We start from the raw sequence: 44,161 nt of genomic DNA on the forward strand, positions 1-44,161 counted from the left end.
GCAAGCAGGACATCCTCGCCACCGTGAAGATCCTCTGCGAGCTCAAGGACGGTCGCGGCACGATCGACGACATCGACAATCTCGGCAACCGCCGCGTGCGCTCGGTCGGCGAGCTGATGGAGAACCAGTATCGAGTCGGCCTGCTGCGCATGGAGCGCGCGATCCGCGAGCGCATGGGCTCGGTCGACATCGATACCGTGATGCCGCACGACCTGATCAACGCGAAGCCCGCGGCGGCCGCGGTGCGCGAGTTCTTCGGCTCCTCGCAGCTCAGCCAGTTCATGGACCAGACCAACCCGCTGTCGGAAGTGACGCACAAGCGCCGTCTCTCCGCCCTCGGCCCGGGCGGTCTGACCCGCGAGCGCGCCGGCTTCGAGGTGCGCGACGTGCATCCGACGCATTACGGCCGCATCTGCCCGATCGAGACGCCGGAAGGCCCGAACATCGGTCTGATCAACAGCCTTGCGACCTATGCGCGGGTCAACAAGTACGGCTTCATCGAGACGCCGTATCGCCTGGTGCGCGACGGCGTGCTGCAGGACGGCTGGAAATACCTCTCCGCGATGGAAGAGGAGAAGCTGATCGTCGCCCAGGCCGATGCGGCGCAGGATGCGGACGGCAAGCTGACCGACGAGCTGGTGTCGGTGCGTCGTTCGGGCGACTTCCGGCTGGTCAAGCCGGAGGACGTGACCGCCTGCGACGTGTCGCCCAAGCAGCTGGTTTCGGTGGCGGCCGCGCTGATCCCGTTCCTCGAGAACGACGACGCCAACCGCGCGCTGATGGGCTCGAACATGCAGCGCCAGGCGGTGCCGCTGATCCGCTCCGATGCGCCGCTGGTCGGCACCGGCATGGAAGCCGCGGTGGCGCGCGATTCGGGCGCGACGATCGTCGCGCGCCGGGCCGGCGTGATCGACCAGATCGACGGCGCGCGCATCGTGGTGCGGGCGACGCACGAGGATGGTTCGACGCTGGGCGTCGATATCTACCGGCTGCGCAAATACATGCGCTCCAACCAGTCGACCTGCATCAACCAGCGTCCGCTGGTGCGCGTGGGCGACCAGGTGGCGGCGAACGACATCATCGCCGACGGGCCGTCGACCGAACTGGGCGAGCTGGCACTGGGCCGCAACGTGCTGTGCGCGTTCATGCCCTGGAACGGCTACAACTTCGAGGACTCGATCCTCATCTCCGAGCGCATCGCGCGTGATGACGTCTTCACCTCGATCCATATCGAGGAGTTCGAGGTCATGGCCCGCGACACCAAGCTGGGCCAGGAGGAGATCACCCGCGACATTCCCAATGTGGGTGAGGAGGCGCTGCGCAACCTCGACGAGGCGGGCATCGTCTATGTCGGCGCGGATGTGAATCCCGGCGACATCCTGGTCGGCAAGGTGACGCCGAAGGGCGAGAGCCCGATGACTCCGGAGGAGAAGCTGCTCCGCGCCATCTTCGGCGAGAAGGCGTCCGACGTGCGCGACACCTCGCTGCGTCTGCCGCCCGGCACCTCGGGCACGATCGTCGACGTGCGCGTGTTCAACCGTCGTGGCGTCGACAAGGACGAGCGCGCGATGGCGATCGAGCGCGCCGAGATCGAGCGTCTGGCCAAGGACCGCGACGACGAGCGCGCGATCCAGGAGCGCTCGTTCCTCAACCGGATGCGCGAGAAGCTGCTCGGCCAGAAGGCCGCTGCTGGCTTCAAGGGCATCAAGTCGGGCACCGACATCACCGACGAGGTGCTGGCCGAGCATCCGCGCGGCGCATGGCGCAACATCGCCGTGCAGTCCGATGCGGTGATGGCCGAGATCGAGGTGCTGAAGCGGGAGTTCGACGCTGCCGTCGGACGTCTGCAGGCGCGCTTCGAGAGCAAGGTCGACAAGCTGCAGCGCGGCGACGAGATGCCGCCCGGCGTGATGAAGATGGTCAAGGTGTTCGTCGCGGTGAAGCGCAAGCTGCAGCCGGGCGACAAGATGGCCGGACGTCACGGCAACAAGGGCGTGGTCTCGCGCGTGGTGCCGGTGGAGGACATGCCGTTCCTCGAGGACGGCACCTCGGTCGACCTGGTGCTGAACCCGCTGGGCGTGCCGTCGCGCATGAACGTGGGGCAGATCCTGGAGACGCATCTGGGCTGGGCGTGCGCCAATATCGGCCGTCAGGTCGGCGAGCTGGTGGACACCTACCAGCGTGACGGTGCGCGCAAGCAGGAACTGCTCGACACGCTCAAGGAAGTGTATGGCGAGCGCGTCTACGAGGACGACATCGCCACCCTGCCGCATGAGCAGCTCGTCGAGCTGGCCAACAACCTGCGCAAGGGTATCCCCATCGCCACCCCGGTGTTCGACGGGGCACGGATGTCGGATATCGAGGGCATGCTGACCCGTGCGGGTCTGGATACCTCGGGCCAGATGCAGCTGACCGACGGGCGCACGGGCGAGCCGTTCGAGCGCAAGGTGACGGTGGGCTACATCTACATGCTCAAGCTGCACCACCTGGTCGACGACAAGATCCATGCGCGTTCGATCGGGCCGTACTCGCTCGTTACCCAGCAGCCGCTGGGCGGCAAGGCGCAGTTCGGTGGCCAGCGTTTCGGCGAGATGGAGGTCTGGGCTCTGGAGGCGTATGGCGCGGCCTATACGCTGCAGGAAATGCTGACGGTGAAGTCCGACGACGTGTCGGGCCGCACCAAGGTCTACGAGGCGATCGTGCGCGAGCAGGACGATTTCGAGGCCGGCATTCCCGAGAGCTTCAACGTTTTGGTCAAGGAGCTGAAGTCGCTCGGCCTGAATGTGGATCTGGAGACGGGTCAGGGCTGACGGCAATCACCCCCGCGCCGATTGGGGCGCGGGGGTTGAAGCCTTGGTTCGCAATGACGAATTTTATGTGTTCCGCCGCTTTGGGCGAAGTGGTGGGGACCGCGGGGGTATCGACGCATGAATGAACTGATGAAGATCCTCGGCCAGACTGGCCAGGCCGTCACCTTCGACCAGATCAAGATCCAGATGGCGTCGTCGGAGCAGATCCGCTCCTGGTCGTATGGCGAGATCAAGAAGCCGGAGACGATCAACTACCGCACCTTCAAGCCGGAGCGGGACGGGCTGTTCTGTGCCCGCATCTTCGGGCCGATCAAGGACTACGAGTGCCTGTGCGGCAAGTACAAGCGCATGAAGTTCCGCGGCATCATCTGCGAGAAGTGCGGCGTCGAGGTGACGCTGGCGAAGGTGCGCCGTGAGCGCATGGGCCATATCGAGCTCGCCAGCCCCGTCGCCCATATCTGGTTCCTCAAGTCGCTGCCGTCGCGCATCGGGCTGATGGTCGATCTCACGCTCAAGGAGCTGGAGAAGATCCTGTATTTCGAGAGCTACGTGGTTCTCGATCCGGGCGCGACCGACCTCAAGCGCCACCAGCTCCTCAACGAGGACCAGCTGCTCGCCAAGCAGGACGAGTTCGGTGACGATTTCCAGTTCGGCATTGGCGCGGAGGCCATCAAGACCATTCTCCGCGACATCGACTGCGATGCCGAGAAGGTGCAGCTGCGCGCCGACCTCAAGGAGACCACCTCCGAGGCCAAGCGCAAGAAGCTGGTCAAGCGTCTGAAGCTGATCGAGGCGTTCGCCGAGTCCGGTTCGCGCCCCGAGTGGATGATCCTCGACGTGGTGCCGGTGATCCCGCCCGAGCTGCGCCCGCTGGTGCCGCTCGATGGTGGCCGCTTCGCGACCTCGGATCTCAACGATCTCTATCGCCGCGTCATCAACCGCAACAACCGCCTCAAGCGGCTGATCGACCTGCGCGCGCCCGACATCATCGTGCGCAACGAGAAGCGCATGCTGCAGGAGAGCGTGGATGCGCTGTTTGACAACGGCCGTCGCGGGCGCGCGATCACGGGGGCCAACAAGCGTCCGCTGAAGTCGCTGTCCGACATGCTCAAGGGCAAGCAGGGCCGCTTCCGGCAGAACCTGCTCGGCAAGCGCGTCGACTATTCGGGCCGTTCGGTGATCGTGGTCGGTCCCGAGCTCAAGCTGCACCAGTGCGGCCTGCCGAAGAAGATGGCGCTCGAGCTGTTCAAGCCGTTCATCTACTCGAAGCTCGAGAAATACGGTCACGCCACCACCATCAAGGCCGCCAAGCGGATGGTGGAAAAGGAGCGTCCCGAGGTGTGGGACATCCTCGAGGAGGTGATCCGCGAGCATCCGGTGATGCTGAACCGTGCGCCGACCCTGCACCGTCTCGGCATCCAGGCCTTCGAGCCGGTGCTGATCGAGGGCAAGGCGATCCAGCTGCATCCGCTGGTCTGCACCGCGTTCAACGCCGATTTCGACGGCGACCAGATGGCCGTGCATGTCCCGCTGAGCCTCGAGGCGCAGCTGGAAGCGCGCGTGCTGATGATGAGCACCAACAACATCCTCAGCCCGGCGAACGGCAAGCCGATCATCGTGCCGAGCCAGGACATCGTGCTGGGCCTGTACTATCTCTCGCTCGAGACGGCGGCGTTCCGCGTCACCCCCGACCAGAACGAGTATGACGCGCAGGGCAAGCTGGTGAAGACCGGCGCGACGGCGTTCTCCTCGATCGGCGAGATCGAGTATGCGCTGACCGCCAAGGCGATCCATCTGCACGACAAGATCCGTGCACGCTTCGACACCGTCGATGCGGACGGCAAGCCGATCCGGCAGACCGTGGTCACCACGCCGGGCCGGATGCTGATCGCGCAGATCCTGCCCAAGCACCCGGCGGTGCCGTTCGCGCTGATCAACAAGCAGCTCACCAAGAAGAACGTCTCCGACGTGATCGACGCCGTCTACCGTCATTGCGGTCAGAAGGAATGCGTGATCTTCGCCGACCGGCTGATGGGTCTGGGCTTCGGCCAGGCGGCGAAGGCCGGCCTGTCCTTCGGCAAGGACGACATGATCATCCCGGCTTCCAAGCAGGCGATGATCGACGAGACGACCGCCGAGGTGAAGGAGTTCGAGCAGCAGTATCAGGACGGCCTGATCACCGCCGGCGAGCGCTACAACAAGGTGGTCGACGCCTGGTCGCGCTGCACCGATGCGGTGGCGGGCGCGATGATGAAGGAGATCTCCAAGCAGGAGATCGGCAAGCCGACCAACTCGGTGTGGATGATGAGCCATTCCGGTGCGCGCGGGTCGCCGGCGCAGATGCGTCAGCTCGCCGGCATGCGCGGCCTGATGGCCAAGCCTTCGGGCGAGATCATCGAGCAGCCGATCATCGCCAACTTCAAGGAAGGCCTGTCGGTTCTCGAATACTTCAACTCGACCCATGGCGCCCGCAAGGGCCTCGCGGACACCGCGCTGAAGACCGCGAACTCCGGCTATCTGACCCGTCGTCTGGTCGACGTCGCCCAGGACTGCATCATCGTCGAGGACGATTGCGGCACCGAGCGCGGCCTAACCGTGCGTGCGGTGATGGATGGCGGCGAAGTGGTCTCCTCGCTGTCGGAGCGCATCCTCGGCCGCACCACGGCCGCCGACGTGGTCGATCCGGCGGATGGCGCGATCGTGCTGCCGCGCAACACGCTGATCGGTGAGGCGGAAGCCGAGCGGGTCGAGCGGGCGGGCGTCGAGTCGGTGCTGATCCGCTCGGTGCTGACCTGCGACAGCCGCGTCGGCGTCTGCGGGCATTGCTACGGGCGCGATCTGGCCCGCGGCACGCCGGTCAATATCGGCGAGGCGGTGGGTGTCATTGCCGCGCAGTCGATCGGCGAGCCGGGCACGCAGCTCACCATGCGCACCTTCCATATCGGCGGTGCCGCGCAGCGTGGCGCGGAGCAGTCGAGCGTGGAGGCGTCGCATGACGGCCGCGTGACCATCCGCAACCGCAACGTGGTGCAGAATTCCCAGGGGATTCCGGTCATCATGTCGCGGAACTGCGAGATGGTGCTGACCGACGACAAGGGCTCCGAGCGCGCCCGCTACCGCGTGCCCTACGGTGCGCGTCTGCTGGTCGAGGAGGGCGCGGAGGTCACCCGCCAGCAGAAGCTGGCCGAGTGGGACCCGTACACCCTGCCGATCATCACCGAGCGCGCCGGCAAGGTCGAATATCTCGACCTGATCGACTCGATCACCTTGGTCGAGCGGATGGACGAGGTCACCGGGCTCACGTCGAAGGTGGTCGTCGACTACAAGCAGGCGGCCAAGGGCGTGGACCTGCGTCCGCGCCTGCAGCTCAAGGACGACCGCGGCGATGTGGTGAAGCTGCCGAACGGCAACGATGCGCGCTACTTCCTCTCGCCCGACTCGATCCTCTCGGTCGAGAACGGCGCGGTGGTGCATGCGGGTGACGTGCTCGCCCGTATTCCCCGCGAGGGCAGCAAGACACGCGACATCACCGGCGGTCTGCCGCGGGTGGCCGAGCTGTTCGAGGCGCGTCGTCCGAAGGATCACGCGATCATCGCCGAGATCGACGGTCGGGTGGAGTTCGGCAAGGACTACAAGGCCAAGCGTCGCATCATCGTCAAGAACGACGAGACCGGCGAGGAGAGCGACTATCTGATCCCGAAGGGCAAGCACGTCTCGGTGCAGGAAGGCGACTTCGTGCGTCGTGGCGACCCGTTGGTCGACGGGCCGCGCGTGCCGCACGACATCCTCAAGGTGCTGGGGGTGGAAGCGTTGTCGGACTACCTCGTCAACGAGATCCAGGACGTCTATCGACTGCAGGGCGTGAAGATCAACGACAAGCACATCGAGGTGATCGTTCGCCAGATGCTGCAGAAGGTCGAGATCCTCGAGCCCGGCGACACCACCTATCTGGTGGGCGAGCTGGTCGACCGGATCGAGTTCGAGGGCGAGAACGAGAAGCGGCTGCGGGAGAACGAGCGTCCGGCGCAGGCGATGCCGGTGCTTCAGGGCATCACCAAGGCCTCGCTGCAGACGCAGAGCTTCATCTCTGCGGCGTCGTTCCAGGAGACCACGCGCGTGCTCACCGAGGCGGCGACCGCCGGCAAGGTGGATACGCTCAACGGGCTCAAGGAAAACGTGATCGTCGGGCGCCTGATCCCGGCGGGCACGGGTTCGGTGATGAACCGCCTGCGTGCGGTCGCGGCCGGGCAGGACGGGCAGCGTGTGGCAGGCAAGGTGCCGGCACTGCCGGATCGTGCCGCGGAGTGAGTGAGGGCGGGGGCACTGCCCCCGCACCCCCGACAAAGGGCTTGCCCTTTGCAAACAAGTCAGGAAAGGCGCCGGCGAGGTCTCCCTCGCCGGCGCCTTTTCTGTGAAAATCGGGTTCGCAGAAGGCAAGCCCTTTGCCGGCGTGCGGGGGCGGCGCCTCTGCCATGTTTGCGCTGTCAATATGCTTGACTCTGCGTTGGTCCGCTCGTAGGTTCCGCGCCCTTAGCTGACCTCGGCGATTTTCGTCGCGGGGGCCGCTGGATGCAGCACCGGAGCGTGCGGCGCCGCGGAGAATCGGGGCTTGTTTCCGAATCGCCGCCTAGGCCGTGCGCAGTTGGAATGTCCGCAAGGGCCGGTCGTCCCGGTTCGGGCGGGTTTTTGCTGCATCGAGTGGGTCTTTGCCGCGGCGGTCGGGCGAGGCGGAACGTTTTAGGATTGGGACAGGGGCGTATGCCGACCATCAACCAGCTGATCGCGAACGGGCGCGAGCCTGCCGCCAAGCGCAACAAGGTTCCGGCCCTCCAGGGGTGCCCCCAGAAGCGCGGCGTGTGCACGCGCGTCTACACCGTCACCCCGAAGAAGCCGAACTCCGCCCTGCGTAAGGTCGCCAAGGTGCGCCTGACCAACGGTCACGAGGTGGTCAGCTACATCCCCGGCGAGGGTCACAACCTCCAGGAGCACTCCGTGGTGCTGATCCGTGGCGGTCGCGTGAAGGACCTTCCGGGCGTTCGCTACCACATCCTGCGCGGCGTGCTCGACACGCAGGGCATCGCCAAGCGTCGTAAGCGCCGTTCGCTCTACGGCGCGAAGCGTCCGAAGTAAGAAGAGGACCAGGGCATGAGTCGCCGCCGCCGCGCCGTCAAGCGCGAGATCCTGCCGGACGCCAAGTTCGGTGACATCGTCATCACGCGCTTCATGAATGCGCTGATGTATGACGGTAAGAAGTCCACGGCCGAAGGCATCGTCTACGGTGCGCTCGACACGCTGCGCAAGCGCGGCGGGGCGACGGCCGATCCGGTGCGCATGTTCCATGAGGCACTGGAGAACGTGAAGCCGGCCGTCGAGGTGCGTTCGCGCCGCGTCGGTGGCGCGACCTACCAGGTGCCGGTCGAGGTTCGCACCGAGCGCCGTCAGGCGCTGGCGATCCGCTGGCTGATCGACGCCTCGCGCAAGCGTGGCGAGAACACGATGCAGGACCGCCTGTCGAACGAGCTTCTGGACGCGGTGAACAACCGTGGCACCGCCGTCAAGAAGCGCGAGGACACGCACCGCATGGCTGAGGCCAACAAGGCCTTCAGCCACTACCGCTGGTAACAGCGGGCGCTTGCCACCGCTGGCAACAGCGGGCGCTTGGTAGACTAGAGAAACTTCAACCGCGATCCCCGGCGACAGACCGGGTAACGGAGCACAACGATGGCTAAGGCGAAATTCGAGCGGAACAAGCCGCACTGCAACATCGGCACCATCGGTCACGTCGACCATGGCAAGACGTCGCTGACGGCTGCGATCACCAAGACGCTCGCCAAGACGGGTGGCGCGACCTTCACGGCCTACGACCAGATCGACAAGGCCCCCGAGGAGCGCGCGCGCGGCATCACGATCTCGACCGCCCACGTCGAGTACGAGACCACCAACCGTCACTACGCGCACGTGGACTGCCCCGGCCACGCCGACTACGTGAAGAACATGATCACCGGTGCCGCCCAGATGGACGGCGCGATCCTGGTCGTGTCGGCCGCTGACGGCCCGATGCCGCAGACCCGCGAGCACATCCTGCTCGCCCGTCAGGTCGGCGTGCCGGCGCTGGTGGTGTTCCTCAACAAGGTCGACCAGGTCGATGACCCCGAACTGCTCGAGCTCGTCGAGATGGAAGTCCGCGAGCTGCTGTCGTCGTACCAGTTCCCCGGCGACGACATCCCCATCGTCAAGGGCTCGGCGCTCGCCACCCTCGAGGACAGCAACGCGGAGATCGGCGAGAAGGCCGTGCTCGAGCTGATGGCCGCCGTGGATGCCTACATCCCGCAGCCGGAGCGTCCGATCGACCGTCCGTTCCTGATGCCGATCGAGGACGTGTTCTCGATTTCCGGCCGTGGCACGGTGGTGACCGGTCGCGTCGAGCGTGGCGCCGTCAACGTCGGTGACGAAGTCGAGATCGTGGGCCTCAAGGCCACCGTGAAGACCACCGTCACCGGTGTCGAGATGTTCCGCAAGCTGCTCGACCGCGGCGAGGCCGGCGACAACATCGGCGCGCTGCTGCGTGGCACCAAGCGCGAGGACGTCGAGCGCGGCCAGGTCCTGGCCAAGCCGGGCTCGATCACCCCGCACACGAAGTTCAAGGCCGAGGCCTACATCCTCACCAAGGAAGAGGGTGGCCGTCATACGCCGTTCTTCACCAACTACCGCCCGCAGTTCTACTTCCGCACGACCGACGTCACCGGCGTCGTGACCCTGCCGGAAGGCACCGAGATGGTGATGCCGGGCGACAACATCTCCATGGACGTGACGCTGATCGCGCCGATCGCCATGGATGAGGGTCTGCGTTTCGCGATCCGCGAGGGTGGCCGCACCGTCGGCGCCGGCGTGGTGGCGAAGATCGAGGCCTGACGCTTCGAAGGTCCGGGCCGGGACGAACAGTCCCGATCCGGACCGGGCATCGTATGTCGGCGCGTCATGAGGGCGCGCCGACCTCTGGATCGCCAATCTGTTCCTGGGTTTTTTCGAGATAATGGACAACCAGAACATCCGCATTCGCCTGAGGGCGTACGATCACCGCGTGCTCGACAACAGCACGAAGGAGATCGTCAACACCGCGAAGCGTACGGGTGCGCGGGTGCGCGGGCCGATCCCGCTGCCGACGCATATCGAGCGTTTCACCGTCAACCGCTCTCCGCATGTGGACAAGAAGAGCCGCGAGCAGTTCGAGATCCGGACGCATCGCCGCCTGCTCGACATCGTTGAGCCGACCCCGCAGACCGTGGACGCTCTCATGAAGCTCGACCTCGCCTCTGGCGTGGACGTCGAGATCAAGATCTGAGGCCCGGGAATCATGCGCACAGGATTGATTGCCAAGAAGCTGGGCATGACCCGGCTGTTCAAGGACGACGGCACCCACGTGCCGGTCACCGTCCTGCATCTCGACGAGCTGCAGGTGGTCGACACCCGCACCGTCGAGCGTGATGGCTACACCGCCGTCCAGCTCGGCTCGGGCAAGGCCAAGGTGAAGAACGTCAGCAAGCCGAACCGTGGCCATTTCGCCCGCGTGAAGGTGGAGCCGAAGAAGAACCTGCGCGAGTTCCGCGTGTCGGAAGACGCGCTGCTCGAGCCGGGTGCGACGCTGTCGGCGGCGCATTTCGTGGTCGGCCAGAAGATCGACGTCACCGGCACCTCCAAGGGCAAGGGTTTTGCCGGCGGCATGAAGCGCTGGAACTTCGCCGGTCTCGAGGCGAGCCACGGCGTGTCGATCTCGCACCGTTCGCTCGGTTCGACCGGTAACCGCCAGGACCCGGGCAAGACCTTCAAGAACAAGAAGATGGCCGGTCATCTCGGTGGCGAGCGGATCACCACGCTGAACCTCGAGGTCGCGGCGGTGGACGTGGAGAAGGGTCTCATCATGGTGCGCGGCGCGGTGCCGGGCTCCAAGGGTGAGCTGGTCGAGGTGCGCGACGCGATCAAGCGCGCCCGTCATGCCGATGCGCCGTTCCCGGCAGCTTTGGTCGGGGCGTGAGGACAATGGCAATGGAAGTCGAAATCAAGACCCTCGACAATGGCAGCGCCGGCACCGCCGAGCTGCCCGAGGCGATCTTCGGGGCCGCTCCGCGCAGCGACATCATGGCGCGCGTGGTGCACTGGCAGCTTGCGCGTCGCCGCGCCGGCACGCACCGCACCAAGGGTATGGGCGAGGTGTCCGGCACGACCAAGAAGCCGTATCGCCAGAAGGGCACCGGCAATGCCCGCCAGGGCTCGCTGCGCGCGCCGCAGTTCCGCACCGGCGGTGTGGTGCATGGTCCGGTCGTCCGCGATCATGGCTATGACCTGCCCAAGAAGATCCGCCGCCTCGGCCTGATCAGCGCGCTCAGCCAGAAGGCGGCCGAGGGCAAGCTGGTGGTGCTCGAGACCGCGTCGGGTGCGACGAAGTCTGCAGCACTCGCCAAGCAACTCAAGGTGCTGGGCTGGAACTCGGCGCTGATCGTCGACCGTGCGGTCGATGAGGGTTTCCTGCGTGCGGCGCGCAACCTGCCGCGCATCGACGTGCTGCCGACCGTGGGCGCGAATGTCTATGACATCCTCAACCACGACGTGCTGGCGATCACCCGCGAGGGGCTCGAAGGCCTGAAGGAGCGCCTGGCATGACCAACATTCTCGCCATCCGCCGCAAGGCGGAAAAGCTGCCGCGCGAGGCGATGTATGACATCGTGCGCGCGCCGGTGATCACCGAGAAGGCGACGATGCTGTCCGAGAAGAACCAGGTGGTCTTCAAGGTGGCGATCGATGCTTCCAAGCCCGAGATCAAGGCCGCCGTCGAGGGGCTGTTCGGGGTGAAGGTCGTCGGCGTCAACACGCTGGTGCAGAAGGGCAAGACGAAGCGGTTCCGCGGCCGTCCGGGTCAGCGTTCCGACGTCAAGAAGGCGTTCGTGCAGCTTGCGGAAGGTCAGTCCATCGACCTGACCGCGAAGCTGTCCTGAGAGGTCGCGACAGATGGCATTGAAGCACTTTAAGCCCGTCACGGCGAGCCTTCGCGGCACCGTCCTGATCGACCGCAGCGAGCTGTGGAAGGGCAAGCCCGTCAAGACGCTGACCGAGGGCAAGAGCCACTCGGGCGGCCGCAACAACCACGGCCGCACCACGGTGCGGTTCCGGGGCGGCGGGCACAAGCAGACCTATCGCTATGTCGACTTCAAGCGTCGCAAGTTCGACGTCGTCGGCACCGTGCAGCGTCTGGAGTACGATCCGAACCGCACCGCGTTCATCGCGCTGGTGAAGTATGCCGATGGCGAGCTCGCCTACATCCTGGCCCCGCAGCGCCTTCGCGCCGGCGATCAGGTGGTGGCCGGTGCGCGCGTCGACATCAAGCCGGGCAACGCGATGCCGCTCTCGGCGATCCCGGTCGGCACCATCGTGCACAACATCGAGCTCAAGGCCGGTGCCGGTGGCAAGGTCGCACGTTCGGCGGGCACGTATTGCCAGCTGGTCGGCAAGGATGCCGGTTATGCGCAGGTCAAGCTGCAGTCCGGTGAGCTCCGCGTGGTGCGCGGCGAGTGCATGGCGACGGTTGGCGCGGTCTCGAACCCCGACAACATGAACCAGCACATCGGCAAGGCCGGGCGTTCGCGCTGGCTGGGTCGGCGTCCGCACAACCGCGGTGTGGTGATGAACCCGGTCGATCACCCGCATGGTGGTGGCGAGGGCCGCACCTCGGGTGGCCGTCATCCGGTCACGCCCTGGGGCAAGCCGACCAAGGGCTACAAGACGCGCGTCAACAAGCGCACCGACAAGCTGATCATCCGTCGCCGCAAGAGCGGCAAGTAAGAAGGGGCAGTCAAGATGGCACGTTCCGTCTGGAAGGGCCCGTTCGTGGACGGGTATCTGCTGAACAAGGCCGAGGCGTCACGGGCGTCGGGCCGCAACGAGATCATCAAGATCTGGTCGCGTCGCTCGACGATCCTGCCGCAGTTCGTCGGCCTGACGTTCGGTGTCTATAACGGGCACAAGTTCCTGCCCGTTCAGGTCAACGAGAACATGGTCGGCCACAAGTTCGGCGAGTTCTCCCCGACGCGGACCTTCACCGGTCATTCGTCGGACAAGAAGGCGAAGCGGGGCTGACATGAGCAAGCCGAAACATCCGCGCGCGCTCGCTGAGACGGAGGCGCAGGCGATCGCGTCGAACATCCGCATCAGCCCGCGCAAGCTGAACCTGGTGGCGGGTCTGATCCGCAACAAGCCGGCCTCCGACGCCGTCGCCACGCTGACGTTCTCGAAGCGCCGCATCGCCCAGCAGGTCCGCAAGACCCTCGAAAGCGCGATCGCGAACGCCGAGAACAACCATCAGCTCGATGTCGACCAGCTGGTCGTCACCCGGGCCGAGGTCGGCAAGTCGATCGTGATGCGTCGCTTCCATGCCCGTGGTCGCGGCCGTGCGTCGCGCGTCGAGAAATGGTTCAGCCACCTCAAGATCGTGGTCGCCGAGCGCGCCCCCGAGGAAGAGGCGCCGAAGGCCAAGCGTACCCGTTCATCCGAGCAAGAGGCGGCCTGAACCATGGGTCACAAAGTCAATCCGATCGGGCTCCGGCTCGGCATCAACCGGACCTGGGACAGCCGCTGGTTCGCCGATACCGACTATGCGCGTCTGCTGCATGAGGACATCAAGCTGCGTGCGCATCTGCGCCGTCGCCTCAGTGGCGCGGGCGTGTCGCGCGTGGTGATCGAGCGTCCGGCGAAGAAGCCGCGCGTGACGATCTATGCCGCGCGTCCCGGCGTGGTGATCGGCAAGAAGGGTGGCGACATCGAGGTGCTGCGGAAGGATCTCGCCCGTATGGCGAAGTCCGAGGTGGCGCTGAACATCGTCGAGATCCGCAAGCCCGAGATCGACGCGACCCTGGTCGCCGAGAACATCGCCCAGCAGCTCGAGCGTCGCGTGGCCTTCCGTCGTGCGATGAAGCGTGCGGTGCAGTCGGCGATGCGTCTGGGCGCGCAGGGCATCCGGATCAACTGCAGCGGTCGTCTCGGCGGTGCCGAGATCGCCCGCATCGAGTGGTATCGCGAGGGGCGGGTGCCGCTGCACACGCTGCGCGCCGATATCGATTACGGGGTTGCGACCGCGAAGACCACCTACGGCACCTGCGGTGTCAAGGTGTGGATCTTCAAGGGCGAGATCCTGGCCCACGACCCGCTGGCGCAGGATCGCCGTGCGGCAGAGCAGGCGCCGCAGCGCTGATCTCTGACGCTTAAGGAACAAGAAAATGCTCTCTCCTAAGCGGACCAAGTACCGCAAGGCCCACAAGGGTCGGATCCACGGATTGGCCAAGGGCGGCACGACGCTGAATTTCGGCGCGTTCGGCCTCAAGGCACTCGAGCCGGAGCGGGTCACCGCTCGCCAGATCGAGGCCGCCCGCCGCGCGATCACGCGTGCCATGAAGCGCGCTGGTCGTGTGTGGATCCGGATTTTTCCGGACGTTCCCGTCTCCACCAAGCCTGCCGAGGTCCGCATGGGCTCCGGCAAGGGCTCGCCCGAGTTCTGGGTGGCGCGCGTGAAGCCGGGCCGCATCATGTTCGAGATCGAGGGCGTGCCGCCCGAGGTTGCCAAGGAAGCCTTGGAACTCGGTGCCGCGAAGCTGCCGATCAAGACCAAGTTCATCACCCGAGTGGGAGAGGCCTGAGATGGCGAAGGCGACCAAGCCGGCCGACATCCGCGCCAAGTCCGCGGATGAGCTGAAGACGATGCTGCTCGACCTCAAGCGCGAGCAGTTCAACCTGCGCTTCCAGCGGGCCACCGGCCAGGCTGAAGGCACCAGCCGTTCGCGCGAGGTCCGTCGCGACATCGCGCGGGTGAAGACGATCATTGCCGAGACGGGTGTCTCGGCCTCGAAGTCCTGAAGGAGTAGGGGCGATGCCGAAGCGCGTCCTGACCGGACGGGTGACGTCCGACAAGATGGACAAGACCGTGACGGTGCTTGTCGATCGGCGGGTCATTCATCCGCTGTACAAGAAGTTCATCCGCCGCTCGAAGAAGTATGCGGCGCATGACGAGCTGAACGAATGCAAGGTTGGCGACACGGTGCGCATCGTCGAGTGCCCGCCGATCTCCAAGCGCAAGACCTGGACGGTCGTCGCGCGCAACGGGAGCGATCTCGGTGCGGCCGCGGCTCCGGCCTCGGTCTGAGGGGATAAGAGATGATTCATCCCGAGACCAACCTGGACGTCGCCGACAACAGCGGCGCGCGTCGGGTGCAGTGCATCAAGGTGCTGGGCGGCTCCAAGCGGAAGACCGCCTCGGTCGGCGACGTCATCGTCGTGTCCGTCAAGGAAGCGATCCCCCGCGGCAAGGTGAAGAAGGGCGACGTCCATCAGGCCGTCATCGTCCGCACCGCGGCCGCCGTGCGCCGCGCCGATGGCAGTGCGATCCGCTTCGACCGCAACGCGGCCGTGCTGATCAACAAGCAGCAGGAGCCGATCGGCACCCGCATCTTCGGCCCGGTCGTTCGTGAACTGCGCGCGCGCAAGTTCATGAAGATCATTTCTCTCGCGCCCGAGGTGCTGTGATGGCCGCTCGTATTCGCAAGGGCGACACCGTCGTCGTCACCACCGGTTCGGACCGTGGCAAGCAGGGCGAGGTGCTCAGCGTCTCGCCGAAGGACAACCGCGCCGTCGTGCGCGGCGTCAAGATCGCCAAGCGCCACACCAAGCCGCGCGGCATGGGTGAGCCTGGCGGCATCGTCGAGCGCGAGGCCGCGATCGACCTGTCGAACCTGGCCCTCGTCGATCCGAAGAGCGGCAAGCCGACCAAGGTCGGGTTCCGCGTGCTCGAGGATGGCCGCAAGGTCCGCGTCGCGCGTGCGACCGGCGAGATCATCGAGAGCTGAGGGGGCTGTCATGTCAGAAGTGAAGGAAGCCGCCCGCTACACGCCGCGCATGCAGGCGCGCTATCGGGACGAGCTGCGGGCCAAGCTGCGCGAGCAGTTCGGTTACGCCAACGAGATGCAGGTGCCGCGTCTCGAGAAGATCGTGATCAACATGGGCGTCGGCGAGGCCGCCGGCGACCAGAAGAAGCTCGACGCCGCTGTCGCCGAGCTGACGCAGATCGCGGGCCAGAAGGTGGTCAAGACGGTGGCGAAGAAGGCGATCGCCGGCTTCAAGATCCGCGCCGGCCTGCCGATCGGCTGCAAGGTCACGCTGCGCCGCCAGCGCATGTACGAGTTCCTCGACCGGCTGGTGACGATCGCGCTGCCTCGGGTGCGCGACTTCCGCGGCATCAGCGGCAAGGGCTTCGACGGTCGTGGCAATTTCGCGATGGGTCTGAAGGAACAGATCGTGTTCCCGGAGATCAATTACGACAAGGTCGACCAGATCCGCGGCATGGACATCGTGTTCGTGACCTCGGCGAAGACCGATGCGGAAGCGAAGGCGCTGCTCAAGGCGTTCGACCTGCCGTTCGCGAACTGATTTTTCTCTCGCCTTTCCACGGGGCGTTGAGCTAAACGAACGACCCCTCCCCGAAAGGGGTGGGGTTTTTGGGAAAACCGTCGGGATGGCCCGACAGGTTCCGGAGGATGAAGAAAGCCTATGGCCAAAGTCTCCGCGGTCAACCGCAACGCCAAGCGTGAACGCATGGCGGCGCGTGACAAGAGCAAGCGCACCGCGCTCAAGACCATCGTGATGGATCGCTCGCTTCCGGTCGAGGAGCGTTTCGACGCCTCGCTGAAGCTGGCCGAGCTGCCCCGCAACGGAAGCCGCGTGCGCGTGAAGCTGCGCTGCGCACTCACCGGGCGCAGCCACGCCAACTACCGCAAGTTCAAGCTCTGCCGTATCGCGCTGCGTGATCTCGCCAACTCCGGCCAGATCCCCGGCATGGTCAAGTCGAGCTGGTAAGGGCCATCCGCGATGTCTTTGTCCGATCCTTTGGGTGATATGCTCACCCGCATCCGCAATGCGCAGCGCAGCCGTCATTCGGCGTGCGTGACGCCTGCGTCCAAGCTCCGTGCGAGCGTTCTCGAGGCGCTGAAGCGCGAGGGCTACATCCGTGGCTTCGCCGCCGAGGAGCTGCGTCCCGGCGTGGCCCAGATCCGCATCGAGCTGAAATACAACGAGGGCGAGCCGGTGATCAAAGAGATCCACCGCGTCTCCAAGCCCGGCCGCCGCGTCTACTCCAAGATCAAGGAGCTGCCGCGCGTGTATGCCGGCCTCGGCGTGTCGATCCTGTCCACTCCGCGCGGCGTCCTGAGCGACGCCGAGGCCCGCGCTGCCAATGTCGGCGGCGAGGTCCTCTGCCGCGTGTTCTGAGGAGGGATTTCGATGTCACGCGTTGGTAAATATCCGGTCGAGATCCCGTCGGGCGTCGAAGTGGCGATCGCCGGCGGCATCCTGACCGCCAAGGGCAAGCTCGGCGAGCTGTCGATGCCGCTGTCGTCCCATGTCGAGACCAAGGTCGAGGACAACAAGGTGTCCGTCGCGCCGCGCACCGAGGCCGCCCAGGCCCGCATGATGTGGGGCACGACCCGTGCGCTGGTCGCCTCGCTGGTGAAGGGTGTGTCGACGGGCTACAGCAAGACGCTCGAGATCACCGGCACGGGTTATCGTGCGGCGGTGCAGGGCAAGAACCTGGTGCTCAACCTCGGCTACTCGCATGACGTGATCTATGCGATCCCCGAGGGGATCAAGATCAGCACCCCGCGTCCGACGGCCGTGGTGGTCGAGGGGATCGACAAGCAGCGGGTCGGGCAGGTCGCGCTCGATATCCGCAACTTCCGGAAGCCGGAGCCCTACAAGGGCAAGGGCGTGCGCTACGACACGGAAGTCATCCGTCGCAAGGAAGGCAAGAAGAAGTAATGAGCACGCAGCAGGATCTGCGGGAGCGGCGGCGCGAGCGCCTTCGCTTCCAGCTTCGCCGCAAGGCCGGCGGGCGTCCGCGCCTGTCGGTGTTCCGTTCGGGCAAGAACATCTACGCGCAGGTGATCGACGATCAGGCCGGCCGCACGGTCGCGTCCGCCTCCACGCTGGAGAAGGAGGTCCGCGAGGGCCTCAAGACCGGCGCGGACAAGGCGGCGGCGGAAGTGGTCGGCAAGCTGGTTGCCGAGCGCGCGGTGGCGGCCGGCATCACTGCGGTGGTGTTCGATCGCGGCTCCTATCTCTACCACGGCCGCGTCAAGGCGCTGGCCGATGCCGCCCGCGCCGGCGGCCTGGCCTTCTGAGGGGATCGAGACAATGGCACGTGAACCCAGGGAAGGCGGCCGCGGCCGCGATCGTGAGCCTCGCGAGCAGCGCGAGGGCGACGACCTGATCGACAAGCTGGTGACCATCAATCGCGTCGCCAAGGTGGTGAAGGGTGGCCGTCGCTTCGCCTTCGCCGCCCTGGTCGTGGTCGGGGACCAGAAGGGCCGCGTCGGCTACGGCGCCGGCAAGGCCCGTGAGGTGCCCGAGGCGATCCGCAAGGCCACCGAGCGCGCCAAGCGCAGCATGATCCGCGTTCCGATGAAGGAAGGCCGCACGCTGCATCACGACGTGCACGGGCATTTCGGTGCCGGCAACGTGGTGCTGCGTTCGGCCGAGGCCGGCACAGGCATCATCGCCGGCGGCCCGATGCGCGCGGTGTTCGAGAGCCTCGGCGTCCATGACGTGGTCGCCAAGTCGCTCGGCAGCCGCAACCCGCACAACATGGTCAAGGCGACCTTCGCCGCCCTCGAGCGCTGCGCGAGCCCCCGTTCGGTGGCCGCCCGCCGTGGCAGGAAGGTCACCGACATCCTCGGCAAGCGCGACGTGGCGCATGCAGAGGGCGCCGAGGAGGCCGCTCATGTCTGACAAGATCACCGTGACGCAGATCGCGTCCGGCAACGGCCGCAAGCCGGGCCAGCAGCAGACGCTGATCGGGCTCGGTCTGAACAAGATCAACCGGACGAGTGAACTCGAGGACACCCCCGCCGTGCGCGGGATGATCCGCAAGGTCGCCCATCTGGTGAAGGTGGAGGGCTGAACCATGGTGAAGCTCAACGAACTGCGCGACAACAAGGGCGCGCGTCCGACCTCGAAGCGCCTCGGCCGTGGCATCGGCTCCGGCAAGGGCAAGACCTCGGGCAAGGGTGTGAAGGGCCAGAAGGCGCGTGAGGGCGTGTCGCTGAACGGGTTCGAGGGCGGTCAGCTCCCGATCTACCGGCGTCTGCCGAAGCGCGGCTTCAAGAACATCTTCCGCAAGGTCTATGCGCCGGTGAACCTCGGCGCGCTCGACGCGGCGATCGCCGCGGGCAAGATCGATGCCGGCCAGCCGGTGACGGAAGAGGTGCTGCGTCGCGCCGGGCTCGTGTCGGGCAAGGTCGATGGCGTGCGCGTCCTCGGCCGCGGCGAGATCAGCCATGCGGTGACACTCAATGTGTCCGGTGCCTCGGCCAGCGCGGTTGCCGCGCTGGAGAAGGCCGGCGGCTCGCTGAAGCTGCTGGGTGGCGAGACGGAGACGGTCTCGGCTTGAGAGTGAGACACCTGGCCTGATTTATCGGTCGATGCCGATTGTCGGGTCAGGACGTCAGGGCTAGAAAAGACGCGGCGTCCCCCGGCTGATCGCCAGGGGACGCCGTTGTCGTGAACAGGGGAAACGCGCCTATGGCCTCCGCGGCCGAGCAGCTCGCTGCCAACCTCAATTTCAGCACGCTGTCCAAGGCGACCGAGCTCAAGAAGCGCCTGTGGTTCACGCTGGGCGCGCTGATCGTCTATCGCATCGGCACCTATATCCCGGTCCCCGGCGTCGATGCCGCGGTGATGGGCGAGCTGATGAACCAGCACCAGAGCGGCATCCTGGGCATGTTCAACATGTTCACCGGCGGTGCGCTCGGCCGCATGACCGTGTTCGCCCTCAACATCATGCCCTACATCAGCGCCTCGATCATCGTGCAGCTGATGACCGCGGCGATCCCGACCCTGGAGGCCCTCAAGAAGGAGGGCGATTCGGGGCGCAAGAAGCTCAACCAGTACACGCGCTATCTCACGCTGGTGATTGCGCTGTTCCAGGCCTACGGCATCTCGGTCGGGCTCGAGTCGATGCACGGTGCGTCGGGGCCGGCGGTGATCGACCCGGGCGTGTTCTTCCGCCTGTCGAGCGTGGTCACGCTGGTGGGCGGGACGATGTTCCTGATGTGGCTGGGCGAGCAGATCACCGCGCGCGGGGTCGGCAACGGCATCAGCCTGATCATCTTCGCCGGCATCGTCGCCAACCTGCCGCACGCGCTCGCCTCGCTGTTCGAGCTCGGCTACACCGGCGCGCTGTCGCCGTTCTTCGTGCTGGTGTTCCTGGTGCTGGCGGCCGCCACCATCGCCTTCATCGTGTTCATGGAGCAGGCGCAGCGCCGGGTGACGATCCAGTATCCCAAGCGCCAGGTCGGTATGCGCATGTATGGCGGCGACACCACCCATATGCCGCTCAAGGTGAACACCTCGGGCGTGATCCCGCCGATCTTCGCCTCCTCCGTGCTGCTGATCCCGGCCACCATCTCCGGCTTCGCGGGTGCGGCCGGCACCGGCGGCTGGCTGGGGACCGTCGGCCGTGCGCTCGGTCACGGGCAGCCGCTCTACATGCTGATGTATGCGGCGATGATCATCTTCTTTGCCTATTTCTATACCGCGGTGGTGTTCAACCCGCAGGAGACGGCCGACAATCTCAAGAAGAACGGCGGCTTCATCCCCGGCATCCGGCCCGGACGCGCCACGGCGGAGTATTTTGACCGTATCCTCGCCCGGCTGACCACGATCGGCGCTGCCTATCTGGTGGTGGTCTGCCTGCTGCCGGAAATCCTCATCAGCCACTACAACGTGCCGTTCTATTTCGGCGGCACCAGCCTGATCATCATCGTGTCGGTGACGATGGATACCGTCACCCAGATCCAGTCGCACCTGATCGCCCATCAGTATGAGGGTCTGATCCGGAAGTCGCGCGGACGCACGGCCGGTGCGCGGGTGGTGCGGCGATGAACATCATCCTTCTCGGCCCGCCCGGCGCGGGCAAGGGCACCCAGGCGAAGCGTCTGGAGGCCGAGTACGGGCTGGTGCAGATCTCCACCGGCGACATGCTGCGCGCCGAGGTCAAGGCCGGCACCCCGGCCGGGCTGGAGGCCAAGGCGCTGATGGATGCCGGCAAGCTGGTGCCCGACGAGATGATCGTCGCCATGCTGGGCCGGCGCATTGCCGAGCCGGACTGCGCACGGGGCTTCATCCTCGACGGCTTCCCCCGCACCGTGCCGCAGGCCGAGTCGCTCGACCGGCTGCTGGCCGAGCAGGGGCACCCGCTGGATGCCGTGGTCGCGCTGACCGTGGACGAGGCGGAACTCGTCGAGCGCATCGCCGGTCGCTACACCTGTGCGAAATGCGGCGCCGGCTATCACGACCTGTTCAAGAAGCCGGCTGTGGCGGGCGTGTGCGATGTCTGCGGCAGCACCGAATTCGTCCGTCGCGACGACGACAAGCGTGAGACGGTCACCGCGCGTCTCGACGCCTACCGCCGGCAGACCGCGCCGATCCTGCCTTATTATGCCGGCCGCGGCGTGCTCAACGAGGTCGACGGCATGGCCTCGATCGAGTCGGTCAGCGCGTCAATCGACGCGGTACTGCACCGCCTGCATCCCGAGAAGCTCACGCAGCGCTGATGCGCGGCCCGACACCCTGCATTGATCTCGCTGGGATCACGGGAAGTTGATCAGAAAAGATTGACTCACGAGGGCTGGACGCTATAGTCCGCGCCCTCAAGCAGGGCGCCTCGGAGCGCGGTCATTTCATGGGCCGCGAGCGGGCGTCAGGCAGACGAAATCCGATCATTCCGGGGCACCGCCCCGTGTGACGACAACCCGCTCCCTTTTGTCGGGGGCGTTCTTTCATGCCCGGGTGCGACCCGTGCGACAGGAGTGAGTGGCGTGGCGCGTATTGCCGGCGTGAATATCCCGACCAACAAGCGGGTCACCATCGGCCTGCGTTACATCTACGGCATCGGACCGTCCAAGGCGCAGTCGATCTGCACCCAGCTGGGCATTCCCGATGAGCGTCGGGTGAACGAGCTGTCCGACGACGAGGTTCTGAAGATCCGCGAGCTGATCGACCGTGAGTATCAGGTCGAGGGCGATCTTCGTCGCGAGGTCGCGATGAACATCAAGCGTCTGATGGACCTGGCCTGCTATCGCGGCCTGCGTCATCGCCGCGGCCTTCCGGTCCGCGGCCAGCGCACGCACACCAATGCCCGCACCCGCAAGGGCAAGGCGGTGGCGATTGCCGGTAAGAAGAAGGTCACGAAGTAAGAACCTTGGCGGGTGGCAGGCTGCTGCCCGCCCGGTCTCAGCTACGGTTTGTGGGCTTTGGCTGGGCCCGGATGAGTTGAAGGCAGGATCGAAGACATGGCGAAGGCCGCCCCCGCGCGCGTTCGGAAGAAAGAGCGCAAGAACATCATCTCCGGCGTGGCGCATGTGCTGTCCACGTTCAACAACACGATGATCACCATCGCCGATGCCCAGGGCAACGCGATCGCCTGGTCGTCGGCCGGCGCGCAGGGCTTCAAGGGCTCGCGCAAGTCGACCCCCTATGCTGCGCAGGTCGCGGCCGAGGATGCGGGCCGCAAGGCGCGCGAGCACGGCATGGAGACGCTGGAGATCGAGGTCAGCGGCCCGGGTTCGGGGCGCGAGAGCGCGCTGCGCGCCCTGCAGGCGGTCGGCTTCTCGATCACCGCGATCCGCGACATGACGCCGATCCCGCACAATGGCTGCCGCCCGCGCAAGCGTCGCCGCGTCTGAGAGTTCGCCGCCCCACCCCACCGGGTGGGGTGGTTCGTTGGAATGAGCGTGCCCGCATCGGTTTTGATGGTGCGGGCTTCGGTGCCTGAGACGATCGGGCATGTTCGATGGGTGCCCCGGCGAGGGGCACATCGATGAATGAAGGGGCCACCACCTTGGTTCTCCAGAGAAACTGGCAGGCGCTGATCAAGCCGGAGAAGCTGGACGTCGAGCCGGGCACGGAGCCGCAGCGCACCGCGACCGTGGTCGCCGAGCCGCTGGAGCGCGGTTTCGGCATGACGCTCGGCAATGCGATCCGTCGCGTGCTGCTGTCCTCGCTGCAGGGTGCTGCGGTGACCGCGATCCAGATCGACGGCGTGCTGCATGAATTCAGCTCGATCGCCGGCGTGCGCGAGGACGTCACCGACATCGTGCTCAACGTCAAGCAGCTCGCGCTGCGCATGCATGGCGACGGCCCGAAGCGCATGATGCTGACCGCCACCGGCCCGGGCGAGGTCAAGGCGGGCCAGATCTCGGCCGGCCACGACATCGAGATCATGAACCCCGAGCTGGTGATCTGCACGCTCGATGACGGCGTGAAGTTCTCGATGGAGTTCACCGTCGATCTCAACAAGGGCTATGTGCCGGCCGCACAGAACCGTCCCGAGGACGCGCCGATCGGGCTGATTCCGGTCGATGCGATCTACTCGCCGGTGCGCCGCGTGTCCTACAAGGTCGAGCCGACCCGCGTGGGCCAGGTGACCGACTACGACAAGCTGCTGCTGAACGTCGAGACCAACGGCGCGATCACGCCGGAGGATGCGGTGGCGCTCGCCGCCCGCATCCTGCAGGACCAGCTGCAGCTGTTCATCAACTTTGACGAGCCGCGTGCGGCGCGGGCGGAAGAGGTGCAGGACGACCTGCCGTTCAACCGCAACCTGCTGCGCAAGGTCGACGAACTCGAGCTGTCGGTGCGTTCGGCGAACTGCCTCAAGAACGACAACATCGTCTATATCGGCGATCTCGTGCAGAAGACCGAGCAGGAGATGCTGCGCACGCCGAATTTCGGCCGCAAGTCGCTCAACGAGATCAAGGAAGTGCTCACTTCCATGGGGCTCCAGCTCGGCATGAACGTGCCGGCCTGGCCACCCGAGAACATCGAGGACCTGGCCAAGCGGCTCGACGAGCCGTTCTGAGCCGGCTGGCAGACAACAAGGAAAACTTCACATGCGTCACGGTATTGCCGGCCGTAAGCTCGGCGTCACCTCAACCCATCGCCTGGCGATGTTCCGCAACATGGCGGTGGCTCTCATCAAGCATGAGCAGATCACCACCACCCTGCCGAAGGCGAAGGAACTTCGCCCGGTGGCCGAGAAGCTGATCACGCTCGGCAAGCGCGGCGACCTGCATGCCCGTCGTCAGGCCTATGCGCAGCTCCGCGACGACACGATCGTGGCCAAGCTGTTCTCGACCATCGCCGAGCGCTACAAGGGCCGCCCGGGTGGCTACACCCGCGTCCTTCGTGCCGGCATGCGTCACGGCGACGCGGCCGACATGGCGGTGATCGAGCTGGTCGATCGTGACGTCCATGCCAAGGGCCTCGATTCGGGCCCGCGCCCGGAGCAGCACGAGGATCACGAGGCGGCCTGAACGGCGTCCCTGAAGTCCAGAGTGTTCTGAAACACTCCCGCGAGCCCGGCTTGCGGGAGTGTTTTCGTTTTCGGCCGTGGTGACCAGTTCGAAAACCGTTCGGCCTGACGTCCACGAGATCGCCGGCGACCCGATCGCCTGGAGATCAGGTCATCGGACATTACTGGCGCAGACAGGCGGCCAGTGCATTTGGCGGAGTTGGACCTTGGAACGACGGATCGGTGCCCCGCAGCGTAAGCGACCGCGGCGCGGGCGCGATGTGGCTGCGGTGGTGGCGATCATCGTCGTCGCATTGATGGGCGGGGCGCTGCTGATCGCCACACCGTTCCTGCTGTTCGTCGGGCTCGGCCATGGCGCGGGGGCGCTGGTGCTGAGGATCGGGGTGCCGTGGCTGGTGTTCGCACTGTGGTGCGGGGCGGTCGTGCTGCTGCTGCGCCGGGGGCGGGCGATCGTAGCGCTGGTGGTGGCGCTGGGGATGTTTGCAACTCTCGGCTGGATGAAGACACAACTGCTCGACGCGGCGCGTCTGGCGCACCCGGTCTCGGCTGCATCGCCGTCGAAATGATGATTGTCGCATCGGACGAAGGCTGACACGCTAGGGGCTCTGCCGTTGCCCCGAGGAGAGTGTTCCGCGTGCCGCTCCACGTCGCCCTTACGCACCGCACGTCCTACAAATATGCCCGCCCGATCGCGCTGGGTCCGCAGACGATCCGGCTGCGTCCCGCGCCGCAGTCGCGCACGCCGATCCTGTCCTATGCGCTCAAGATCAGCCCGCAGCCGCATTTCCTGAACTGGCAGCAGGATCCGCAGGGCAATTTCCTCGCCAGGGTGGTGTTTCCGGAGCGGGTGAGTTCGTTTGAGGTGACGGTCGATCTGACCGCCGACATGGCGACGATCAACCCGTTCGACTTCTTCCTCGAACCCGAGGCGGAGACGTTTCCGTTCGCCTACGATCCGGTGCTGACCGAGGAGCTCGCCCCGTTCCGCAAGATCGAGGCGCCGGGGCCGAAGCTCGCCGCCCTGATCGAGGAGGCGCGCGGGATCATCGCCAGCCGTACCGCAGCGGAGGCCAACGAACAGGGCGGTGCGCGCACCACGCCGCTGCTGGTGGCGTTCAACCAGATGCTGGCCGACCGCATCTCCTATGTGGTGCGCATGGAGCCGGGCGTATGGACGCCCGAGCAGACGCTGGGCGAGATGCGTGGCTCGTGCCGCGATTCAGGCTGGCTGCTGGTGCAGTTGCTGCGCCATCTCGGCTTCGCCGCCCGCTTCGTGTCGGGCTACCTGATCCAGCTCAAGGCGGATCAGGAATCACTCACCGGTCCATCCGGACCCACGGAAGACTTCACCGATCTGCACGCCTGGGCAGAGGTGTATCTGCCGGGCGCGGGCTGGGTGGGGCTGGATGCGACCTCCGGGCTGCTGACCGGCGAAGGGCATATCCCGCTTGCCGCCAGCCCCGAACCCGCCTCGGCGGCCGCGATCAGCGGCCTGCTGGAGCCGGTCGAGACGGAGTTCGGCTTCCATATGGGGGTGACGCGCGTGCATGAGACGCCGCGCACCACCAGGCCGATCGACGATGCGCAATGGGGCAGGCTGCTGGCCGCCGGCGACGCGGTGGAGACGCTGCTCACCGAGGGCGATGTGCGGCTGACCATGGGGGGTGAGCCGACCTTCATCGCCATGGCGGAGATGGACGCGCCGATCTGGAATTCCGAGGCCCTGGGTGGAGCGAAGCGGCATTACGCCGGTCGGCTGATCCGTGCCCTGCTGCCGGACTGGGCGCCGGGGGCGGCACTGCAATATGCCACCGGCAAGCACTATCCGGGCGAGCAGCTCCCGCGCTGGGCGATTCATGCGCATTTCCGCACCGATGGCGAGCCGGTCTGGAAGGACACCTCCCTGCTGGCGTCCGACGACGATACGCCCGGGGCGACCTACGAGGATGCGCATCGTTTCTCGGTCCTGCTGGCGGAAAAGCTCGGCGTCGATCCGAACCGCGTGCTGCCGGCCTATGAGGACACGCACTACCAGCTCTGGCGTGAATACAAGCTGCCGGCCAACGTGCTCGTGGAGGAATCGAAGCTCGCCGATCCCGCCGAGCGGGCGCGCCTCGCCCGTGTGTTCGGGCGTGGGTTGAGTGCGCCGGTCGGCGACGTGCTGCCGCTGCGGCGCTCGCTGATCGATGGCGAGCGCGTGTGGGAGACCGGGCGCTGGCAGCTCCGTTCCGACGTGCTGCTGCTGGTGCAGGGCGACAGCCCGATCGGCGTGCGCCTGCCGTTGCAATCGCTGCCCTGGGCGCCGCCGGAGGAGATCGAGGCGCTGTTCGAGGCCGATCCGCTGTCGCCGCGCGCCTCGCTGCCGGAACGCGAGGCGCTTGGTCTGCCGACACCCGCGCAGGACGATGACGGCGAGGACCCGGCGACGATGGTGCGCACCGCGCTCACCGTCGAGCCGCGCATGGGCTTCATCCATATCTTCCTGCCCCCCCTCTACGAGATCGAGGACTGGCTGGACCTCGTCGCCCGCATCGAGGCGGTCGCCGCCGAGACCGGGCTGAAGGTGTTCCTCGAAGGCTACACCCCGCCGCGCGATCCGCGCGTGACGTCGTTCTCCATCACCCCCGATCCCGGCGTGGTGGAGATCAACATCCACCCCGCCGCCTCCTGGCGCGACTGGGTGGACCGCACCTCGCAGCTCTACGACGCCGCCCACCGGCTCGGGCTGGGCGCGGAGAAGTTCATGCTCGACGGCCGCCATGTCGGCTCCGGCGGCGGCAATCACATGGTGATGGGGGCGACCACCCCCGCCGACAGCCCGTTCCTGCGCCGCCCCGACCTGCTGAAATCGCTGCTCGGCTTCTGGCACAATCACCCCAGCCTCTCGTATCTGTTCAGCGGCCTGTTCATCGGCCCGATGAGCCAGCATCCGCGCATCGACGAGGCGCGGATGGACGCAATCAGCGAACTCGAGATCGCCTTTGCCCAGATCGGGCCGAAGCTCGACACCCCGCCCTGGGCCGTCGACCGGCTGCTGCGCAACATCCTCGTCGACATGACCGGCAACACCCACCGCACCGAGTTCTGCATCGACAAGCTCTACTCGCCCGATTCGTCCTCCGGCCGCCTCGGCCTCGTCGAATACCGCGCCATGGAAATGCCGCCCGACCCGCGCATGGCCGCCGCCCAGGCGCTGCTGCTGCGCGCCGCCGTCGCCGCCTTCTGGACCACGCCCTACGAGCGCCGCCTGATCCGCTGGGGCACTCGCCTGCACGACCGCTTCATGCTGCCCCATTACGTCGCCCAGGACTTCCACGACCTGATCGAGGAACTCAACGCGCTGCTGCCCGCCGCCGCCCCTCTCGATCCGGCCTGGTTCGACGCCCAGATCGCCTTCCGCTTCCCGCATCTCGGTTCGGTCCGCGTCCACGGCATCGGTCTGTCGCTCGAACAGGCGCTCGAACCCTGGCACGTGCTCGGCGAGACCGCAGGGCTCGCCGGCATGATCCGTGCGGTCGACAACTCCGTCGAACGCCTCCAGGTCAGCGTCGAGAACTGGGAGGACAGCCGCTACATCCTCGCCTGCAACGGCTACGCCGTACCGCTGGCGAAGACCGATGACGAAGGCCGCTTCGTCGGCGGCGTCCGCTTCAAGGCCTGGCGCCCGGCCCAGGGCCTGCACCCGCTGCTCCCCGCCCAGACCCCGCTGGTGTTCGACATCTACGACCGCTGGACCGGCCGCTCGCTCGGCGGCCTTACCCATCACGCCGCCCATCCGGGCGGCCGCAACTACGAGACCTTCCCCGTCAACGCCAACGAGGCCGAAGCCCGCCGCCGCATCCGCTTCCAGCCCTTCGGCCATACCCCGGGCCCGATGGAGGAACCCAGGGTGGTCACCTCCCCCGAACACCCGCTCACCCTCGACCTCCGCCGCACCGGCTGGCCACACGCGTTCGCCTGACGCAAGGGGCGCCGCCCCCTGCACCCCCGGCAAAGGGCGCAGCCCTTTGCAATCCGCAACTTGAACATGACAAGGGGGATGGGCGCAGCCCATCCCCCTTGTCATGTTAATAACCGCAGGTGCAGGAGGCCGCGCCTCCTGCCGGGGTGCAGGGGCAGAGCCCCTGCGGTGGGGGAACGTGTGATGGCGATCATGCCGGTGAGGACGGTGAGTGCCGGGAGTGCGGTGCCGTCAGTGGCGTATATCTTCTCGGGGTTGCTGGTGGTGGCGGCCGTGCTGGTGGTGGGGGCCGGGCAGGGGCATCCGGTGTCGGTGGTGCTGGCGGCCGTTCTGGTGCTGGCGGCGATTGCGTTGCCGGCCTGGCTGAAGATGGTCGATCAGTGGCAGCGTGCGGTGGTGTTGCGGCTGGGTCGGTATCAGGGGCTGCGGGGGCCGGGACTGTTCTTTCTGATCCCGTTCTTCGAGACGATCGCGGTGCTGGTGGATGTGCGCATCCGCACCACCGAGATCCGGGCGGAGGAGGCGCTGACTCGCGATACGGTGTCGATCGCGATGGAGGCGATCGTGTTCTGGCAGGTGCGCGATCCGGCGAAGGCGGCGACCGAGGTCGAGAACTTCGTCGTGGCGGTGGAGCAGGTGGCGCAGACCTCGCTGCGCGAGATCATCGGGGCGCGGGACCTGAGCGCGCTGCTGACCGACCGGGCGGCGGCGGATGCGGAACTGCGCGCGGTGATCGCGCGCAAGACCGAGCGCTGGGGGGTGGAGGTCTCTTCGGTGGAGATCAAGGATATCGGCATCCCGCCCAACCTGCAGGATGCGATGAGCCGGCAGGCGCAGGCGGAGCGCGAGAAGCAGGCGCGCGAGACGCTGGCCTCGGCGGAGATCGTGGTGGCTCAGAAGGTGCGCGAGGCGGCGGCGATCTATGCGGCCGACCCGGTGGCGCTGAAGCTGCGGCAGATGAACCTGGTCTATGAGATGAACAAGGAGCGCGGCACCACGATCCTGATCCCGACCGAGCTGGCGGCAGCACTTGGTGGGGTGTTCACCCCGCCCTGACGAGGTCGTGGATGAAGGCGAGCTTGGCCTCTGCGGCGGGTGGGATGGCGAAGGGGTAGAGATCGGCCAGGCCCATCGAACGGTTGAGGCTGTTGAGCGCGAAGACCAGCGGAAGCCACTGGTCGAGGATTCGATGCATGTCGCCGATCCGGTAGGGGTCGCGGGTGTCGAGATCGGGCAGCGAGGTGTCGGGGTTGCCGGGGTGGATGCCGATGCCGAGCGCGAAGGCGGTCTCCAGCGTGTCCATGATGTGCAGGTAGTGGGCCCAGCTTTCGGCGAAGTCTTCCCAGGGGTGGGCGGAGGCGTAGGCGCTGATGAAATGGGCCGGCCAGTCCTGCCGCGGCCCTTCGGCATAGTAGCGGCGCAGGGCCTCGGCGTAGTCGGTGCGTTCGTCGCCAAACAGGGTGCGGAAGGCCTCGATCCGGCCGCCATGCTGGACGCGCTGCGCCCAGACCCAGTGGCCGATCTCGTGGCGGAAATGGCCCAGCAGCGTGCGATAGGGCTCGTTGAACTGGTGGCGGACCTGTTCGCGGATCGCGTCGGAGGCTTCGGCGGCGTTGATGGTGACGATGCCGCCGGCGTGGCCGGTGCGGATCTTCGGCTGGCCGACGACGGGGTGCAGCAGGTCGAATTCGAGGCGCGGGGTGTCGGGGTCGGCGGGGTCCGGCAGCGAGATGCCGAGACGAAGCATCGTGTAGAACAGGCGATGCTTGGCGATCTCCAGCTTGCGCCAGTCGTCGAGCGCGTCGGCGCGGGAGAGGTCGGGGATGATGCGGTTGGTCCGGCAGGCGGGGCAGAGCGCCCCGGCGGCGGTGCCCGACGCGGGCAGCATCCAGTTGCAGACGTGATGGATGCGGTTGGCGCAGAAACGCAATTCTCCCGTTTCGTATCGAGCCGGGGCGAGCCACAGCCAGTCGGCATCGTCGCCAGTGGGGTCGAGGGCGACGATGGTCAGCGCCTCGGGCAGGAAGCCGAGGGCGGCGCCACAGGCGGGGCAGGCTTCGGCCTCGAAATGCACCACCGACTGGCAGCGCGAACAGGTGAGCAGTTTCATGCGCCGTGCAGCATGCCGTGTTGTCGGAGCGGCGGCGAGAGGCAGATTTGCCGCAGCGTCGCGCATCCCGCCTGCCTGGCCGGCGTTGCATTGGCGACAACCAAACGGAGTGCGGGTCGATGGACAGCAACAAGGTCGAGGGTGCGGCGAAGGAGTTCGTCGGGCGGTTGCAGGATGGCGCCGGCGGGCTGCTGGGCGACACCGCGACGCAGGTCAAGGGCAAGGCGAACCAGGCGGCGGGACAGGCGCAGCAGGCCTATGGCGATGCGCTGGAACAGGTGCGCGACCTCACCGCGGATCAGCCGCTGGTGGCGCTGGCGGCGGCAGCCGGGCTCGGCTTCGTGCTGGGGGCGATCTTCGCGCGGCTGTGACAGGCGCGGTACGGATGACACAGGAATGACAGCGCGGACGGGCGACGGAAACCACGTTCGCAAAGGGGACGTTGAGCGTTGCATCGGGCAGGGACTGCCCGGAATTGAGGGAAAGCCAATCAGATGTTGAAACTTGCGCTGCTGTTCCTGGTGATCTCGATCATCGCCGGCATCTTCGGCTTCGGCGGGCTGTCGGCGGCGACGGCGGGTATCGCGAAGATCCTGTTCTTCATCTTCATCGTCGTGTTCCTGGTGTTCCTGGTGCTCGGGCTGATGGCCGGCAAGGCGGTCTTGTAACCGGGCAGATCGACGACGAAGAACACTGCGTCCGCCCCTCCACGGTCCGCCGTGGAGGGGTTTTTCATGGCTTCGGCAGGGCGCGGTCCCAGGGCAGGAGCGGGTTCTGTTCCATGGCGGCGCGGGCGGGGATCGCGCTGGCGTCCCAGCCGCCGCCGAGATTCTGGATCAGGGCGACGGAGCTGTTGAGCCGGTTGAGCTGCACCGAGATCACGCTCTGTGCATCCGACAGCGCGGTGGTCTGCGCGGTCAGCACGGTGGTGTAGGCCTGGGTGCCGGCGAAATATTCGTTGTTGGCGATGGTGAGCGCCTGGTTGGCGAGATCGACCGCCTGCTGGGCCGCGACGGCCTGGGCGGCGTAGATGCGCAGGTTGGAGAGATTGTCCTCCACGCCCTGCAACGCTTCCAGAACGGTCTCGCGATAGGTGGCGACGGCGGCTTCGTAGTTGGCGCGTGCCTGCTCGACGGCGGCCGAGCGCGCACCGCCGCTCCAGATCGTCTGGCTGGCGGTGGCGCCCAGCGTCCACAGTAGATGGGCGGCGTTGAAGATGCTGTGCAGCGGGTCGCCGGCGAAGCCGATCAGCGCGGACAGGTCCACCTGCGGATAGAAGGCGGCCTCCTGGGCGCCGATCAGCGCGTTTTCCTGTTGCACGGTGCGCTCGGCGGAGGCGATGTCGGGCCGGCGCTGCAGCAGGGTCGAGGGCAGCGCGACCGGCACCGCAGGGATGGTGTTGGTGAGCGTGCCGTGGGCCAGCGTCAGGGCGGCGGGCGGCTGGCCGGTGAGCACGGCGATGGCATGTTCATACTGGGCGCGGGCCGCCTGGACCTGGATCGCCGAGGCGCGGGCATTGGCGGCCTGGGTCTCGGCCTGCAGATAGTCGGAGGGTGCGGTGGTGCCGGCGCGATACTGGTTGCCGATGATCTTCGCCGACTGTTCGTAGGCGACGGCAGAGCGGGTCAGCAGGTCATAATTGGCATCCGCTGCGCGCAGCTCGAAATAATCCTCCGCCAGCGTCGCCTGATAGGACAGCCGCGCATTGGCGACGTCGGCCGCCGCGGCCTGGGCGGCGGCGCCCTGGGATTCGACCTGCCGGCGGATCTGACCCCAGATGTCGAGCGTCCATTTTGCCTGCGGCTCGAGCTGGTAGGAGGTCGAGTACCGGCTGCCGGAGATGTTGACCCCGCCGCCGGTGGCGGTGTTGGTCGTCACGTTGCTGCCGCGGCCGGTATACTGGCGCGTGTCGGCGGCGGTCGCCGACAGGGTGGGAAAGAAGCTCGCCCGGGCCGCGTCGATCGCCGCCGCCGCGGCACGGTACTGCGCCTGATAGCGGGCAAGGTTCTGGTTGTTGAGGTCGACCTGCGCTTCCAGCGCGTCCAGCACCGGATCGTTGTAGATGCGCCACCATTCGCCCTTGGGCGCGGTGGCGGCGGCCGGATCGGCGCGCACCCAGCCGGGGGCGGGGACGAGTTCCTTGTACTGCGGCGGCAGCAGGGCGACGGGGCGGCGGTAGTCGGGGCCGACGGAGCAACCGGCCAGGGTCGTGGACACGGTCGCGGCCAGCGTGGTCAGGAGAGCGGCCTGTCGGGAAATTCGGGTCATGTCCGTCCGCTTACTCGATTTGGGTGCCACAGAGGAGTGCGCAGGCGCAGGCGCAGCCGGTCCAGCATCAGATAGACCACCGGCGTGGTGTAGAGGGTGAGCGCCTGGCTGACGGCGAGACCGCCGATCACCGAGATGCCCAGCGGCCGGCGCAGCTCGGCGCCGTAGCCGGAGGCGAGCACCAGCGGCACCGCGCCGAGGGCGGCGGCGAAGGTGGTCATCATGATGGGCCGGAAGCGCAGCGCGCAGGCGCGGGTGATGGCCTCGAGCGGGGTGAGGTGGTCCTCGCGCTCGGCGACGATGGCGAAATCGACCAGCATGATGGCGTTCTTCTTGACGATGCCGATCAGCAGGATGACGCCGATCATCGCGATCAGCGAGAACTCGGTGTTGAAGATGTCCAGCGCGAGCAGGGCGCCCACCCCGGCCGAGGGCAGGGTGGAGAGGATGGTCAGCGGGTGGATGGTGCTCTCGTAGAGCACGCCGAGCACGACATAGATCGCGAACAGCGCCGCGGCGATCAGGATCGGCTCGTTGCTGACCGTGGACTGGAACAGCTTGGCGTTGCCGGCGAATTCGCCATGGATCTCGGCCGGCATGTGCAGCGCGACCATCGTCTCGCCCAGCGCGCGTGTCGCCGCACTCAGCGAGCCGCCGGGGGGCAGGTTGAACGACAGGGTGGCGGCGACGAACTCGCTGTCGTGGTTGACCGCCAGCGGCGTGGTGACGGGAACCAGCCGCGCGACGGCCGACAGCGGCACCATGGTCTCGGCAGTCGCACTGACCGCCGCGCCCGACGAGGTGCCGCGACCGTTGGCCAGCCCGTTGTTGATCGCGTTCTTCAGCGAACTCTGGTTGATCGATGCCGCAGCGCTCGCCGAGGACGAGGTGGCGGTGGAGGGCGAGGTGGTGGCGATGGTGTTGGACGAGGTCGCCCCCGAGGTGCTGCCGCCGGAGGTGCTGACCCACATCTGCGCGAGGATCGAAGGGTCCTGCCAGAAGCGCGGCGCGGCCTCCATCACCACATGATACTGGTTGAGCGTGTTGTAGATGGTCGAGGCCGAGCGCTGGCCGAACGCGTCATAGAGCGTGTTGGCGATGAGCTGCGGGGTGATGGAAAGCCGCGAGGCGGAATCGCGGTCGATCTCGACCTGCATCGCCTGGCCACCCTGCTGGACGTCGGAGTTCACGTCCGTCATCTCCGGGCGTGACTGCAGGGCTGCGACCAGGATCGGCGTCCAGTGGTAGAGCAGCTCGGCATCGTCGGCCTGCAGCGTGTACTGGTAGTTGGCGTTGGACTGGCGGCCGCCGGCGCGCAGATCACCCGGCATGAAGAAGAAGATGCGCACGCCGACGAGATCGGCGAGCTTGGCCTCGATGCGCTGGATCACCACATCGCCGGGCGGGCGCTGGCCCTTGGGGACGAGCTGGACGAAGACCTGCGCGGTGTTGGTGCCGCGTCCGCCGGTGAAGCCGACCACGGTCTGCACGGCGGGATCGGCCTTGAGCACGCGCTGGATCTGCACCAGCCGCTTGCTCATGTTCTGAAACGAGATGGTCTGCTCGCCCTGGGCGCGCCCCATCAGCATGCCGTCATCCTGGGTCGGGAAGAAGCCTTTCGGGATCTGGATGAACAGGATGACGGTCAGTGCGATGGTCAGCGGGAGGGTGGACAGCGTCAGCCATGGGTGCGCGAGCGCGATCGCGAGCGTGCGGGTGTAGAACGCCGCCATCGCATCGAACATGCCGGCCGCGCGATGGGCGAGGCGGGTGGGCCAGGGATGGCGCCCTGCATCCGCGCGCATCTCCTCGGGCTGGCGCATCAGCAGCGCGCACATGCAGGGCGTGACGGTGAGTGCGACGACCAGCGAGACGAGGATGGTGATGGTGAGGGTGACGGCGAATTCACGGAACAGCCGCCCCACGATGCCGCCCATCAGCAGGATCGGCAGGAACACCGCCACCAGCGACAGGGTGATCGACAGCACCGTGAAGCCGACCTCTCCGGCGCCGATCAGGGCGGCGGAGCGGCGGTCGGCACCGTTCTCGATGTGGCGGGCGATGTTCTCCATCACCACGATCGCGTCGTCGACGACGAAGCCGGTGGCGATGGTCAGCGCCATCAGCGACAGATTGTCGAGGCTGTAGCCCAGCCACCACATCGCGCCGAAGGTGGCGATGATCGAGGTGGGCACGGCGACGGCGGGGATCAGCGTCGCACGCGCGTCGCGCAGGAACACGAACACCACGCCGATCACCAGCAGCACGGCGATGAACAACGTCAGCTCGGTGTCGTGCAGCGAGGCGCGGATGGTGACCGAGCGGTCGATCGCGACATGCACGGCGATGTCGCCCGGCATCGCCGCGCGGATGGCGGGCAGCTCGGCGTTGATCTGGTCGATGGTCTTGACGATGTTGGCGTCCGGCTGCGGAAAAACCAGCACGATCACCGATTTCTGGCCGTTGAAGAACCCGGCGTTGCGCAGGTCCTCGACCGAGTTCGACACGTCGGCGACGTCGCGCAGGCGCACGGCGTTGCCATTGCGGTAGGCGATGACGAGGTCGCGGTAGTCCTGTGCCTTTCGGGCCTGGTCGTTGAGGTCCAGCTGGTAGCGGTGGTCGGGCGTATCGATGAAGCCCTTGGGCGAGTTGGCGTTGGCGTTGGCGATCGCGGCGCGCACGTCCTCGAAGCCGATGCCGTAGCGAAACAGCGGCAGCGGGTCGATCTCGACGCGCACGGCGGGCAGCGCGGAGCCGCCCACCTCGGCATTGCCGACCCCGGTGACCTGGCTGAGCTTCTGCTGGATGACGTTGGTGGCGGCATCATACAGCGCCGGCATGTCGCGGGTCTGTGAGGTCAGTGCGAGGATCATGATCGGCCGGCCGGCCGGGTTGAACTTGAAATAGCTCGGGTTGGAGCGCAGCGAGCTCGGCAGGTCGGCACGCGCGGCCTGGATCGCCGCCTCGACGTCGTTGGCGGCCGAGTTGATGTTGCGCGACAGGTCGAACTGGACGGTGATGCGGGTGACGTTCTGCTGGCTGGTGGAGGTGAGCTCGGTCACGCCGGCGATCTGGCCGAGATGGCGCTCGAGCGGGGCAGCGACGGAGGAGGCGACCTCCTGCGGCGTGCCGCCGGGCTGCTGCGCCTGCACCTCGATGGTGGGCATGTCCACCTGCGGCAGCGGCGCGACCGGCAGACGCACATAGGCGAACGCACCGGCCAGCAGCATCGCGATGGTGATCAGCGTGGTCGCCACCGGGCGGCGGATGAAAGGCGCGGAAATGTTCACGCGTTTGAGCCCGCCGTGGACTGCACGTGGGACGGCCATCTGGCGCGCGTTTTCGGCGCTTCGCTGCTCACGGCCATCCAGGCCGCTGCGCTGCGATGCTCGAAAGCCTCACGCCATCTGACCATCCCACGCACAGTCCACGACAGGCTCGACCGAGATGGATTGTGGGTGGGGAGGCCGGATCGCGTGCGCCCGTTATGGGGCGGGCGTTCAGGCATTGGGCTGGGGGGCGGTGGACCGGGCGCTGCCGTCGAAGCGGCGCTTCACCCAGGCGGCGAGGCCGTCGAGATACAGGTAGATCACCGGGGTGGTGAACAGGGTCAGCAACTGGCTGACGGCGAGGCCGCCGACGATGGCGATGCCCAACGGGCGGCGCAGCTCCGAGCCGGTGCCGCTGCCCAGCATCAGCGGCAGCGCGCCGAGCATCGCGGCCAGCGTGGTCATCAGGATCGGCCGGAAGCGCAGCAGGGCGGCCTGGCGGATGGCGGCCAGCGGGGCGAGGCCCTGTTCGCGTTCGGCCTCGAGCGCGAAGTCGATCATCATGATCGCGTTCTTCTTGACGATGCCGATCAGCAGCACGATGCCGATGATGCCCATCACGTCGAGATCGGCCCCCGCGATCATCAGCGCCAGCAGCGCGCCCACCCCGGCCGAGGGCAGGGTGGAGAGGATGGTGACCGGGTGGATGAAGCTCTCGTAGAGCACGCCGAGCACGATGTAGACGGCGATCAGCGCGGCCAGCACCAGGAACAGCTCGTTGCCGAGCGAGGTCTGGAAGGCGGCCGCGGTGCCCTGGAAGGCGGTCTCGAAACTGGCCGGCAGGCCGAGCGATTTCTCCGCCCAAGTGATGGCGTTGACCGCGTCGCCGAGCGACACGCCGGGGGCGAGGTTGAACGAGATGGTGGTGGCCGGAAACTCGCCCAGATGGTCGACCACCAGCGGCGCGGCGCGGACATCCATCTTGGCCACCGCCGACAGCGGCACCAGCCCGCCGGTCGGCTGGCGGGCAGCCCCCTGCTGCTGGGTGGAGACCGAGCTGTTGCCGGGCAGATAGAGCCTGTCGAGCCCGTCCAGACTCCGGCCGAGCGAGGGGTCGGCCTCGAGCACGATCCGGTAGACCGCCGTCTGGGTATAGACGTTGGAGATCTGGCGCTGGCCGAAGCTGTCGTAGAGCAGGTTGTCGACGGTGGTCGGCGTGATGGAGAAGCGCGCCGCGGTGGCGCGGTCGATGGTGAGATACGCCTCGAGCCCGTTCGCCTGCAGATCGGAGGCGACGTCGGCGAGTTCGGGCAGGGTTTCGAGCTTCTGGGTGACCTTCGGCACCCAGGTGGTGAAGTCGTTGTAGTTCGGGGTTTCCAGCACGAACTGGTACTGGGTCGCCGACACGCGGGTGTCGAGGCTGAGATCCTGCACCGGCTGCGCATAGAGACGGATGCCGGGGATGTCGGCGGTCTCGGCGGTCAGCCGGCGGGTGATGTCGGCGGCCGACAGCGAGCGGCTGTCATGGGCGCGCAGGTTGATGAGGAAGCGACCCTGGTTGAGCGTGGGGTTCTGGCCGTCGACGCCGATGAACGAGGACAGGCTGACGACATCCGGATCCTTGAGGATCGCGCGGGCCAGTTCCACCTGATGCGTCTTCATCGCCGCGAGCGAGGTGGATTGCGCGGCCACACTCACGCCCTGGATGATCCCGGTGTCCTGGACGGGAAAGAAGCCCTTGGGAATGAGAACGGCGAGCAGCACGGTGAGGGCGGTGGTGGCGACTGCCACCATCAGCGTGACGAAGCGCCAGCGCAGCACCACGTCGAGCGCGCGCCCGTAGCGTGCGATGGTGCCCTCGATCAGCCGCTCGCTCCAGCCGAACCAGCGCTGCATGCGGCCATGCGTCTGGGTCGGGTCATGCTCGGCGAGGATGCGCGCGCACATCATCGGCACCAGGGTGAGCGAGACGACCGCCGAGATCACGATGGTGATGGCGAGCGTGATGGCGAATTCGTGGAACAGCCGGCCGACCACGTCGCCCATGAACAGCAGCGGGATCAGCACCGCGATCAGCGACACGGTGAGCGAGACGATGGTGAAGCCGATCTCGCCGGCGCCGACCATCGCCGCCTCCATGCGCGATTTTCCCATCTCGATATGGCGGGCGATGTTCTCGATCATCACGATGGCGTCGTCGACGACGAAGCCGGTGGCGATGGTCAGCGCCATCAGCGACAGGTTGTCGATCGAGAAACCGAGCAGATACATCGCCGCCAGCGTGCCGATCAGCGACAGCGGCACCGACAGCGACGGGATCAGCGTCGCGGGGATGTTGCGCAGGAAGAAGAAGATCACCGCCACGACGAGGATCACGGCGAGGGTGAGCTCGAACTCCACATCGGCGACGGAGGCGCGGATGGTGGTGGTGCGGTCGGTGAGCGGGGTGATCTCGATGCCGGCGGGCAGGGTCTTCTGCAACAGCGGCAGCTCGTGGCGGATGTTGTCGACCACGGCGATGACGTTCGCACCCGGCTGACGCTGCACGTTGAGGATCAGCGCCGGGGTGAGGTTGGCCCAGGCGGCGAGCTGGGTGTTCTCGGGGGCGGTGTCGACATGGCCGATGTCGCGGATGCGGATCGGGCCGCCATTGCGATAGGCGATGACCTGGTTGTTGAGTTGCTCGATCTTCGTGATCTGGCCATCGACATTGAGCGATGTCGAGCGCAGCGGACCGTCGAAGGTGCCGGTCGGCGAGTTGACGTTGACGTTGCTGATCGTCGTGCGCAGGTCGTCCATCGACAGGCCGAATGAGGTGAGCGCGGGTACGTTGACCCGCACGCGGATCGCCTTGGTGTTGCCACCGGAGATCGACACCAGCCCGACGCCCGAAATCTGGCTGAGCTTCTGCGCCACGCGCGTGTTGATCAGATCCTGCACCTCGACCAGCTTCATGGTGGATGAGGTGATGCCGAGCGTGAGGATCGGCGTGTCGGCCGGGTTGACCTTGCTGTAGATCGGCGGTGCGGGCAGGTCCGACGGCAGCAGGGAGGCGGTGGCGTTGATCGCCGCCTGCACCTGCTGCTCGGCGACATCCATGCTGAAATCGAGGCCGAAGCGCAGCGTGATGACCGACGCACCGCCGGAGGAATAGGACGACATCTGGTCGAGCCCGGGCATCTGGCCGAGCTGGGTCTCCAGCGGGGCGGTCACCGAGGTGGTCATCACCTCGGGGCTCGCGCCGGGATAGAAGGTCTGCACCTCGATGGTCGGATATTCGACCTGCGGCAGGGCGGCGACGGGCAGGAAATGATAGCCCAGTGCGCCGACCAGCAGGATCGACAGCATCAGCAGCGTGGTGGCGATCGGTCGCAGGATGAAGAGGCGCGAGATGTTCATCGGTCGTCCGGGCTGGTCGGCGGGAGCGTGTGTCGATCAGTTCGGCTGCTGGTCGCCGCCGCTGCGGTGGCGGTGGCCGGTGTGGTGCTGCTGGGCGTTGGGGTCGGCGGCCTTCGGTGCGGCGGGGATGGTGATCTTCGTCCCGGCGCGCAGATGGTCGGTGCCGTCGGTCACGACCCGGTCGCCGCTCGCGAGCCCTGATGCGATCACCGTGTTGCCCGCGCCGCTGGGGCCGGTGGTGACGTCGCGGATCTCGATCGTGTCGTCAGGCTTGATGAGATAGACGAACAGCCCCGACGGCCCGGTCTGGACCGCCGAGGTCGGCACCAGCAGCACGTCGTGCAGCGTGTCGAGCAGCAGATGCGCATTGGCGAAGGCCGAGGGGAACAGCTTCTCGTCGGTATTGGGGAACATCGCGCGCAGCTTGACCGTGCCGGTGGTGGTGTCGACCTGGGTGTCGACATTGCTGACCGCGCCGTCGGTGGCGATGGCCGCGGTGTCGGCGGCGTTGTAGGCGGAGACCGGCAGGGTCGCCCCCGCGCCGAGCCGCGACATCAGCGTCGGGATGTTGCTCTGCGGGATGGCGAAGATCAGCGACATCGGCTTGAGCTGGGTCTCGATCACCAGACCGTTGGTGTCGCCGGCGGTGATGTAGTTGCCCAGGTCCACCTGGCGCAGGCCGACACGGCCGTCGACGGGCGCGCGGATATGGCAGTAGTCGAGATTGGTCTGAGCCTGGGCGACCTGGCCGAGATCGTAGCGCACCGCGCCCTGATATTGCTGCACGGTGTAGGTCTGGTCGTCGATGGTCTGCTGCTGGATCGATTTCTGCCGCCCGAGGAGCTGATAGCGCGCGAGGTCGACCTGCGCCTGCTTGAGCGAGGCCTGGTCCTTGGCGAGCGTGCCCTGGGCCTGCTCGAGGGCGGCCTGGTAGAGCCGCGGGTCGATCTCGGCGAGGATGTCGCCGCGCTTCACCTCCTGGCCCTCGGTGAAGTTGATCTTCACCAGATAGCCCGAGATCAGCGAACGCACCGTGACGGTGGCGAGCGGGGTCACGGTGGCGATCTGGGTGATCTCGATCGGCATGTCGCCGAGCTTCGCGGTGTCGGCGGTGACCGGCTGGGGCTGGTCGGGGTTCTGGCCGCCATTGCGGTGCCAGCCACCACCACCACCGGCCTGCTGTCCGGGCGCCGGCGTGCCGGCACGGCGATGCAGCAGCGCGTAGGCAATCAGCAGCACGATGACGATGAGCAGCGCCCAGAGCCACCAGCGCCGCCGCCGCGGTGGCGGGCTGGGCGCACCGGAGGCGGGCGGCACGGTGGGGCGGTCGTCCATCGGGTCAGCGGGCTCCGGCAATTCGAGGTTCGGGCACGCAGCCCGGGCGCCCGGGCTGCGTCATATTTCAACTTATAGGTCGGATTCGTCAGCGGGGGAGTAAGGCGGGGCCGGGGATGAAAAGCAAATTGCGAACCGTTCATCTTTCGTAACCAACCGGATCTGATCGGCCACGGGTCGAGCCACTGTTCCTGGAACGAAACATGATCGAACTTCAGACCGCGTGTGAACACAGATGCGTGAGACGATGATGGCAGGATTGTGGCAGGGGAGGGCGACCGGTATCTTCTTACCTGACGAGACCAGAGAGACAGGAACCGGCGATGGCGATCTTTCGCAAGCTGTTCGAGCTCGAGCGGGCTGCACTGCGCGAGCAGCTCCGGGCGGAGCGCGCCGTCGTCGCGCTGACGGCGACGACCGTGCCGCCGGCCTATGTGTCGAGCGCCCGCGAGCGCATCAGCCAGACGCTGCCGGCCTGCCCCGGTATCTGGGCGCTGCGCTCGCCGATCTGAGGCGTTCGGGAACCGCGGCGCGCAGATCGTGTTGAGACCCGCAACGAGGTCAGCCAATCACGACGGGAGCCGGCAATGAGCGAGGCGAAGATCAGCGGGACGGAAATCGAGGGTGCGGTGCAGGATGTCGCCGGCCAGGTGAAGGATGCCATCGGCGGCATCACCGGTGATGCCGAAACACAGGCCGAGGGCAAGGCGGACGAGACCATCGGGACCATCAAGCGCGAATTCGGCGGTGTCGCCGACGATGTCATCGGCGGGACGCAGGACACGCTGGAGACGCTGACCGATCTGGTGCGTGACAATCCGCTGCCGGCGCTGGGCATCGCGGCGGCATTCGGCTTCCTGGTCGGCGCAATCCTGATCCCATCGCGCAAATAGCCCTTTCGGGGGCGCTTGCCGCCCCCGCCTGCTGTCTGCTTCGCTCCCGATCCGGGCCGGCATCTGTGCCGAGTCGCGGATCGGGAGTTTCCGTGTTTGGCGGGTCGGGTTGTGCCTCGGGCGAAGGCGCCGGATTTCCGGCGCGAGCGCGCACTGGGTGGGCGTGTCGCCGGCGTGGACGAGGCCGGGCGCGGACCGCTGGCCGGGCCGGTGGTGGCGGCGGCGGTGGTGTTCGATCCGGCGGTGCTGCGGCGCGGCGTGCCGCGCGCGCTGGCGGCGGTGGTCGACGATTCGAAGAAGCTGAGCGCCGAGGCGCGTGCCCTGGCCTTTGAGGCGCTGCGCTCGACGGCGGGCGTGGAGATCGGCATCGGCGCGGCTTCGGTGACCGAGATCGGGCGCATCAACATTCTCCAGGCCAGCCTGCTGGCGATGCGCCGGGCGGTCGCACGGTTGCCGGCACCGCCCGGCTTCGTGCTGGTCGATGGCGACCGGGTGCCGCCTTCGCTGCCATGTGCGGGTCAGGCGGTGATCGGCGGCGACGGGCTGTGCCTGTCGATCGCCGCCGCCTCGATCGTCGCCAAGGTGGTGCGCGACCGGGCGATGTGGCGTCTGTCGCAGCGGCATGGCGGCTATGGCTGGGAGCGCAATGCCGGCTATGCGACCGCGGATCACCGGCTCGCACTGCATGCGCTCGGCCCGACGCGACATCACCGCACCGGATTCGGCACCGTCAGGCAGCTCTGCCTGTTCGCGCCGGCGGGGGAGTGCGTCGACGTCGCCGGTTGACCCGGTCACGGCGGGTTCGTCACCATGCGGCCGATTCGCGCGACCCAGCGCATCGCTGCGTGACCCGAGAGGCCGACCCTGAAATTGGACCATTCGCGCGACCTGCCGCTCGATCAGGTGCTGCTGGGCGACTGCGTCGAGATGATGCAGATGCTGCCCTCGGGATCGATCGACTGCGTCTTCGCCGATCCGCCCTACAACCTTCAGTTGCGTGGCGAGCTGCGCCGGCCGGATGACAGCCTGGTCGACGGGGTGGATGACGAGTGGGACAAGTTCGGCGATTTCGACGCCTATGACCGCTTCACCCGGGCCTGGCTGGGCGAGGCGCGACGGCTGCTGGCCAAGGACGGCACGATCTGGGTGATCGGCTCGTATCACAACATCTTCCGCATCGGCGCGATCCTGCAGGACCTGGGGTTCTGGATCCTCAACGACGTGATCTGGCGCAAGTCGAACCCGATGCCGAACTTCCGCGGCCGGCGCTTCACCAACGCGCACGAGACGATGATCTGGGCGGCGCGCAGCCCGCAGAGCCGCTACCGGTTCAATTACCAGGCGATGAAATCGCTCAATGACGACATCCAGATGCGCAGCGACTGGCTGCTGCCGCTGTGCACGGGCGGCGAGCGGCTGCGCAACGATCACGGGCTGAAGCTGCATCCGACCCAGAAGCCGGAGGCGCTGCTGCACCGGGTGCTGCTCGCCTCCACCCTGCCGGACGACGTGATCCTCGATCCGTTTCTAGGCACCGGCACCACGGCCGCCGTGGCGCGCCGGCTGCGGCGCTTCTTCATCGGCATCGAGCGCCATCCCGCCTATGCGGAAGCGGCGATCGGGCGGGTGCGGCGCGAGCGGCCGGTGCCGCTGGAGTCGGTCGCCACCAGCCCCGGCAGGCGCGATGCGCCGAGAATCGCCTTCGGCAGCCTGGTCGAGCGTGGCCTGATCGCAGCCGGCACGGTGCTGACCGACCGCAACCGCCGCGTGCAGGCGGTGGTGACCCCGGACGGCTCGCTCAACGCGGGGGCACTGCGCGGCTCGATCCATCAGGTGGGCGCGGGGCTGACCAACGCGCCGTCGTGCAACGGCTGGACGTTCTGGCATTTCGAGCGCGACGGCGCGCTCGTCGCCCTCGACGTTCTCCGCGCCGCGGCGCTCGCCGAGCTCTCACCGCCCCCGGGGCCGAGGCCACTGCCGGGCTGAGCATGGCCTGCTGAAACGGTTGCGGGCGGGGCCGCCTGTCATCAGCGGCGGCTCTCAGAGACGGTCCGGATCGACCGTCCAGGGGGCGTGCACGTCGCCCGGATGCCCGACGGGTTCGTGGCCGAGCACGATGCGCAGCGGGCGGCGCTGGCGATGGCAGAAAAACATTTCCGAAAAATGCAGCAGTCTCGGTGAGACGAGCAGCGTGATTTCTGCCTCTGCGTGACAGAAGGCGAGGTTGAACATGTTGCTGCCCGAGCAGCCGGCGATCGCCCCCGCGCGGGCGAAGAGCGCGATCTGCTGCGCCAGCGGCAGGGTTTCGGGATAGATCACCTGGTAGCCGCGGTCGCGGAAGATGGCTTCGACCGCGGCCTCGTTGAGCAGCTTGCGGTTGGGCATGCGCAGGCGGGAGACGTACAGGCGCAGGGCGGGGTCAGGTCCGGTGCCCGTCGCATCGGGGACGATGCGGGAGCGCAGCGCATCCCACAGCATGTCGGCGGCGGGGCTGGTGTAGTGCTGGATCTGCATCGATTTCGACGCGACGATCAACTCGCGCAGCAGGAGTGGTCGGTCGAAGGCGTGGCCGCCGAGGACAGGCAGATCGAGGGCTGCGAGTGGCGTGTGCATGAACGGCCTCCTCCGCCCCACGGTTGTTTGAGACACTCCGTTAGCGGACGGTCTCCGCCTCAGGGGTGAGGACGATGACGACGAACACGGGAACGATTGCCGG

General features: G+C 67.0%; 47 protein-coding genes (1 of these 47 running past the window's edge). 41 read left to right on the forward strand and 6 right to left on the reverse strand.

Annotated features, from left to right (window positions below; genetic code table 11):
• From rpoB to FHR90_RS05660, 35 genes are all read left to right on the forward strand, one after another.
• Positions 1–2,810, forward strand: partial view of a DNA-directed RNA polymerase subunit beta gene (gene rpoB, locus FHR90_RS05490; protein ID WP_176621541.1) — the 3' portion only. It extends 1,375 nt beyond the left edge of the window; only the last 2,810 of its 4,185 coding nucleotides appear in the window; its start codon lies off the left edge, out of view; its stop codon occupies positions 2,808–2,810.
• Between the two features lie 117 nt (positions 2,811–2,927).
• Positions 2,928–7,118, forward strand: a complete 4,191-nt coding sequence (rpoC, locus tag FHR90_RS05495) for a DNA-directed RNA polymerase subunit beta' (RefSeq protein ID WP_176621542.1) — start codon at positions 2,928–2,930, stop codon at positions 7,116–7,118.
• 450 nt (positions 7,119–7,568) lie between these two features.
• Complete coding sequence (rpsL, locus tag FHR90_RS05500) at positions 7,569–7,940, forward strand: 30S ribosomal protein S12 (RefSeq protein ID WP_176621543.1); 372 nt, start codon at positions 7,569–7,571, stop codon at positions 7,938–7,940.
• Between the two features lie 15 nt (positions 7,941–7,955).
• Positions 7,956–8,432, forward strand: a complete 477-nt coding sequence (gene rpsG / locus FHR90_RS05505; protein WP_176621544.1) for a 30S ribosomal protein S7 — start codon at positions 7,956–7,958, stop codon at positions 8,430–8,432.
• Positions 8,433–8,531: 99 nt separating this feature from the next.
• Positions 8,532–9,722, forward strand: coding sequence for an elongation factor Tu (gene tuf, locus FHR90_RS05510; RefSeq protein ID WP_176621545.1), 1,191 nt, complete (start codon positions 8,532–8,534; stop codon positions 9,720–9,722).
• 121 nt (positions 9,723–9,843) lie between these two features.
• Positions 9,844–10,152, forward strand: coding sequence for a 30S ribosomal protein S10 (gene rpsJ, locus FHR90_RS05515; RefSeq protein ID WP_176621546.1), 309 nt, complete (start codon positions 9,844–9,846; stop codon positions 10,150–10,152).
• Between the two features lie 12 nt (positions 10,153–10,164).
• Positions 10,165–10,842: a 50S ribosomal protein L3 gene (gene rplC, locus FHR90_RS05520; RefSeq protein ID WP_176621547.1), complete on the forward strand. Its 678-nt coding sequence runs from the start codon at positions 10,165–10,167 to the stop codon at positions 10,840–10,842.
• A gap of 11 nt (positions 10,843–10,853) precedes the next feature.
• Entirely contained in the window at positions 10,854–11,468 is a 615-nt protein-coding gene (gene rplD / locus FHR90_RS05525) for a 50S ribosomal protein L4 (protein WP_176621548.1), read from the forward strand.
• Between the two features lie 35 nt (positions 11,469–11,503).
• A complete protein-coding gene (locus FHR90_RS05530; RefSeq protein WP_456305512.1) occupies positions 11,504–11,800 on the forward strand; it encodes a 50S ribosomal protein L23 in 297 nt (98 codons plus the stop codon).
• A 13-nt stretch (positions 11,801–11,813) separates the two neighbouring features.
• Positions 11,814–12,644, forward strand: coding sequence for a 50S ribosomal protein L2 (gene rplB / locus FHR90_RS05535; RefSeq protein ID WP_176621550.1), 831 nt, complete (start codon positions 11,814–11,816; stop codon positions 12,642–12,644).
• Between the two features lie 15 nt (positions 12,645–12,659).
• Positions 12,660–12,938 (forward strand): 30S ribosomal protein S19, encoded by a 279-nt coding sequence (gene rpsS, locus FHR90_RS05540; protein WP_176621551.1) that lies wholly within the window; start codon positions 12,660–12,662, stop codon positions 12,936–12,938.
• A 1-nt stretch (position 12,939) separates the two neighbouring features.
• Complete coding sequence (gene rplV, locus FHR90_RS05545; RefSeq protein ID WP_176621552.1) at positions 12,940–13,368, forward strand: 50S ribosomal protein L22; 429 nt, start codon at positions 12,940–12,942, stop codon at positions 13,366–13,368.
• Positions 13,369–13,371: 3 nt separating this feature from the next.
• Positions 13,372–14,049 carry a 30S ribosomal protein S3 gene (gene rpsC / locus FHR90_RS05550; protein ID WP_176621553.1) on the forward strand — a complete coding sequence of 226 codons (678 nt, stop codon included), beginning with the start codon at positions 13,372–13,374 and terminating at the stop codon, positions 14,047–14,049.
• Positions 14,050–14,074: 25 nt separating this feature from the next.
• Positions 14,075–14,491 (forward strand): 50S ribosomal protein L16, encoded by a 417-nt coding sequence (gene rplP, locus FHR90_RS05555; protein WP_176621554.1) that lies wholly within the window; start codon positions 14,075–14,077, stop codon positions 14,489–14,491.
• Position 14,492: 1 nt separating this feature from the next.
• On the forward strand, positions 14,493–14,708 hold the full coding sequence (gene rpmC, locus FHR90_RS05560; RefSeq protein ID WP_176621555.1) for a 50S ribosomal protein L29: 216 nt from the start codon (positions 14,493–14,495) through the stop codon (positions 14,706–14,708).
• Positions 14,709–14,721: 13 nt separating this feature from the next.
• Positions 14,722–14,994, forward strand: a complete 273-nt coding sequence (gene rpsQ, locus FHR90_RS05565) for a 30S ribosomal protein S17 (protein WP_176621556.1) — start codon at positions 14,722–14,724, stop codon at positions 14,992–14,994.
• Between the two features lie 11 nt (positions 14,995–15,005).
• Positions 15,006–15,374, forward strand: coding sequence for a 50S ribosomal protein L14 (gene rplN / locus FHR90_RS05570; protein WP_176621557.1), 369 nt, complete (start codon positions 15,006–15,008; stop codon positions 15,372–15,374).
• Positions 15,374–15,694, forward strand: a complete 321-nt coding sequence (rplX, locus tag FHR90_RS05575; RefSeq protein ID WP_176621558.1) for a 50S ribosomal protein L24 — start codon at positions 15,374–15,376, stop codon at positions 15,692–15,694. The genes rplN and rplX overlap by 1 nt, the downstream gene beginning before the upstream one ends.
• Positions 15,695–15,704: 10 nt before the next feature.
• On the forward strand, positions 15,705–16,274 hold the full coding sequence (gene rplE / locus FHR90_RS05580; RefSeq protein ID WP_176621559.1) for a 50S ribosomal protein L5: 570 nt from the start codon (positions 15,705–15,707) through the stop codon (positions 16,272–16,274).
• A gap of 120 nt (positions 16,275–16,394) precedes the next feature.
• Positions 16,395–16,700 (forward strand): 30S ribosomal protein S14, encoded by a 306-nt coding sequence (gene rpsN / locus FHR90_RS05585; protein WP_176621560.1) that lies wholly within the window; start codon positions 16,395–16,397, stop codon positions 16,698–16,700.
• Between the two features lie 12 nt (positions 16,701–16,712).
• The gene (gene rpsH / locus FHR90_RS05590; RefSeq protein ID WP_176621561.1) at positions 16,713–17,111 is read left to right on the forward strand and encodes a 30S ribosomal protein S8; all 399 of its coding nucleotides are present in this window, start codon (positions 16,713–16,715) and stop codon (positions 17,109–17,111) included.
• A gap of 12 nt (positions 17,112–17,123) precedes the next feature.
• On the forward strand, positions 17,124–17,657 hold the full coding sequence (gene rplF / locus FHR90_RS05595; RefSeq protein WP_176621562.1) for a 50S ribosomal protein L6: 534 nt from the start codon (positions 17,124–17,126) through the stop codon (positions 17,655–17,657).
• Positions 17,657–18,019 carry a 50S ribosomal protein L18 gene (rplR, locus tag FHR90_RS05600; protein WP_176621563.1) on the forward strand — a complete coding sequence of 121 codons (363 nt, stop codon included), beginning with the start codon at positions 17,657–17,659 and terminating at the stop codon, positions 18,017–18,019. Before rplF ends, rplR begins: the two co-directional genes overlap by 1 nt.
• A 13-nt stretch (positions 18,020–18,032) precedes the next feature.
• Positions 18,033–18,626 (forward strand): 30S ribosomal protein S5, encoded by a 594-nt coding sequence (gene rpsE / locus FHR90_RS05605; RefSeq protein ID WP_176621564.1) that lies wholly within the window; start codon positions 18,033–18,035, stop codon positions 18,624–18,626.
• Positions 18,619–18,798, forward strand: a complete 180-nt coding sequence (gene rpmD / locus FHR90_RS05610; RefSeq protein WP_176621565.1) for a 50S ribosomal protein L30 — start codon at positions 18,619–18,621, stop codon at positions 18,796–18,798. Before rpsE ends, rpmD begins: the two co-directional genes overlap by 8 nt.
• A 6-nt stretch (positions 18,799–18,804) precedes the next feature.
• Positions 18,805–19,287, forward strand: a complete 483-nt coding sequence (gene rplO / locus FHR90_RS05615) for a 50S ribosomal protein L15 (protein WP_176621583.1) — start codon at positions 18,805–18,807, stop codon at positions 19,285–19,287.
• 131 nt (positions 19,288–19,418) lie between these two features.
• Positions 19,419–20,780 carry a preprotein translocase subunit SecY gene (secY, locus tag FHR90_RS05620; RefSeq protein ID WP_176621566.1) on the forward strand — a complete coding sequence of 454 codons (1,362 nt, stop codon included), beginning with the start codon at positions 19,419–19,421 and terminating at the stop codon, positions 20,778–20,780.
• A complete protein-coding gene (locus tag FHR90_RS05625) occupies positions 20,777–21,451 on the forward strand; it encodes an adenylate kinase (RefSeq protein ID WP_176621567.1) in 675 nt (224 codons plus the stop codon). Before secY ends, FHR90_RS05625 begins: the two co-directional genes overlap by 4 nt.
• Before the next feature lie 264 nt (positions 21,452–21,715).
• Positions 21,716–22,093, forward strand: a complete 378-nt coding sequence (gene rpsM, locus FHR90_RS05630; RefSeq protein WP_176621568.1) for a 30S ribosomal protein S13 — start codon at positions 21,716–21,718, stop codon at positions 22,091–22,093.
• Between the two features lie 96 nt (positions 22,094–22,189).
• On the forward strand, positions 22,190–22,582 hold the full coding sequence (rpsK, locus tag FHR90_RS05635) for a 30S ribosomal protein S11 (RefSeq protein ID WP_176621569.1): 393 nt from the start codon (positions 22,190–22,192) through the stop codon (positions 22,580–22,582).
• 155 nt (positions 22,583–22,737) lie between these two features.
• Positions 22,738–23,757: a DNA-directed RNA polymerase subunit alpha gene (locus tag FHR90_RS05640; protein ID WP_176621584.1), complete on the forward strand. Its 1,020-nt coding sequence runs from the start codon at positions 22,738–22,740 to the stop codon at positions 23,755–23,757.
• Between the two features lie 31 nt (positions 23,758–23,788).
• Positions 23,789–24,211 carry a 50S ribosomal protein L17 gene (gene rplQ / locus FHR90_RS05645; protein ID WP_176621570.1) on the forward strand — a complete coding sequence of 141 codons (423 nt, stop codon included), beginning with the start codon at positions 23,789–23,791 and terminating at the stop codon, positions 24,209–24,211.
• Positions 24,212–24,416: 205 nt separating this feature from the next.
• Positions 24,417–24,776, forward strand: a complete 360-nt coding sequence (locus tag FHR90_RS05650) for a hypothetical protein (RefSeq protein ID WP_183274895.1) — start codon at positions 24,417–24,419, stop codon at positions 24,774–24,776.
• A gap of 68 nt (positions 24,777–24,844) precedes the next feature.
• Positions 24,845–28,171: a transglutaminase family protein gene (locus FHR90_RS05655; protein WP_176621572.1), complete on the forward strand. Its 3,327-nt coding sequence runs from the start codon at positions 24,845–24,847 to the stop codon at positions 28,169–28,171.
• Positions 28,172–28,354: 183 nt separating this feature from the next.
• Complete coding sequence (locus tag FHR90_RS05660) at positions 28,355–29,227, forward strand: slipin family protein (RefSeq protein WP_176621573.1); 873 nt, start codon at positions 28,355–28,357, stop codon at positions 29,225–29,227.
• Here the strand turns inward: FHR90_RS05660 and FHR90_RS05665 are convergent.
• On the reverse strand, positions 29,214–30,281 hold the full coding sequence (locus FHR90_RS05665) for a zinc-binding metallopeptidase family protein (RefSeq protein ID WP_176621574.1): 1,068 nt from the start codon (positions 30,279–30,281) through the stop codon (positions 29,214–29,216). The genes FHR90_RS05660 and FHR90_RS05665 overlap by 14 nt on opposite strands.
• A gap of 119 nt (positions 30,282–30,400) precedes the next feature.
• Between FHR90_RS05665 and FHR90_RS05670 the strand changes: the two genes are divergently transcribed.
• Positions 30,401–30,652: a CsbD family protein gene (locus tag FHR90_RS05670; protein ID WP_176621575.1), complete on the forward strand. Its 252-nt coding sequence runs from the start codon at positions 30,401–30,403 to the stop codon at positions 30,650–30,652.
• 123 nt (positions 30,653–30,775) lie between these two features.
• Positions 30,776–30,949 (forward strand): DUF1328 domain-containing protein, encoded by a 174-nt coding sequence (locus FHR90_RS05675; RefSeq protein WP_176621576.1) that lies wholly within the window; start codon positions 30,776–30,778, stop codon positions 30,947–30,949.
• 64 nt (positions 30,950–31,013) lie between these two features.
• Here FHR90_RS05675 and FHR90_RS05680 read toward each other — a convergent pair whose 3' ends face one another.
• The 4 genes from FHR90_RS05680 to FHR90_RS05695 all read right to left on the reverse strand — a co-directional run bounded on the left by FHR90_RS05680 (position 31,014) and on the right by FHR90_RS05695 (position 40,552).
• Positions 31,014–32,549 carry an efflux transporter outer membrane subunit gene (locus tag FHR90_RS05680; protein ID WP_176621577.1) on the reverse strand — a complete coding sequence of 512 codons (1,536 nt, stop codon included), beginning with the start codon at positions 32,547–32,549 and terminating at the stop codon, positions 31,014–31,016.
• Complete coding sequence (locus FHR90_RS05685) at positions 32,546–35,839, reverse strand: efflux RND transporter permease subunit (RefSeq protein ID WP_176621578.1); 3,294 nt, start codon at positions 35,837–35,839, stop codon at positions 32,546–32,548. The genes FHR90_RS05680 and FHR90_RS05685 overlap by 4 nt, the downstream gene beginning before the upstream one ends.
• A gap of 210 nt (positions 35,840–36,049) precedes the next feature.
• Positions 36,050–39,217, reverse strand: coding sequence for an efflux RND transporter permease subunit (locus FHR90_RS05690; RefSeq protein WP_176621579.1), 3,168 nt, complete (start codon positions 39,215–39,217; stop codon positions 36,050–36,052).
• A 36-nt stretch (positions 39,218–39,253) separates the two neighbouring features.
• Positions 39,254–40,552, reverse strand: coding sequence for an efflux RND transporter periplasmic adaptor subunit (locus tag FHR90_RS05695; protein WP_176621580.1), 1,299 nt, complete (start codon positions 40,550–40,552; stop codon positions 39,254–39,256).
• A 323-nt stretch (positions 40,553–40,875) separates the two neighbouring features.
• Between FHR90_RS05695 and FHR90_RS05700 the strand changes: the two genes are divergently transcribed.
• From FHR90_RS05700 to FHR90_RS05715, 4 genes are all read left to right on the forward strand, one after another.
• A complete protein-coding gene (locus tag FHR90_RS05700) occupies positions 40,876–41,064 on the forward strand; it encodes a hypothetical protein (RefSeq protein WP_176621581.1) in 189 nt (62 codons plus the stop codon).
• A gap of 75 nt (positions 41,065–41,139) precedes the next feature.
• Positions 41,140–41,445, forward strand: a complete 306-nt coding sequence (locus tag FHR90_RS05705; protein ID WP_176621582.1) for a DUF883 family protein — start codon at positions 41,140–41,142, stop codon at positions 41,443–41,445.
• A gap of 111 nt (positions 41,446–41,556) precedes the next feature.
• A complete protein-coding gene (locus tag FHR90_RS05710) occupies positions 41,557–42,231 on the forward strand; it encodes a ribonuclease HII (protein WP_183274903.1) in 675 nt (224 codons plus the stop codon).
• Positions 42,232–42,372: 141 nt separating this feature from the next.
• Positions 42,373–43,431 (forward strand): site-specific DNA-methyltransferase, encoded by a 1,059-nt coding sequence (locus tag FHR90_RS05715; protein ID WP_183274904.1) that lies wholly within the window; start codon positions 42,373–42,375, stop codon positions 43,429–43,431.
• 54 nt (positions 43,432–43,485) lie between these two features.
• Here the strand turns inward: FHR90_RS05715 and FHR90_RS05720 are convergent, their stop codons facing one another.
• Positions 43,486–44,058: a glycosyltransferase family 61 protein gene (locus tag FHR90_RS05720; RefSeq protein WP_176626898.1), complete on the reverse strand. Its 573-nt coding sequence runs from the start codon at positions 44,056–44,058 to the stop codon at positions 43,486–43,488.
• Positions 44,059–44,161: the final 103 nt, after the last annotated feature.

The organism is Endobacter medicaginis, from assembly GCF_014192375.1.
Classification (GTDB): domain Bacteria; phylum Pseudomonadota; class Alphaproteobacteria; order Acetobacterales; family Acetobacteraceae; genus Endobacter; species Endobacter medicaginis.

Coding starts and splice junctions, on each gene's coding strand:
- rpoC (WP_176621542.1), top strand. CDS start 2,928: ATGAATGAACTGATGAAGATCCTCGGCCAGACTGGCCAGGCCGTCACC.
- rpsL (WP_176621543.1), top strand. CDS start 7,569: ATGCCGACCATCAACCAGCTGATCGCGAACGGGCGCGAGCCTGCCGCC.
- rpsG (WP_176621544.1), top strand. CDS start 7,956: ATGAGTCGCCGCCGCCGCGCCGTCAAGCGCGAGATCCTGCCGGACGCC.
- tuf (WP_176621545.1), top strand. CDS start 8,532: ATGGCTAAGGCGAAATTCGAGCGGAACAAGCCGCACTGCAACATCGGC.
- rpsJ (WP_176621546.1), top strand. CDS start 9,844: ATGGACAACCAGAACATCCGCATTCGCCTGAGGGCGTACGATCACCGC.
- rplC (WP_176621547.1), top strand. CDS start 10,165: ATGCGCACAGGATTGATTGCCAAGAAGCTGGGCATGACCCGGCTGTTC.
- rplD (WP_176621548.1), top strand. CDS start 10,854: ATGGAAGTCGAAATCAAGACCCTCGACAATGGCAGCGCCGGCACCGCC.
- rplB (WP_176621550.1), top strand. CDS start 11,814: ATGGCATTGAAGCACTTTAAGCCCGTCACGGCGAGCCTTCGCGGCACC.
- rpsS (WP_176621551.1), top strand. CDS start 12,660: ATGGCACGTTCCGTCTGGAAGGGCCCGTTCGTGGACGGGTATCTGCTG.
- rplV (WP_176621552.1), top strand. CDS start 12,940: ATGAGCAAGCCGAAACATCCGCGCGCGCTCGCTGAGACGGAGGCGCAG.
- rpsC (WP_176621553.1), top strand. CDS start 13,372: ATGGGTCACAAAGTCAATCCGATCGGGCTCCGGCTCGGCATCAACCGG.
- rplP (WP_176621554.1), top strand. CDS start 14,075: ATGCTCTCTCCTAAGCGGACCAAGTACCGCAAGGCCCACAAGGGTCGG.
- rpmC (WP_176621555.1), top strand. CDS start 14,493: ATGGCGAAGGCGACCAAGCCGGCCGACATCCGCGCCAAGTCCGCGGAT.
- rpsQ (WP_176621556.1), top strand. CDS start 14,722: ATGCCGAAGCGCGTCCTGACCGGACGGGTGACGTCCGACAAGATGGAC.
- rplN (WP_176621557.1), top strand. CDS start 15,006: ATGATTCATCCCGAGACCAACCTGGACGTCGCCGACAACAGCGGCGCG.
- rplX (WP_176621558.1), top strand. CDS start 15,374: ATGGCCGCTCGTATTCGCAAGGGCGACACCGTCGTCGTCACCACCGGT.
- rplE (WP_176621559.1), top strand. CDS start 15,705: ATGTCAGAAGTGAAGGAAGCCGCCCGCTACACGCCGCGCATGCAGGCG.
- rpsN (WP_176621560.1), top strand. CDS start 16,395: ATGGCCAAAGTCTCCGCGGTCAACCGCAACGCCAAGCGTGAACGCATG.
- rpsH (WP_176621561.1), top strand. CDS start 16,713: ATGTCTTTGTCCGATCCTTTGGGTGATATGCTCACCCGCATCCGCAAT.
- rplF (WP_176621562.1), top strand. CDS start 17,124: ATGTCACGCGTTGGTAAATATCCGGTCGAGATCCCGTCGGGCGTCGAA.
- rplR (WP_176621563.1), top strand. CDS start 17,657: ATGAGCACGCAGCAGGATCTGCGGGAGCGGCGGCGCGAGCGCCTTCGC.
- rpsE (WP_176621564.1), top strand. CDS start 18,033: ATGGCACGTGAACCCAGGGAAGGCGGCCGCGGCCGCGATCGTGAGCCT.
- rpmD (WP_176621565.1), top strand. CDS start 18,619: ATGTCTGACAAGATCACCGTGACGCAGATCGCGTCCGGCAACGGCCGC.
- secY (WP_176621566.1), top strand. CDS start 19,419: ATGGCCTCCGCGGCCGAGCAGCTCGCTGCCAACCTCAATTTCAGCACG.
- FHR90_RS05625 (WP_176621567.1), top strand. CDS start 20,777: ATGAACATCATCCTTCTCGGCCCGCCCGGCGCGGGCAAGGGCACCCAG.
- rpsK (WP_176621569.1), top strand. CDS start 22,190: ATGGCGAAGGCCGCCCCCGCGCGCGTTCGGAAGAAAGAGCGCAAGAAC.
- rplQ (WP_176621570.1), top strand. CDS start 23,789: ATGCGTCACGGTATTGCCGGCCGTAAGCTCGGCGTCACCTCAACCCAT.
- FHR90_RS05660 (WP_176621573.1), top strand. CDS start 28,355: ATGGCGATCATGCCGGTGAGGACGGTGAGTGCCGGGAGTGCGGTGCCG.
- FHR90_RS05665 (WP_176621574.1), bottom strand. CDS start 30,281: ATGAAACTGCTCACCTGTTCGCGCTGCCAGTCGGTGGTGCATTTCGAG.
- FHR90_RS05670 (WP_176621575.1), top strand. CDS start 30,401: ATGGACAGCAACAAGGTCGAGGGTGCGGCGAAGGAGTTCGTCGGGCGG.
- FHR90_RS05675 (WP_176621576.1), top strand. CDS start 30,776: ATGTTGAAACTTGCGCTGCTGTTCCTGGTGATCTCGATCATCGCCGGC.
- FHR90_RS05680 (WP_176621577.1), bottom strand. CDS start 32,549: ATGACCCGAATTTCCCGACAGGCCGCTCTCCTGACCACGCTGGCCGCG.
- FHR90_RS05690 (WP_176621579.1), bottom strand. CDS start 39,217: ATGAACATCTCGCGCCTCTTCATCCTGCGACCGATCGCCACCACGCTG.
- FHR90_RS05695 (WP_176621580.1), bottom strand. CDS start 40,552: ATGGACGACCGCCCCACCGTGCCGCCCGCCTCCGGTGCGCCCAGCCCG.
- FHR90_RS05700 (WP_176621581.1), top strand. CDS start 40,876: ATGGCGATCTTTCGCAAGCTGTTCGAGCTCGAGCGGGCTGCACTGCGC.
- FHR90_RS05705 (WP_176621582.1), top strand. CDS start 41,140: ATGAGCGAGGCGAAGATCAGCGGGACGGAAATCGAGGGTGCGGTGCAG.
- FHR90_RS05715 (WP_183274904.1), top strand. CDS start 42,373: ATGATGCAGATGCTGCCCTCGGGATCGATCGACTGCGTCTTCGCCGAT.
- FHR90_RS05720 (WP_176626898.1), bottom strand. CDS start 44,058: ATGCACACGCCACTCGCAGCCCTCGATCTGCCTGTCCTCGGCGGCCAC.